42 protein-coding genes and 1 riboswitch (1 of these 43 running past the window's edge) are annotated in these 57,671 nt (G+C 73.4%); of the genes, 22 read left to right on the top strand and 20 right to left on the bottom strand.

Translation table 11 applies throughout. From position 1 onward, the window contains the following. Positions 1-681: the 5' portion of an acyl-CoA thioesterase domain-containing protein gene (locus MXD59_RS16935; RefSeq protein ID WP_248825681.1), read on the bottom strand. Its footprint begins 336 nt before the window's first position; only the first 681 of its 1,017 coding nucleotides appear in the window; it begins with the start codon at positions 679-681; its stop codon lies beyond the left edge, outside the window. Between the two features lie 282 nt (positions 682-963). On the opposite strand from MXD59_RS16935, the gene MXD59_RS16930 reads away from it, so the two are divergent. From MXD59_RS16930 to MXD59_RS16895, 8 genes are all read left to right on the top strand, one after another. Then, positions 964-1,722 carry an enoyl-CoA hydratase-related protein gene (locus MXD59_RS16930; RefSeq protein ID WP_248825680.1) on the top strand — a complete coding sequence of 253 codons (759 nt, stop codon included), beginning with the start codon at positions 964-966 and terminating at the stop codon, positions 1,720-1,722. A gap of 151 nt (positions 1,723-1,873) precedes the next feature. Beyond that, the gene (locus MXD59_RS16925; protein ID WP_248825679.1) at positions 1,874-3,157 is read left to right on the top strand and encodes a DUF445 domain-containing protein; all 1,284 of its coding nucleotides are present in this window, start codon (positions 1,874-1,876) and stop codon (positions 3,155-3,157) included. A gap of 449 nt (positions 3,158-3,606) precedes the next feature. Next, positions 3,607-5,079 carry a glycosyltransferase 87 family protein gene (locus MXD59_RS16920; protein WP_248825678.1) on the top strand — a complete coding sequence of 491 codons (1,473 nt, stop codon included), beginning with the start codon at positions 3,607-3,609 and terminating at the stop codon, positions 5,077-5,079. A 568-nt stretch (positions 5,080-5,647) separates the two neighbouring features. Continuing rightward, complete coding sequence (locus tag MXD59_RS16915) at positions 5,648-6,973, top strand: DEAD/DEAH box helicase (RefSeq protein ID WP_248825677.1); 1,326 nt, start codon at positions 5,648-5,650, stop codon at positions 6,971-6,973. 342 nt (positions 6,974-7,315) lie between these two features. Then, complete coding sequence (locus MXD59_RS16910; protein ID WP_175087740.1) at positions 7,316-7,480, top strand: hypothetical protein; 165 nt, start codon at positions 7,316-7,318, stop codon at positions 7,478-7,480. A gap of 96 nt (positions 7,481-7,576) precedes the next feature. Then, positions 7,577-8,659, top strand: a complete 1,083-nt coding sequence (locus tag MXD59_RS16905) for an alpha/beta fold hydrolase (RefSeq protein ID WP_248825676.1) — start codon at positions 7,577-7,579, stop codon at positions 8,657-8,659. 29 nt (positions 8,660-8,688) lie between these two features. Beyond that, positions 8,689-10,158, top strand: coding sequence for a pyridoxal phosphate-dependent decarboxylase family protein (locus MXD59_RS16900; protein ID WP_248825675.1), 1,470 nt, complete (start codon positions 8,689-8,691; stop codon positions 10,156-10,158). Between the two features lie 138 nt (positions 10,159-10,296). Further along, entirely contained in the window at positions 10,297-11,742 is a 1,446-nt protein-coding gene (locus MXD59_RS16895) for a class I SAM-dependent methyltransferase (RefSeq protein ID WP_504858356.1), read from the top strand. Positions 11,743-11,784: 42 nt separating this feature from the next. Here MXD59_RS16895 and ppk2 read toward each other — a convergent pair whose 3' ends face one another. Beyond that, positions 11,785-12,813, bottom strand: a complete 1,029-nt coding sequence (ppk2, locus tag MXD59_RS16890; protein ID WP_248814778.1) for a polyphosphate kinase 2 — start codon at positions 12,811-12,813, stop codon at positions 11,785-11,787. A gap of 419 nt (positions 12,814-13,232) precedes the next feature. Between ppk2 and MXD59_RS16885 the strand changes: the two genes are divergently transcribed. Both MXD59_RS16885 and MXD59_RS16880 read left to right on the top strand, forming a co-directional pair. Then, positions 13,233-15,092, top strand: coding sequence for a protein kinase domain-containing protein (locus MXD59_RS16885; RefSeq protein WP_248825674.1), 1,860 nt, complete (start codon positions 13,233-13,235; stop codon positions 15,090-15,092). A gap of 272 nt (positions 15,093-15,364) precedes the next feature. Then, positions 15,365-17,149 (top strand): serine/threonine-protein kinase, encoded by a 1,785-nt coding sequence (locus MXD59_RS16880; protein ID WP_248825673.1) that lies wholly within the window; start codon positions 15,365-15,367, stop codon positions 17,147-17,149. 61 nt (positions 17,150-17,210) lie between these two features. Here the strand turns inward: MXD59_RS16880 and MXD59_RS16875 are convergent, their stop codons facing one another. Both MXD59_RS16875 and bluB read right to left on the bottom strand, forming a co-directional pair. Further along, the gene (locus MXD59_RS16875; protein ID WP_248825672.1) at positions 17,211-19,850 is read right to left on the bottom strand and encodes a serine/threonine-protein kinase; all 2,640 of its coding nucleotides are present in this window, start codon (positions 19,848-19,850) and stop codon (positions 17,211-17,213) included. A gap of 696 nt (positions 19,851-20,546) precedes the next feature. Then, entirely contained in the window at positions 20,547-21,257 is a 711-nt protein-coding gene (gene bluB, locus MXD59_RS16870) for a 5,6-dimethylbenzimidazole synthase (RefSeq protein ID WP_248825671.1), read from the bottom strand. Between the two features lie 41 nt (positions 21,258-21,298). Then, positions 21,299-21,476, bottom strand: a riboswitch (cobalamin riboswitch). Between the two features lie 154 nt (positions 21,477-21,630). Here bluB and MXD59_RS16865 point away from each other — a divergent pair. The 3 genes from MXD59_RS16865 (at position 21,631) to MXD59_RS16855 (ending at position 26,318) form a co-directional block, all read left to right on the top strand. After that, positions 21,631-23,928 (top strand): serine/threonine-protein kinase, encoded by a 2,298-nt coding sequence (locus MXD59_RS16865; RefSeq protein ID WP_308301729.1) that lies wholly within the window; start codon positions 21,631-21,633, stop codon positions 23,926-23,928. A gap of 168 nt (positions 23,929-24,096) precedes the next feature. Continuing rightward, positions 24,097-24,282, top strand: coding sequence for a hypothetical protein (locus MXD59_RS16860; RefSeq protein ID WP_248825669.1), 186 nt, complete (start codon positions 24,097-24,099; stop codon positions 24,280-24,282). Then, a complete protein-coding gene (locus MXD59_RS16855; protein WP_248825668.1) occupies positions 24,282-26,318 on the top strand; it encodes an HEXXH motif domain-containing protein in 2,037 nt (678 codons plus the stop codon). Before MXD59_RS16860 ends, MXD59_RS16855 begins: the two co-directional genes overlap by 1 nt. Here the strand turns inward: MXD59_RS16855 and fxsT are convergent. The 7 genes from fxsT to MXD59_RS16820 all read right to left on the bottom strand — a co-directional run bounded on the left by fxsT (position 26,264) and on the right by MXD59_RS16820 (position 39,108). Next, positions 26,264-30,058, bottom strand: a complete 3,795-nt coding sequence (fxsT, locus tag MXD59_RS16850) for an FxSxx-COOH system tetratricopeptide repeat protein (RefSeq protein ID WP_248825667.1) — start codon at positions 30,056-30,058, stop codon at positions 26,264-26,266. The genes MXD59_RS16855 and fxsT overlap by 55 nt on opposite strands. Then, positions 30,055-31,767: a VMAP-C domain-containing protein gene (locus tag MXD59_RS16845; protein ID WP_248825666.1), complete on the bottom strand. Its 1,713-nt coding sequence runs from the start codon at positions 31,765-31,767 to the stop codon at positions 30,055-30,057. Before MXD59_RS16845 ends, fxsT begins: the two co-directional genes overlap by 4 nt. A 14-nt stretch (positions 31,768-31,781) precedes the next feature. Continuing rightward, positions 31,782-32,414: an effector-associated domain 2-containing protein gene (locus MXD59_RS16840; RefSeq protein ID WP_248825665.1), complete on the bottom strand. Its 633-nt coding sequence runs from the start codon at positions 32,412-32,414 to the stop codon at positions 31,782-31,784. Positions 32,415-32,677: 263 nt separating this feature from the next. Continuing rightward, the gene (locus tag MXD59_RS16835; protein WP_248825664.1) at positions 32,678-34,228 is read right to left on the bottom strand and encodes a glycoside hydrolase family 16 protein; all 1,551 of its coding nucleotides are present in this window, start codon (positions 34,226-34,228) and stop codon (positions 32,678-32,680) included. Between the two features lie 181 nt (positions 34,229-34,409). Beyond that, positions 34,410-36,173, bottom strand: coding sequence for an ABC transporter ATP-binding protein (locus tag MXD59_RS16830; protein WP_248825663.1), 1,764 nt, complete (start codon positions 36,171-36,173; stop codon positions 34,410-34,412). Continuing rightward, positions 36,170-38,008, bottom strand: coding sequence for an ABC transporter ATP-binding protein (locus MXD59_RS16825; protein ID WP_248825662.1), 1,839 nt, complete (start codon positions 38,006-38,008; stop codon positions 36,170-36,172). Before MXD59_RS16825 ends, MXD59_RS16830 begins: the two co-directional genes overlap by 4 nt. A 158-nt stretch (positions 38,009-38,166) precedes the next feature. Then, positions 38,167-39,108, bottom strand: coding sequence for an AraC family transcriptional regulator (locus MXD59_RS16820; protein WP_248825661.1), 942 nt, complete (start codon positions 39,106-39,108; stop codon positions 38,167-38,169). A gap of 226 nt (positions 39,109-39,334) precedes the next feature. Between MXD59_RS16820 and MXD59_RS16815 the strand changes: the two genes are divergently transcribed. Next, positions 39,335-39,835, top strand: coding sequence for an anthrone oxygenase family protein (locus tag MXD59_RS16815; protein WP_248825660.1), 501 nt, complete (start codon positions 39,335-39,337; stop codon positions 39,833-39,835). Positions 39,836-39,862: 27 nt separating this feature from the next. Here MXD59_RS16815 and MXD59_RS16810 read toward each other — a convergent pair whose 3' ends face one another. Continuing rightward, positions 39,863-40,255: a VOC family protein gene (locus tag MXD59_RS16810; protein ID WP_248825659.1), complete on the bottom strand. Its 393-nt coding sequence runs from the start codon at positions 40,253-40,255 to the stop codon at positions 39,863-39,865. A gap of 118 nt (positions 40,256-40,373) precedes the next feature. On the opposite strand from MXD59_RS16810, the gene MXD59_RS16805 reads away from it, so the two are divergent. Then, a complete protein-coding gene (locus MXD59_RS16805; protein ID WP_248825658.1) occupies positions 40,374-41,156 on the top strand; it encodes a TetR/AcrR family transcriptional regulator in 783 nt (260 codons plus the stop codon). Here MXD59_RS16805 and MXD59_RS16800 read toward each other — a convergent pair. The 3 genes from MXD59_RS16800 to MXD59_RS16790 form a co-directional block, all read right to left on the bottom strand. Continuing rightward, the gene (locus MXD59_RS16800) at positions 41,153-41,503 is read right to left on the bottom strand and encodes a hypothetical protein (protein WP_248814762.1); all 351 of its coding nucleotides are present in this window, start codon (positions 41,501-41,503) and stop codon (positions 41,153-41,155) included. The genes MXD59_RS16805 and MXD59_RS16800 overlap by 4 nt on opposite strands. A gap of 56 nt (positions 41,504-41,559) precedes the next feature. After that, positions 41,560-42,888, bottom strand: a complete 1,329-nt coding sequence (locus MXD59_RS16795; protein ID WP_248825657.1) for an acyltransferase family protein — start codon at positions 42,886-42,888, stop codon at positions 41,560-41,562. A gap of 336 nt (positions 42,889-43,224) precedes the next feature. Continuing rightward, positions 43,225-43,977 (bottom strand): NAD(P)-dependent oxidoreductase, encoded by a 753-nt coding sequence (locus MXD59_RS16790; RefSeq protein ID WP_248825656.1) that lies wholly within the window; start codon positions 43,975-43,977, stop codon positions 43,225-43,227. Between the two features lie 48 nt (positions 43,978-44,025). Between MXD59_RS16790 and MXD59_RS16785 the strand changes: the two genes are divergently transcribed. Next, entirely contained in the window at positions 44,026-44,457 is a 432-nt protein-coding gene (locus MXD59_RS16785) for a winged helix-turn-helix transcriptional regulator (protein ID WP_248825655.1), read from the top strand. Between the two features lie 70 nt (positions 44,458-44,527). Then, positions 44,528-47,947: an ATP-binding protein gene (locus MXD59_RS16780; RefSeq protein WP_248825654.1), complete on the top strand. Its 3,420-nt coding sequence runs from the start codon at positions 44,528-44,530 to the stop codon at positions 47,945-47,947. Here MXD59_RS16780 and MXD59_RS16775 read toward each other — a convergent pair. Then, positions 47,925-48,818 (bottom strand): ABC transporter permease, encoded by an 894-nt coding sequence (locus MXD59_RS16775; RefSeq protein WP_248825653.1) that lies wholly within the window; start codon positions 48,816-48,818, stop codon positions 47,925-47,927. The genes MXD59_RS16780 and MXD59_RS16775 overlap by 23 nt on opposite strands. Next, complete coding sequence (locus MXD59_RS16770) at positions 48,815-49,822, bottom strand: ATP-binding cassette domain-containing protein (RefSeq protein WP_248825652.1); 1,008 nt, start codon at positions 49,820-49,822, stop codon at positions 48,815-48,817. Before MXD59_RS16770 ends, MXD59_RS16775 begins: the two co-directional genes overlap by 4 nt. Before the next feature lie 248 nt (positions 49,823-50,070). On the opposite strand from MXD59_RS16770, the gene MXD59_RS16765 reads away from it, so the two are divergent. From MXD59_RS16765 to MXD59_RS16755, 3 genes are all read left to right on the top strand, one after another. Continuing rightward, positions 50,071-50,598 (top strand): MarR family winged helix-turn-helix transcriptional regulator, encoded by a 528-nt coding sequence (locus MXD59_RS16765; RefSeq protein ID WP_248825651.1) that lies wholly within the window; start codon positions 50,071-50,073, stop codon positions 50,596-50,598. A gap of 30 nt (positions 50,599-50,628) precedes the next feature. Then, on the top strand, positions 50,629-51,012 hold the full coding sequence (locus MXD59_RS16760; RefSeq protein ID WP_248814754.1) for a PPOX class F420-dependent oxidoreductase: 384 nt from the start codon (positions 50,629-50,631) through the stop codon (positions 51,010-51,012). Between the two features lie 175 nt (positions 51,013-51,187). Beyond that, positions 51,188-51,394, top strand: coding sequence for a hypothetical protein (locus MXD59_RS16755; protein WP_248825650.1), 207 nt, complete (start codon positions 51,188-51,190; stop codon positions 51,392-51,394). 128 nt (positions 51,395-51,522) lie between these two features. On the opposite strand, the gene MXD59_RS16750 is transcribed toward MXD59_RS16755, so the two are convergent. The 3 genes from MXD59_RS16750 to MXD59_RS16740 all read right to left on the bottom strand — a co-directional run bounded on the left by MXD59_RS16750 (position 51,523) and on the right by MXD59_RS16740 (position 54,492). Then, positions 51,523-52,629 (bottom strand): LLM class flavin-dependent oxidoreductase, encoded by a 1,107-nt coding sequence (locus MXD59_RS16750; RefSeq protein ID WP_248825649.1) that lies wholly within the window; start codon positions 52,627-52,629, stop codon positions 51,523-51,525. Then, positions 52,626-53,684 (bottom strand): LLM class flavin-dependent oxidoreductase, encoded by a 1,059-nt coding sequence (locus MXD59_RS16745; protein ID WP_248825648.1) that lies wholly within the window; start codon positions 53,682-53,684, stop codon positions 52,626-52,628. Before MXD59_RS16745 ends, MXD59_RS16750 begins: the two co-directional genes overlap by 4 nt. A 178-nt stretch (positions 53,685-53,862) precedes the next feature. Beyond that, positions 53,863-54,492, bottom strand: a complete 630-nt coding sequence (locus MXD59_RS16740; protein ID WP_248825647.1) for a TetR/AcrR family transcriptional regulator — start codon at positions 54,490-54,492, stop codon at positions 53,863-53,865. Positions 54,493-54,558: 66 nt separating this feature from the next. Here MXD59_RS16740 and MXD59_RS16735 point away from each other — a divergent pair, with 66 nt between their 5' ends. After that, the gene (locus MXD59_RS16735) at positions 54,559-55,410 is read left to right on the top strand and encodes an alpha/beta fold hydrolase (protein WP_248825646.1); all 852 of its coding nucleotides are present in this window, start codon (positions 54,559-54,561) and stop codon (positions 55,408-55,410) included. 665 nt (positions 55,411-56,075) lie between these two features. After that, positions 56,076-57,593, top strand: coding sequence for a wax ester/triacylglycerol synthase domain-containing protein (locus MXD59_RS16730; RefSeq protein ID WP_248825645.1), 1,518 nt, complete (start codon positions 56,076-56,078; stop codon positions 57,591-57,593). Positions 57,594-57,671: the final 78 nt, after the last annotated feature.

Raw genomic sequence — 57,671 nt, 5'->3', positions numbered from 1 at the left:
TGCGCTGCGCCCGCGGCCGGGGGTGCCATCCAGCGTGGTGCGCTGCGGCCGGGCCCAGCGCTGCTCGACCAGCGACATCACGCCCCCGCGATCGAAGGTCAGCCAGTCCGGGAAGGTACGCGGCGGGCACTGCGACGGCGGCGGGGCCCAGTCGGCCGCGGGTGCGAAACGGGTGACGTCCTGGCTGCGACGGCCGAACGTTCCGGTGGTGACGAACACGACCCGACCGTCCACCGTCGCCCGCACCACCGCCTGGGACAGCCCTCCGTACGGCTCCAGGGCCAGTTCCACCGCCTCGCCGGCCTGCACCGGCCCCAGGAAGTGCGTCTGCGCCCACAGGCACTCCCGACCGCCACGGCGGCGCACCACCTCGATCGCGGCGGCCAGACCGCACCCACCCCACAACGTGCCCCGGGTGTTACGCAGATGGCGGGCGGCGACGAAACGCCCAGGCCCAGCCTGGGCGTCCACCGTCAGCCCGAGCAGTTCACCCAGGGCGACCGGCCCCGGCTCGTCCACCGACCGCCCCCGCGACCGACCTCTTCCCCCGCCCGTTCCCCCGCCCGCGACCGCGGCTGTGCCCGGACCTGTGCCCACGTCCGCAGCCGTGGCCGTGGCCGTGGCCGGCACCAGCTCGACGGCGGGAGCGGACAGGGCGCCAGGTTCGCTCAGGTCTGCCACGGTCCCCATCCTGGCAGGACGCCTCGCCCTGACGGGCCCCACGCCACGGCAGGTTCTCCCCCTGCGACCGGCCGACCTGTCCGCGACTCCCGAACAGCCACCCCGAGCATCGCGCGACCGCGGGTGCGTGACGGTGCGGTGCGTATCGGTGCGGTGCTCGGGAAGCGGGCGGCCGGGAAGCGGGCGGCGGGGAATCGGGCGTCCTGGCCTGCGGCCAGGCGCGGAGGCGGGCATCGTGCATCTGACCGCACCGACCGACCTACCAGGATGGTGAGCACACCCGTGAGCGAGCACATTCACGTCGATGTCGACGACGGTGTCCTGACACTGCGCATCGCTCGTCCCGCCAAGCGCAATGCCCTCACCCAGGAGATGTACGGCGCGCTCGCCGAGGGATTCCTCCGCGCCGAACGCGAGGACACGATCCGGATCATCCGCCTGTGCGGCCAGGACGCGACGTTCACCGCGGGCAACGACCTCGCCGATTTCCTGGCCGGTGGGGCACTGCGGACCGACGGCCCGACGCTGACGTTCCTGCGCGCGGTCGCGGCGACGACGAAGCTGCTGGTGGCCGAGGTCGACGGCCCGGCGGTCGGCATCGGCACGACGCTGTTGCTGCACTGCGATCTGGTGTACGCCAGCGCTCGGGCCGTCTTCGCCCTGCCGTTCGTCCCGCTGGGTGTGGTGCCGGAGTTCGGTTCGAGTCTGCTGCTGCCGCGCCGGGTCGGGCCGGCGGCGGCCGCGCGGTTGCTCTACTTCGGGGAGCCCTTCGACGCGGCCGAGGCGGCCCGGCTGGGCCTGGTCACCGAGGTGCTGCCCGACGCCGACGCGTTGCGGGCCCGGGTCGACGACCGGATCGCGGCCCTGCTCGCCCAGCCGGCCCAGGCACTCGCCGCCACCCGCGCGTTGCTGCATGACTCCGACGGGCCCCAGGTGCTGGCCCGGTTGGAGCAGGAGGCCGTGCAGTTCGCCCGCCAGCTCGCCGCACCCGAGACCCGCGCCGCGATCGAGGCCCGGCTGCCGGGACGGGCCAGGCGATGAGGACGACCACATAGGCTGTCGAAACACGCGACGATCAGCGCCGGAACGGCCCGGGCCCGCTCCCGGAACCCTCGGTGCGGTGGGGGGACACCAGGTGCGATCGGGGACGGTGGGCCGATGAGCGGCGGTGGCCGATGAGCGGCGGTGGCCGATGAGCGAACCGGCGGGGGCGGCCCTGCCCCGCGGGACGGCGGACGAGCCGGGGTTGCGCCAGGCGTTACGTCGGATGCGGTTGATCGCCACCGGGCTGCTCGCCACGGTGGTGGCGATCTACCTGGCGGCCCAGGCGTGGCACAACCACGGTGGCCCCGCCTGGGCGGGCTATGTCGCCGCCGCCGCCGAGGCGGGTGTCGTCGGCGCGCTCGCCGACTGGTTCGCGGTGACCGCGCTGTTTCGTCATCCACTCGGCCTGCCCATCCCGCACACCGCGATCATCCCGCATCGCAAGGACGCCCTCGGGCGTGGCCTGGAGAACTTCGTCAGCACCCATTTCCTGGCGCCGGACGTCGTACGGGACAAGGTCGACGGGATCGGGGTCGCGGCCCGGGTGGGGACGTGGCTGCGGGAACCGGCCCATGCCGAGCGGGTCGCCGCCGAGGCCGCCGGGCGGCTGTCGACGGTGATCGCCGGGACGAACGACGACCTCGTCCGCGAGATCGTCGACCGGGCGGTGGTGCCACGGCTGGTGGAACGGCCCTGGGCGGGCACCCTCGGCGCGATCCTGCAACGCGTGCTGGACGCCCGGATGCACGACCGGCTCGTCGAGCTGATCCTCGCCGAGGTCGAACACTGGCTGCTGCACAACCCCGAGACCTTCAGCCGGCTCATCCTGGACCAGGCTCCGGCCTGGACCCCGCAGTGGCTGGACGAGGCCGTCGCGGCCAAGGCGTACGACAAGGCGCTGGAGGCGCTGGCGCAGATCCGGGCCGATCCCGAGCACCGGGTGCGCACGACCCTCGATCGTTTCCTCGCCGATCAGGCCACCCGGCTGCGCACCGACCCGAGCCTGGGCGAGCAGGTGGAGCAGATGAAGCAGCGCTGGCTGGCCCGGCCGGAGGTCGGGCAGGCCGTCGCGACGATCTGGGCGACGACCCGGGCGATCCTGCTCGATCTGATCACCGATCCGGACAGCACCGCCCGGGTGCGGGCCCGCACCGAACTGGCCGCCTTCGGCGCCCGGCTGGTCGAGGACCCCGACCTCGCCCGCACCGTCGACCAGGCTGCCGCCGACCTCGCCGCCCGCGCCGTCGCCCGCTACAAGGGGGACATCTCGGCGATCATCGGGGACACGGTGGCCAGCTGGGAGCCCGCAGAGACCTCCCGGCGCATCGAACTGCACGTCGGCCGCGACCTGCAGTTCATCCGGATCAACGGCACGGTCGTCGGCGCGCTGGTGGGTCTGGTCATCCACACCCTCACCCAGCTGCTGCTGTGACGGCCACGATCTGCGACGATCCGCAGGCCTGATCGCCAACCCAGGGTGGGCACAACGACGTGCGAGACCAGCCAGATCCACCCAGCGCGCCGGGTGTGCCGGGTGTGCCGAGCCCCACGCACGCCGGATCTCCCGGATCTCCCGGGCCCCCCGCGACCGGGGAGCACGGTCAGCCGGCCCCGCCCGGCCGTGCTGTGCGACCGGTCACACCTGGCCGGGTAGCCCGTTTCGTCCGTTCCCCACACCGACCTGGCCGGCCCACGGGGGCACGGCCCGTTCGGGTGGTGAACCCCGGTGTCCGCCGCGCGGTTCGCCCCCGTGCGCGGACGTCCGCGCGTCCACCCCAGCACCCACCTCCGTGGTCTGATCCGTGGTCTTCCGGGTGGTCTGCTGGCCGGCCGCTGGGGCGGTCCCCGGGGCGGGGACGGCGACGGGGCCGGCCGGTCGCCGTGGGGCCCCGCCCGGTCGGGGGGATCGTCCGGGTCGCTGCGGGCTGGGCGGCGTTCGCCGGGCTGATCGCCCTGCTCTGGGTCGGGATGATCAGCCGGATCGGGCACTACGACGTGGCGGTGTTCCTGCGCGCCGGGGCGGCCATCCAGTCCGGTCACAACCCGTATCCGACGCCGGGGACCGCCGCGGTGTACTCCGGCTCGGCCTTCGTCTACCCGTATCTGACCGCGTTGCCGTTCGTCCCGTTGTCGTCGCTTTCCGCAGCCGGCGATCTGTTCGTGGCCGGGTCCGTGCTCGCGGTGCTGGCCGGGGTGCGCCTGGCCGGGGTGCGGGACCTGCGCGTCCACGCGCTGGTGCTGGCCGCGTCCACGACGGTCATCGGCCTGCAGATGGGAACGTTCAACGCCCTGTTGTTCGCGGCGCTCGCGCTGGCCTGGCGGGCCCGGGACCGCGCACTGGCATGTGGCACGGTGGTGGCCCTCGTCATCTACAGCAAGGTCTTTCTGGTACCGCTGCTGGTGTGGCTGCTGCTGGCGCGGCGGTGGCGGGCGGCGGGGGCGGCCGGGGCGGTGCTCGCGGCGCTGATCGGCGTCAGCGCCCTGGTCAGCCCCCTGGGTCTGGTCGACTACGTGGAGCTGTTGGGTCAGCTTGGCCGGGTGGAGGCGCGGGCGGGGATCAGCCTTACCGGGCTGCTCACCGGGGTGGGCCTGTCGATCTCGACGGCCGGCCGGCTCGCGCAGCTGGCCGCGTTGGCGGTGCTGGCCGGCTGCTGGTGGGCGGCGCGGCGCGGCCACGACGAACGGCTCGCCTACACCGGTGGTGTCGTCGCGGCGCTGCTCGCCTCGCCGGTCGTGTGGTGCCATTACCTGCTGTTGCTGGTCGCGCCCCTGCTCGCGCTCAGCCGTCCCGTCACCCCTCACCCACGGGACGGACAGCACCCGGGGGACGTACCGGACCCGGAGGGCGGACGGGACACGCGAGGTGGACGGGTTCCTCGGGACCGACGGCCCGTCTCGGCCGGGCCGATCGCCCTGTTCGCGGCCGGCTCCTGGCTGCTGGTCACGCCGCACCGCACCACCGGCACCGATCTGGCCGTGACCGCCGTCATCGGCCTCCCGCTGGTGCTGTCCTGCCTGCTGAGCCCGGGTCCGGACAGGACCTTCGGCGCTCGGCGCAGGCCGATCCGCCCGGACGTGACCCTGGTCGCGTCCCGGACAGTGCGCACCATCACGTTTGGCCTGCTGATCCTCGGTCTGGCCGCCGTGCACGCGGCCGACGCACGGGCCGCCGGACCGTACGCGGTCTGCGTCGGACTGGGCGTCATCCTGGCCTTCGCGGTCCGTAGTACCGCGACACCCTGGGCTATCCCGACCTCCGGCGGCCTCACCGCGACGCCCACCGAACCGGGCCCCGCCGACCGGGTCAGCACGGACGAAGGGCCCCTTCCACACCGGCGGACTGGCGCACCGTGACCGGGCGGACCGCCACCCACGGGTATGCACCGGCTCGTTGCACCCTGCCGACGGGCCCCGCACATCCGATCGCCGAGGTACCGTGAAACACGACGACGGCCGCAGCGGCTGTCCGCGCCCGGCTACATGGTCGGGTGTGCGAGGTCGGTGCGAGCGCCAAAGCGGGATTTTCCCGCCGTTGGGTCCGGTCGCGGAGCCGGCCGTACCCCGGCCGCCGGACGATACAAACGGGCTTGTGCAAACCTCCGCACTTGTCCTACTGATCTCATGGTGGCCCTGACCTGATCGGCGGATCCCTCTGTCTCAGCATGGAAACTCCCAGTCTCTCGCTGCCCACCGCCAGCCGCGCCCGCCCCGGGGCCGTGGCGGGCCCAGCGGTGCCGGTCGCGGTTCCAGCCGCGGCTCCCGGTACGGCGGCGGCTCACGCTTCAGCGGTCCGGCCCGTCCGGCCGCTCCTGCCCTGACCACCCGTGAACCTCGCCCCCCGGCGGAGACCTTCGAGGCCGCTGGTCTGCCCAAGCGGCTGATCAGGGCCCTCGCCGAGCGCAACATCGCCGCACCGTTCGCGGTGCAGGCGGCGACGCTGCCCGACGTGCTGGCCGGAGAGAACGTCCTCGGCCGGGCCCGTACCGGCTCCGGTAAGACGCTGGCCTTCGGCCTGCCGATCCTCGGCCGCCTGGCCGAGGGCGGCCCGGCGACCCCGCGTCGGCCCCGCGCCCTGGTGCTGGTGCCCACCCGCGAGCTCGCCCAGCAGGTCAACGACGCCCTCGAGCCGCTGACCCGCGCACTGAACCTGCGGATGGCCCCCGTCTACGGCGGAACCTCCATCAGCCGGCAGATCTCGGTACTGCGCCGCGGCGTGCACCTGGTCGTGGCCACCCCGGGTCGCCTGACCGACCTCGTCGAGCGAGGCGCCTGCGAGCTCGGTGAGATCGAGATGACCGTCCTCGACGAGGCCGACTTCATGTGCGACCTCGGCTTCCTGCCCGCGGTTCGGGCCCTGCTGGACGCCACCCCCTCCGGCGGGCAGCGGCTGTTGTTCTCCGCGACGCTCGACCGTGAGGTCGAGGTCCTGGTGCGCGACTACCTGCCCGACCCGGTGCTCGTCGCGATCGACTCGGAGACCTCCCAGGTCACCACGCTCGCCCGGCACGCCCTCGAGGCGCCTGACCGGACCGCGCAGGTCGAACTGGTCACGGCGCTGGCCGGTGGCTCCGGGCGAACCCTGGTGTTCGTACGGACCCAGCGCGACGCCGACCGGATCTCCGAATCGCTGTGCCGCGCCGGTGTTCCCGCCGAGCCGCTGCACGGTGGGATGCCCCAGGGCGCCCGCACCCGCGCGCTCGCCGGCTTCACCGACGGGTTCTACCGGGTGCTGGTCGCCACCGACGTCGCCGCTCGCGGCATCCACGTCGACGGCATCCGCCTCGTGGTGCACCTCGGCCCGCCCGAGGACGCCAAGACCTACCAGCACCGCGGCGGGCGTACCGCCCGGGCCGGCGCCGACGGCGCCGACGTGCTGGTCACCCTGCCCGCCGAGCGGGGCAAGGTGCGCGGTCTGCTGCGCGCGGTCGGTATCGAGGCCCGCCCGCTTCCGACCAAGCCCGACGACCCGGTGATCCTGGAGCTGGCCGGCCCGCCGGCACCCCGGGTGAGCCCGGACGCGATCCCCAAGGCACGGGCCGCGAGTTCCGCGGCGGCTCGGGGGCCGCGTTTCAGCGGCGCACGCACCGGCGGTTCCACCGGTGGGCGTGACGGGGAGCACCGCAACGCCCGCCGCGACGGTGGTGGCCACCGCATCGGCGGCCGTCCCACCTCGGCCCACGGCCGTCCGCAGCGTCGCCCCGCCGCCACCGTCACCGCCACTCAGGCACCGGTCACCCCCAGCGCCTGAGACCCGGCACCTGCTCGTCGCCTCTCGCTCGTCGCCTGGCCCGTCGGACCGTCCTGATCGTGGACGTCTGACAAGGGACGTCCACTGACGTCCAGGGTCAGGCACCCGATGGCGCCGTCGCCCGGATTCCCGTCCGGACGGCGGCGCCATCTTCTTTTTCCGGCCCCGTCCCGCCCGGCCCCGTCCCGCCCCGGGGCATCGGTCGGCGGGCCGTGACGGGTCGGTGATGGGGTCACGGTTCGAATCTGTGGTGTGACCAGCGACACCTGACGTCCTGGGGTGGGCCGTCCCCTGGATACCGTTTTGGGGACAGGTGCCGACATCACTGGAAGGAGCGTGCGCGTGGAGCAACAGCAGTCCTCCCCGCTGACCGCGGGTCTGCCCGGGTCGATCCCGACCGAGCCCGCCATCGATGGAGCCACCGCGGTGGAGACCGACATCCGGGTCGCCCCCGCGTCCCTCGCGAACCCGAAGCGGCTGCGACTGGGAGCCTCCCCCTCCCTGTGACCCGGCCAGGGCCGGCGACGGGCGGCCGCCGCTCATGCGGCCGACCGCACGACCCCTTCGCACGCGCGTGCACGCCGGGCGTCCTACCGTCAGAGGATGACCAGTACCACGCCGGTGCCACTGAGCGAGTCCGGCCTGCTCGCCGCCCATGCCCCGCTGCGGCCGGACCCTGCCGGACCGGCCGAGGATGGCCACGCCGCCTATCAGGCCCAGCTGGGCGGTCCGGTGTACGTCGTCGACTTCGGCGGGCCGGCGGACGGACCGGTGATGGTGTGTGTGCACGGGCTCGGCGGTTCGTACCACAACTGGCTACGGCTGGCGCCCCTGCTGACCCCCACCTGCCGGGTGCTGGCGCTTGATCTCGCCGGGCACGGGCGCACCCCGGCGCAGCGGCCACGGCCGCACGTCGCGGGCAACCAGCGTCTGCTCGACCGGTTTCTCACCGAGGTGCTCGCCGGGCCAGCCGTGCTGGTCGGCAACTCGATGGGCGGAATGATCAGTCTGCGGCAGTCGGTGCTGGCACCCGACACCGTCGCGGGGCTCGTCCTGGTCAATCCGGCGCTGCCGCTGCCCCGCGGCGCCTACCCCGCCCCGATGACACTCGCGTTGTTCGCCGCGCTGTTCGTCCCGCGCCTGGGCACCCACACACTGGCCCGCCGCCGGGCCCGGACGACCCCGCTCGCCCTCGTCGAGGAGAGCCTGGTCCGGTTGTGCGGTGATCCGAGCCGGATCCCGGCGCGGACCCTCGAGGTGATGGAACGGGCCCAGCGTGAACGCGGGCTGACGGCCGGGGCCGACGCGGCGTTCGTCACCGCGGCCCGCTCAGTGGTCGCCGGCATGGTCCGCCGAACCCCCCTGACCGGTTATCTGCGCACCGCGGCCGCGCCGACGTTACTGCTGCACGGCACCCTCGACCGGCTCGTCCCGGTCGCCATGGCCCACGCGGCGGCGCGGAGCCGGCCCGACTGGCGGGTCGAGATCCTGGCCGGTCTCGGCCACATCCCCATGCTCGAGGACCCCGACCAGACCGCCACGATCATCCTCGACTGGCTCGCCCACGAGGGGCGTCCCGCCGCCCAGGCCGCCCGCCGGCCCGGCGCCGGGCCGGCGCCGGGCCCCCTCAGCCAGGACATCCCCACGTCCGCGAACGTGGCTGCCGGTCCGGCGGTGGACAGCTGAACCCGCGGTCCCCGTCGGACGATCCCGGGGTGACGCTGCGGGCGGCGCTGCGCGGCGCCACCCGGCACGCCGACGCCTGGCTGGCCAGCCTGGCCCACCGTCCGGTGCGGCCCGGTCTGAGCGCCGCTGAGGTGCTCGCCCGCCTCGACGGTCCGTTCCCGGCGGCGCCCAGTGATCCGGTGGCGGTCATCGACGCGCTGGTCGAGGCGGTCGGCGGCGGGCTGACGGCCACCGGATCGCCGCGGTTCTTCGGCTATGTCGTCGGCGGCACCCTGCCCGCGGCCCTCGCCGCCGACCTGCTGGCCGTCGTCTGGGATCAGAACGCGGCGCTCGCCTCGCTGTCCCCGGCGGCCAGCGCCGTCGAACAGATCGCCGGACGGTGGGTGAGGCAGGCACTCGGGCTGCCCGCGACGGCCTCGGTCGGATTCACCACCGGCACGCAGATGGCCCATGTGACGGCGCTGGCCGCCGCCCGCCACCGGGTGCTCGCCGAGGTCGGCTGGGACGTCGGCGCCGATGGCCTCACCGGCGCCCCGCCGGTGCGGGTGCTCGCCGGCGCCGACCGGCACACCACCGTCGACGCGGCGCTGCGCCTGCTCGGCTTCGGCAGCCGCGGGATACACACCGTCGCCGGCGACGGCCGGGGCCGGATGTGCCCGGACGCCCTGCGCGCCACCCTTGACACCCTCGCCGCCACCGACACTCCTACCCGCACCGTCGGCGCCCGGCGGGTGCCGACGATCGTCATCGCGCAGGCCGGGGAGATCAACACCGGTGCTGTCGATCCGCTCGGGCAGATCTGCGCGCTCGGGCACGCGCACGGCGCCTGGGTGCATGTCGACGGCGCTTTCGGGCTGTGGGCGGCGACGTCCGGCTCGGCACGCCGCCGCGCGCTGGTCGAGGGTGCCGCGGACGCCGACTCGTGGGCGACCGACGGCCACAAGTGGCTCAACGTGCCCTATGACTGTGGGATCGCGATCGTCGCCGACCGGGCGGCGCACCGCCGGGCGATGGTGGCGCCGGCCGACTACTTCCCGCCCGATCCCGGTGGCGCGCTGGACCCGGTCGACTGGACCCCGGAGTTCAGCCGCCGGGCCCGGACCTTCGCCGTCTACGCGGCGCTGCGCTCCCTGGGCCAGGACGGCCTGCGGGACCTGGTCGACCGCTGCTGTGAGCTCGCCGGGCACGCCGCCAGCCGACTCGCCGGGCTGCCCGGGGTCCGGGTCCTCAACGCGACGCCGGGACCCGCCGGGCACGGGGTCGTCGTACCGCTCAACCAGGTGCTGCTGCGCGTCGAGGCGCCGGGCGGCGAGGGCGACCGGCTGACCCGTGCCGTCACGGCGGCGGTGACCGCGGGCGGGGACGCCTACCTGACCGGGACGGTGTGGCAGGGACGCGCGGCCATGCGACTGTCGGTGAGCAACTGGTCGACCACGCGGGCCGAGGTGGACCTGGCCGTGGACGTGATCGCCGCCGCGGTCGGTACCGCCCGCCGCTGACCGCCTGTTCCCACAGGTGGGAGTGCGGTGATGCGATTCCCGCCACCGTGTGGAGACGCTCGCTTCGGGGGACTATTGCGCCGGAGGCGTTGGCTGCGCCATGCCCCACAGACGGCGGACGCGAGCTGGAGGGTGCGCGTGACGACCAACTGCGAACCGGTGGAAGCCGAGACGTCGAACCGGCCACGGCGGCCCGACGAGCAGCCGCGGGCGGCGGGGACCTGGCCACCGCCGGTCACCGACGCCGCCAGAACGTTGCTGGGGGCGCTGCTCGGCGACACACCGCCGGTGCGGGTGCGGTTGTGGGATGGCTCGACACTCGGCCCGGACAGCGCGACCCGGATCGTGGTGCGCTCCCCGGAGGCACTGCGCCGGGTGCTGTTGCGGCCGGGGCAACTCGGGTTCGCCCGGGCGTTCGTCGCCGGCGACCTCGACGTCGAGGGGGACATGTTCGCGGCGCTCGCCGTGCGGGAGGCGATCGACACCGCGCCGGCGCGGCTGCGCGGCGACCTGTCGGCCATGGCGCCGGCCGCGCTCGCCCTGCTGCGGGCGCTCGGCCCCCGTCCGCCGGCCCTGCCCGCCGAGGAGGCACGGCTGCGGGGACGGCGCCACAGCACCCGCCGCGACGCGGCCGCCATCTCCCACCACTACGACGTGTCCAACGACTTCTACCGGCTCGTGCTCGGCCCGACGATGGTCTACTCGTGCGCGGTGTGGGAGACACCGGAGCACACCCTCGACACGGCCCTGGACCGCGCCCAGACCGAGAAGCTCGCGCTGGTCTGCCGCAAGCTGGGGCTGCGTCCCGGTGAGCGGCTGCTCGACGTCGGCTGTGGCTGGGGCAGCCTGCTGCTGCACGCCGCCCGCCACCACGGGGTGCGCGGGGTGGGGGTGACGATCTCGCTCGAGCAGGCGGCGCTGGCCCGCACACGGATCGCCGAGGCCGGCCTGGCCGACGCCATCGAGATCCGGTTGCAGGACTACCGGGAGATCCCCGACGGCCCGTTCGACGCGATCAGCTCGATCGGCATGGTCGAACATGTCGGCCGGGCGATGCTGCCGACGTACTTCGACAGCCTGTACGGGCTGCTCCGGCCCGGTGGCCGGCTGCTCAACCACGGCATCTCGTTTCCCGGTGATCCGGCGGGCGCGCACCGCGGCCGACCCCAGCTCGGACCGATCCCGCTGCCGGTCGGCCCCGACTTCCTGCGCCGCTACGTCTTCCCGGACGGCGAACTGCACGAGATCGGCCTGCTGACCACGTTGACGCAGGCCGCCGGCTTCGAGGTGCGCCACGTCGAGAACCTGCGTGAACACTACGGTCTGACGTTGCGCGCCTGGGTGCGCCGACTGGAGGAGAACTGGGACGCCGCGGTCGCCCTGGTCGGCCCGGGCCGGGCCCGGGTGTGGCGGCTGTACATGGCGGGTTCCGCGCTCAGCTTCGAATCCGGCCGGTCCCAGATCCACCAGACCCTGGCCGTACGCCCCGACCACGGCCGCTCCGGCCAGCCCCTGCGCCCCCGCTACGACTCCCCCACCCCGGCCGACCCCCGCACCCCGGCCCAGGGCCGGCCCACCACGTAGGCCGTCTCTGCCGGATCTCCAGGGGCCAGCGTGGGGCGCCGGTCAGTGCAGGGTGGGGAAGGTGCGGTCGGCCTTCTCGCCGGTCTCGAGGAGGTTCGCGGCCCGACCGACGACGAGCGGGTCGGGGATGCCGACGATGGACTCGTCCTTGCCGGTGTAGTCGAAGCGGTGCAGCACGTGGCGCATCGCCTCGAGGCGGGCGCGCTTCTTGTCGTTGCTCTTCACCACCGTCCACGGCGCTTCGGTCGTGTCGGTGTAGAAGAACATCGCCTCCTTGGCGTCGGTGTAGTCGTCCCAGCGGTCGAGGGAGGCGAGGTCCATCGGGCTGAGCTTCCACTGCCGCACCGGGTCGATCTGGCGGACGATGAACCGGGTCTGCTGCTCCCGGCGCGACACCGAGAACCACAGCTTGATGACGGTGATGCCGCTGCGGGTCCACATCCGCTCAAGCTCGGGGGCCTGGCGCAGGAACTCGCGGTACTCCCCGGGTGAGCAGAACCCCATCACCCGTTCCACCCCGGCCCGGTTGTACCAGGAGCGGTCGAACAGGACGATCTCGCCGGCGGCCGGCAGATGCTGGACGTAACGCTGGAAGTACCAGGAGTCCTTCTCCCGCGGGGAGGGCTTCTCCAACGCCACCACCCGGGCGCCGCGCGGGTTGAGATGCTCGGTGAACCGTTTGATCGTCCCGCCCTTGCCGGCGGCGTCGCGGCCCTCGAAGGCGAGCACCAGGCGCTGGCCGGTCTCCTTCACCCAGTACTGCAGCTTCAGCAGTTCGATCTGCAGCAGCCGCTTGGCGCGCTCGTAGTCGGCCCGCGCAAGGCGCTCGTCATAGGGGTAGTTCTCCCGCCAGGTGTCGACCGGGGTGCCGTCCGGACGCAGCAGGATCGCCTCGTCGTCGTCCTCGTCCCGCACGCGCAGCCCGGCCAGGCTCGCGGCCTGGGCGCCGACCTGCTCGGCGAGACCGGCCGCACCCAGCCAGCCGTGCAGCCCGTTTCCCACCGCGCCGTACGTCAGGGGGGCCGCCTGGTCGTCGGCGCCCTTGGGGATGACCCGTTCGACCTCGGTCACAGTGGCCTCCCTCTCGTGCGTACGCACGTATGTGCAAGCCTGACCGGCCAACCGTACGGATCCGGCCAGGCCGTCAGTTGACGGGCGGACGAACGCCAGATGACACGAAGGTGGGGCCCCTCGGCCCTGGTCGGGAAGCACACCGACCGCCTGGCGCCCTGTCGGGAACCCGACAGCCCGCCGCGCGCGACGGGGGTTGAGTGCGCGCCGCCGGCGGGCTACTGCGATCATCCTTCGGATGAACTACCCGGACGACCCTCTCGCCAACCATCAGACAGTCACGAGAAGGCTCAAAATTATCTACGGATTGTGATTGTTGCCTGTGGGGATGCGGGCATCGGTGGCGCTACGACACAATTCTTCCGGCCCGACTGTCGCGCCGCCGCCCGGGCCTGGGCGCCCGCAGGAGAGGAACAGGTGTGCTGACCCCCCTGACGTCGGACGATCCGCAGCGGATCGGCCCGTACCGGCTGGCGAACCGTATCGGGGCCGGTGGGATGGGCGTGGTCTACCTCGGGTTCGGCGCGGATGGCGGCCCGGCCGCGGTGAAGGTTCCCACCGGTGGGCTCGCCGACGATCCGGAGTTCCGCGCCCGGTTCCGCCAGGAGGTCGCGGCGGCCCGGCGGGTCCGCGGCAGCACGGTGGCGGCTGTCCTCGACGCCAATCTCACCGGTGAACGTCCGTGGATGGCCACCGAGTACGTCGAGGGTCGCAGCCTCGCCGACGCGGTGGCCACCCGTGGGCCGTTGGACGAGCGGCTGGTCCAGGGCCTCGCGATCGGCCTGGCCGACGCGCTGGTGGCCATCCACGAGGCCGGCGTCGTGCACCGCGACCTCAAGCCCGCGAACATCCTGATGGCCTGGGACGGCCCGAAGGTCATCGACTTCGGCATCGCCCGGGCGTCGGACAGTACCAGCCACACCCGCACCGGCATGCTGATCGGCACCCTGGTCTGGATGGCCCCGGAACAGCTGCGTGGTGAACGGGCCGACGCCGCCGCCGACATCTTCGCCTGGGGGGCGTGTGTGGCGTTCGCGGCCGCCGGCCGTCCACCGTTTCGTGGTGAACGGGCCGAGGCCATCGGTATGCAGATCCTGACCGCCGAACCCGACCTGACCGGCCTGCCCGCCGCCCTGGCCGGGCCCGTGCGCGACGCGCTCGCGAAGGAACCCGCCGCGCGCCCGAGCGCCGCGGACCTGCTGGCCCGGCTGCTGGGCCGGGACCTGCGCTCGGCCGCGGCCTCCGACGAGGCCAGCGAGACCGCCCTCGCCCAGATCTGGTCGCTGCCACCCACCCCGCCCCAGGGGCCGCCCCCCACCGACTTCTCCGCCCGCACCCGACGCGCACCCGACACCCCCCGCCGCGCCGCCGCCGGTTACGGCACCGCCGGTTACGGTGCCGGCGGCCAGGGCCCGGCCGGCCGGGACGCCAGCGGCTACCGAGGTGGCGGTCAGGGCGCCGCCGGCCACGACTCCGGCAGGTACGGCGCGGACGGCTACGGCGCGGACGGCTACGGCGCGGCGTACAACCACGGGGCACAGAACCACGGGGCACAGAACCACGGTCCGCAGAGCTACGGTTCGCAGAGCTACGGGCCGTCGTCCGGGGGGGACGGGGGTCGGTCGGGCGGCGGGCGCGGCGCGATCATCGCCGGGGTGCTGCTGGCGGTGGTGCTGCTGGGCGGTGGGATCGCGGCCGCGGTGGCTCTCACCGGCGACCACGGCGGCAGGGACACACCCGTCACCACGTCCAGCAGCGTCGATGCGACGGCCAGCACCACGCCGACGTCGTCGACGCCGACCGCGCCGGCCACGACCAGCGCCACGACCACCACGCCCAGCACGTCCCCCACCCCGAGCCAGACGCCGACCAGCACGCCGTCGGCGACGCCGAAGGTGCTGTCCACCGACGAGGCGGCACAGATCATCCGCGGTAAGGGCTACGACCCGGACCTGAGCACCTACCAGGAGGACCGGCGGCTCAACGTGGTGATCGGGACCGGTGGGTCCGCCGGGGGCAACCCGCAGCAGTTCGCCTTCGTCTTCGCCGACGGCGAGTACCGCGGCACGGACACCTCGGCGCCGAGCGCCCACATCGCCCTCGTCCGCCAACCGAACAACTACCGGGTCACCCTGCGCTATGCCACGTTCGATCCGCAGGACCAGCCCAACGCCCCCTCCGGCCACGCCGACGTGCGCTTCGAGTGGACGGGCACGGCCTTCACCGCGCTGGACACGATCCCGCCCAACGACCCGAACGCCACGGGCAGTCGCCGGTAGCCGCCGGTAGCCACAGGTGGCGACGCGCCCACCTCGACCGGCTGGGCCCAGCCGGTCGGACCCACACGCTAACGTCTGGAGGCAGCATGGACGGCATCCCCGGACCATGCTGCCACGGCGGCCGGGCCGTCCCGCCGAACGTGATCAGAACGTGATCGAAGCGTGATCGGAGGAGCGACCATTTCGGCGCAGGTCGGGCGGTCCGCGGCGAGCGGTCGACTCCCACGGCAGCGGGGTGCCGGCGGCACCCTCTCCGGTGGCGAGGACGGGCCGTGCTGACCCCGCTGGTCGAGGGTGACCCGCGCCGGGTCGGCCCGTTCACGATCCACAACCGCATCGGCGCCGGCGGGATGGGCACGGTCTATCTCGGGTTCAACGCCGAGGGGCGGGCGGCGGCGGTCAAGGTGCCCGACGCCCGGTTCGCGGGCGACCCCGAGTTCCGGGAGCGGTTTCGTCGTGAGGTCGCGGCGGCCCGGCGCGTCCACGGGCGGGCGGTCGCCGCCGTGCTCGACGCCGATCCGGATGCCGCCGCCCCGTGGCTTGCCACCGAGTACGTCGAGGGCACCAGTCTGGCCGACGCGGTACTGCGCCACGGGCAGATGGAGGAGCGCCTGCTGCACGGGTTCAGCGTGGGGCTCGCCGACGCGCTGATCGCGATCCACGCCGTCGGCGTCGTGCACCGCGATCTCAAACCCTCGAACATCCTGCTGGCCTGGGACGGCCCGAAGGTCATCGACTTCGGCATCGCCCGGGCCACCGGCACCCCCAGCCACACCCGCACCGGCATTCTCATCGGCACCCTGGCCTGGATGGCACCCGAGCAGCTGCGCGGCGAGCGGGCCGGCCCCGCCGCCGACATCTTCGCCTGGGGAGCCTGCGTGACCTACGCGGCGACCGGGCATCCGCCGTTCGCCTCCGAAGAGCCCGATGTGCTCACCCGGATGCGCGAGGACCGCCCGCCCGACATCGCCGGTGTGCCCGACGCGCTGGTCGGGCTCGTCCGGGCCGCCCTCGCCCGCCACCCGCAGGACCGGCCAAGCGCCGCCGACCTGGTCCGCGGCCTGGTCGCGGACCCTCAGGTCCGCACGCCCGCGGATGCCGACCGGGCCGCGGCGCTGGCACTCACACCGTGGCAGTCCCATCCGCCACCGAGCACTCCCGAGCGGCCCGCCGCGGCGCTCGACCCCGACCGACCCGACCAGCCGACCCATCCCCTGGCGCTGCGTCCGACCCCACCGCCGCATGACGACCAGTCGGCCGGCACGGTGCCGGTGCCCCGCCGGCCCGGGCAGACCGACCCGCGCCTCGGCGCCGTGACCCAGCTCTCCGTCCACGATCCACGTGTGCTCGCCGGTGGGGTCGACCGCGGTGGAGTCGTCGCCGTGTCCGGCGGTGCCACCGGTGGGGCCGCGCGTGACTCCGGCGGCGCCCGCGGCCCGGTGGCGGCCGGCGGGTACGACCGCAGTGGCAGTGGTGGTGGCAGCGGCAATGGCGGGGGCGGGCGGGCGGAGGGGGCCGCAGGGCCGTCGGGCGGTGGGCGTCTTGACGCGGTGTTCGGCTGGTTGCCGGCGCCTTGGCGTCGGGCCGCGCCGTTGGCCAGCGTCGCGTTGCTGATCGTGCTGCTGGCCAGTGTCGTCGTCGCGTTCGCCGCCACCGGCGGTGCGCACCCGCGGGTGGAGCCGACTCCGCCGCCGGCTCAGGGCGGTCTGGCACCGGGGCCGGGAGGCGACCCGGGTGCCGGCGGCGCCGGAGCGGACGGTCGCGGTGGCGCGCAGCGGGGCCCGTCGGCGCCGACCCGGAGCCGACCGGTCGGGCCCGATGGCACGCTGGCCCCGTCCCCCGTCGGCCCGTCGGCCACTGCCAGGGTCACGACGACGCCCAGCCTCCCGGGTTCCGCGAGTCCCACGCCCTCCCCGACCACCGGTCCGACCTCCGGGGCGTCCCCGACCGTCGGGCCGACCACCAGCACCGAGCCGACGCTCGGCGCGTCCCCGTCCGCCGGCTGCCCGACAGGCCCACCCAACGGCCAGGCCGGCGGCACACCGCCGCCCTGCTGACGGACGTCCCACCCGGGTCGACCCCGAAGGCCGGGTGGATCACACCATCGCGCCGAGTGGGTCACACCATGACGATCCCGGCGCGGGTGCCCTCGGCGGAGACCAGTGACTGCCAGCCACGCCCGGTCGGGCAGGCAGTGCCGTCCGAGGAGGGGACGTCGCAGGTGGGCGTCGAACCGGCGCTCGCGGTCGACGTCGACCTGCCGGTGGGTCTGATCGTCGGCAACGCCGTCGCCCGCACGGTCGGCTTCGCGGTCGTGGGCCTGGCCGACGTGGGTTCGGGCGATGGTTCGCTGGTCGGCGACGGCGGATCAGGGTCGGGGGTGCGGGTCGGCGACGCCGGGGCATGGGTGGGCGTCGGGGCGCTGCTGGGCTCCGGGGCGGCCGGCGACGGCGTCGCCCGGGTCGGCGCCGGGGCCGGAGCCGCCGGTCCCGCACCGCCACCCGCGCCCCGGGTAGCCGCGGTCGAACCACCCACCCTCGTCCGACCGTCCTGCGAGGTAGCGGGCCCGGTCAGCCCGGTGCCACCCTGACCATCCGCGCCGCCCGGTCCGGCGGGAATGCCCGTCGTGCCGATACCGGCTCCCGGCGACACCGGCACGCCCCCGGACGTCCCTCCGCTGACCTGGGATGTCGGTGTCGGAGCCGACGGCGAGTCGCCACCGCCACCGAGCGCGGCGACCACCACCGCGACGAGCACCAGGGTCAGCCCGATCGCACCGATCACGACCCACCTGCGGTACTCACCCATACGGGAGCGGGAGCCCGGAGCCCGATGCCCGCCACCGCCAGTCGACGAACGCCGATCCCCCACCCCGCTTGTGCCCCCCGGACGGACCGGACGTTGACCGGACGTCCCACGCCCGCCCGCGGCACGCACCGCGGTCTCGGCCGCGGCCGCCGAGACGGCCGTGGACGCGGCGGCGGGAGCACCAGCCGCTTTCTTCGACGCCGCGGCACCACCGGTCAACGGCGGGGCCATGACCGTCACCGCGGAGTCGGGATGCGAACCGCCCGGCAGGTCCGCCGGCTCCGCCCGCCCCGCCGATGCGCCCGACGACCCCGCCGACGAACGTGACCCAGCCGACGCACGCGTGCCCGCCGGCGAACGTGATCCGGAAGTCGAACGCGGCGCTGACGGCGAACGCGCCCCCGAGGACGAGCGGGCCCCGGACGAGCGCGCCCCGGGCACAGCCGTCCGACCGGCCGGTGGTGGTACCAACTCGGTGTGCTCGGTGGGAGCCGTGTCGAGCCCGGGGTGTGGCAGGGGCAGGGGCAGGGACGGCGGCACCGGAGTCGGCGTGGTGATCGGTTCCTCGGCGTCGGCCTCGTCGCCGGTCCTAGCGTCGGTCCCGCTTGCGGTGCCACTTCCGGTGCCACGTGCGGTCTCGGTCTTCGGCTCGGTCTCGGTCTTCGGCTCGGTCTCGGAAGCGGTCCGCGCGGCGGCTGCCGGACGTCCCGTCGCTGACCGGAGCATCGAGGGGATGGCCACCGGGGTGGTCGCCGGCTCATCGAAGCCGGCCACCGCGGAACCAGCGGCATCCGCGGGGACCGCCGCGGCCGCGGGGACCGCCGAGACCGACCGGTTCCTCGGAGCCGACAGGTCAACCCGAGCCCGCGAATCCGCCCGAGCCGACGAGTCCGCGGGGACTGCCGGGTCCGACGGGGACGAGGGGGACGAGGGGGACGAGGGAGCGACGGGAACGGCCGCCTTGTCGCCGGTGGTCGTGGCCGGCAGCGACGTCAGCAGCGCCGCCGCCTCGCCGGACGCGCCCGAGCGGACGGGGACAGGCACCCAGGAGGGAACACCGGTCCGCGAGCGGACCTGCTCAGGCACGGGAATCGAGTGGACCCGGCTCGACGCGGGGGGCGTGTCCAGGCCAAGACCGGCGGCCATCCCCGCGAGACCAGGCAGCAGGGCCCGCAGCTGATCGACGTCGGGCCGCTGCTGCGGGTCCTTCGCGAGCATCGCGGCCAGCACGGCCCACAGCTCGTCGGGGATGCCCGGTGGCCGTCCCGGCGCGAGGTCCGCGTGCGCACGCAGGATGGAGAGCATCTCCCGGCCGGCGAACGGCGCGACGCCACAGAGCATCTCGTAGAGCATCGTTCCGGCGGCGTAGACGTCCGCGGCCGGGCCGACCACTCCCCCGTCGACGCTTTCCGGCGCCATGTACAGCGGGGTGCCGAGCATCCCGCCGGGGACGGTCAGGCGGGTCGCCGAGGCGCACAGCCCGGCGATCCCGAAGTCGGAGACCTTGGGCTGCGAGGTCCCGTCCCGCCGGTCGAGCAGCACGTTCTCCGGTTTGAGGTCACGATGGACGATGCCCAGCCGGTGCGCGGTCGCCAGCCCGGTGAGGATGTCGACGATCAGGCCGACCGCCTCGGCGGGCGGTAGCGTGCGCCGTCGATGCAGTTCCTGGCGCAGGTCCGAACCGTCGACGTACTCCATCACGATGGCCAGATCACCGCGTTCGGCGACCAGGTCGTGAATGGCCACCACGAACGGCGACTGAACCCGGATCAGGATGGCGCGTTCCCGCATGAACCGGGCGACCACGCCAGGGTCGGCGGTGAAATGTGGCAGCAGCAGTTTGAAGGCAAGAACATTGCCTGCCTCGTCATGGCCGCGCCACACCTCGCCCATACCGCCCCGGCCGACCCGGGTCAGCAGGGTGTAGGAACTTCCCAGCCTTCTAACCACTGCTTCTTCTCACCACTGCTGGCCATCACCACTTCGCTACGCAGTTCCAGGTCGATTCCGCCGGCGTCTCCCCCATGCGTCGCGCGCGTCGCCCCCTCCCGCGCCGGAGCCGGCAGCCTGACTGCCGTCGTTCTCCGTGCGCCCGCGGGCACGGACCACTACCCGGCGGTCCCAGGTGCGGTCCCTGGTCAGGATGCCGGACGACGCCGAACGCACGGTCCGAGGTGAATATGGGTTTCATCACCGGGGGTGGACGGTTCCCCCGCGAACCCGTCGGTATGCCAGGCCGCAGCCACCGTGACGGGTCCGCGACCCGCCCGCATCCGGGTGGCCACCACCATCCCGAGGGCCACCTGGATGGCCCGAACGGGCAGCCCACAAACGGGCCCGGTCCCGAACCCCGACCGAGACCCTGGAATGCCGAAGGGGCCTGGAACGCCGAAGGGGCCTGGAACGCCGAAGGGGCATAGCCCTGATACCGAACGCCGCAGACCTGATACCGAACGCCAGCAGCTCTGGAACCGGGGACCGGGGACCTGATGCCGAGGCCTGGTAGGTGTGATGCCGAGGGTTGTTCAGGGATTGCGGCCTCTCCCTACCAAACAACCCTCGGCATGCGGCCGAGGCCGGCATGTGCACGAGCGGACGAACAGGCGGACTAATGGGCGGATGGGCGAACGACCGACCGTGGCCTCGTCACGGCTGGGTCTGGGTCTCGGCCTCCGCCTGGGTCTCGGCCTCGGTCTCGGGACGGGCCTGCCACCGCTCGCGGTGCAGGACGTCGGCCAGCGGGCGGCGTCGGGCCCAGCCGTGCCGCTCCAGGTCGGGCAGTTCACGCAGGGCTGTCACCGGGCCCAGGCACAGCCAGGCGACCGGGCGGATGCCGGCCGGGATCGCGAGCAGGTCGCGGACGAACGGTTCGCGGTAGAACGACACCCAGCCGACGCCGAGGCCCTCCGCGGTCGCGGCCAGCCACAGGTTCTGCACCGCCAGGCAGACCGAGTAGAGCCCGGTGTCGGCGATCGCATGCCGGCCCAGCACCGCGGGGGCACCGCGGGCCGGGTCGTAGGTGACGACCAGCGACAGCGAGGACGCCAGCACCCCGTCGATGCGGATCGGGGCGAACCGGGCGGCCCGCGCGGCGTCCAGGGACTCGGTGAACACCGCCCGCTCGCGCTGGACATGCGCGGCGAAGGCACGCCGGGTGGCGAGGTCGGTGACGACGACGAAGTCCCAGGGCTGGCTCAGCCCGACACTCGGCGCGGCATGCGCGGCGGCGAGCACGCGGTGCAGCACCGCGTCGGGCACCGGGGCGCCGGTGAACTCGCCGCGTACATCCCGGCGGCGATACAGCAGGTCGTAGAGGGTTTCGGTCTCGATGGTGCGACGATCACGTTCGGTGGACACGCCAGGCTCCCGCTGCCGGGCCGCCGGTGAGGGCGGCGCTGTGGCGGGGCCGGTCTTCGGACTCCCGGATCGACGCCGACCGCCCGCCTTCCCAGGCCGATCCGGCCCAGTGGCTGCGTGGGAGACGCGTGGGCGGCTGCTCCCCGGTCACCGCGGCGGGCCCGTGCCGGACTTCCACCGGCTTCCCGATTCTTCCCGGTCACCCGGGACACCCCGCATACGTTGCCGGGGCGGACGCTACCCGCTCGCCGGCTCCGGTCCGCCGGTTCGTCACCCGTCCGGGCCAGTCACGTCCGGGCCAGTCACGTCCGGGACGAACGACGCGACCGTCGGCGCAGGAGCGGCGGGAGAGCCGGCGGGTTGCGGCCGAACCGTGAAAACGGCGCCCGGGCCCATTTCCCGAGGACTTTTCACTCCGGTATGGTTCCTCCGAGCAGCCGGGCTCACCGGAGTGCAACTGGTCGGATCACGTCGGACGGGGAGCAGCGTGACGGTCGGCCCGGGATTCCCGCCTGGCGAACGTCCAGTGCCGGGTGTCGGCACTGGCGGCCGGTGGGAGCTGCCCGGACTACCCCTTCGCCCGCACGATCCGGACGAAATCGGACCATATCGCCTGCAGCGTGTTCTCGGCGAAGGCGGGATGGGGACCGTCTACTATGCCGCCCGCGACGGGGCCGCCCCGGTGGCGGTCAAAGCCATCCGTTCCGAGTACGTCCTCGCGCCGGGTTTCCGGGGCCGATTCCTGCGGGAAATCGAGAACGCCCGGCAGGTGCAGCCCTTCTGCACGGCGGCGGTCCTCGACTTCGACACCGGTGACACCCCCTACCTGGTGACGGAGTATGTCAACGGCCCCGATCTGCGCCAGCAGATCACCTCCGGTGTGCCGCTGTCGGAGCACGACACCAAACGGTTCGCGATAGGTGTGGCCTCGGCGCTGCGGGCCATTCACAACGCCGGGGTGGTGCACCGGGATCTCAAGCCGGCGAACGTGCTGCTGGCCGTTCTCGGCCCGCGGGTCATCGACTTCGGGGTGGCCGCGGCGCTGGTCGGGCCCGCGCGCACGGGGGCCGACCGCGGCGACGATCCGGACGTCCCGCAGTGGCTGACCCCGGCCTACATGGCCCCGGAGCAGGCGCAGCGCGCCCGCCATCAGGGCAGTTTCGACATCTCCCGGCCGGCGGACGTCTTCGCCTGGGCCGGTGTGGTGCTGTACGCGGCGACCGGCCGGGCGCCGTTCGGTGAGGGCAGTTTCGCGGAGCTGTTCGACCGGGTCGTCTACGAGGAGCCGGACCTGTCCGGCCTCGCCCCCGACCTCGAGGTGATCGTCCGCCGGGCGCTGCACAAGAACCCCTACCGTCGCCCCGACGCCGGCCAGCTGATCGCCAGCCTGCTGGGGGACGCCGAGGCGGAACCGGCCGACCAGGTCTGGGAGACCACGATCATCGCGCCACCGCGGCAGACGGTCCCCGAGCCGACCGGGAGGCCCCCTGACATCCGGTCCCTGAACGGCGATGCGGGCGGCGCGAACGGCGCGGGCGCTGGAATCGCCCCCGGCACCCGGGCGCCGGAGCCGGGGCGGCCACGGCGCCGTCGGCGCGCGGTGGCGGGCCTGATCGTGGCCATCGCGGCGGTCCTGGCCCTGGTCGCCGTGCTGGTGCCGACCTCGCCGATCTCCCCGTGGCATCCCTACGCCCGGCTGGGGGCATGCTCGACCGTCAACATCTACACCGGGCAGCACGGCACCCCGTACAACGCCTACGGCAAGAAGCTGGCCGCCCGCATCACCGAGCGCTATCCCGGTACCGCCGTGGATGTGCTGGCCACCAACGGCACCGGCGACAACCTGCTGCGCCTGCAGGACCCGGCCGGCGCGACCTGCGCGATGGCCGTGGTCCAGCTCAACACCACCGTCGACGCGCGGTTCGGGGTCAACCAGTTCAGCAACATGCCGCTGACCGACCTGCGCACGGTCGGCCCGCTCTGGTTCGACCTGCTCCACCTGATCGTGCGGGCCGATTCGCCGATCACCACCGCGGCGCAGCTGTGTGACCGCACGATCTCCACCGGCCTGAAAAGCTCCGGCACCGAACAGCTTGGTCAGGTGCTGTTTCAGAACCTGCTGAAATGCACACCGTCGAAGGTGGCCAGCGACCTTCCCCGGGGCCTGGCGGATCTGGCCGCCGGCCGCATCGACGGCCTGTTGTGGGCCGGCGGGGCACCAACCCCGCAGATTGTGCGGGCCCTGGGTGACGGGCTGCGGATACGGCTGTTGCCGCTGGCCGACGAACTTCCGGCGATGATGGCGAACTGGGACGCCGCCTACCGCTTCCGGCTCGGCTCCAGGTTCATCGCCGGCCGGGTGTACGAGTCGGTGCCCGTGACCTCCGGCGACTACGGCGACGTGCCGGCGGTGAACACCATTGGTGCGCCCAACGGGCTGGTCGTCGACAAGGGCGCCGATCCGGATCTGGTCGCTTTCGCCGCACGCACCCTGGACATCCACCGCGCCGACTTCGAGTGGGCCCTGTGGGGGGCCGACGACGGGCGGCAGTTCCGCTCCGTCCACGACGCCATTTCGACCAGCTCGCTGTACTGCCTGGTCCCCCTGGCCAGCGCGGCCGAGAAGTACTACGAGGGCCTCGGTATCCGGGCGTCCTGCGCCTCGCGCTGATCCCTCGGCCGACCGTCGCCTTCCCCTTGTGTCACCGGGGATCGCCGCGTCACAAGGGCTGGTTGTGCGACACTCGAAATGCGGCCTTGACCTTCTGCCTGACAGGTGACGTTTCGGCTGCCGGTTTCGGCCACCGAGCGGAAACCGTCGGGGATGAACGGGAGCGCCATGGCTGACGCCACCCTCGGTCTGTACCTCACCGACGTACGCGGACTGAGTCTGGACAGACTCCGCACCAGCACCGACGACACCCTTCGCCACGAGGTCGATCGTCTGCTCGACGACCTGGACCCGCGGTGCGCCTGGCACAAGCGGGCCGATGACGGCGGTGGCTGCTGGCAACGGCTGCACTGATGCCCTCCGCGCCGCCCGGCCCGGCCCACCCGGACCCGGGTGTGGCACTGCATCAGCTGTCCGGGGCCGACGTCGACAGTCTGGCCCTGGGTGAGCTCGAGCCGGCCGTCGTGCGGCGCCTGCTGGACGCCGAGATCAGCTACCGTCGCATCGCGATGCGCGCGGCCCTGGACCTGCTCAGCGCGCGACCGGGGGCGCCGGGCCCGCTGGCCCCGGTGGACGAGGCCTGGGAGCTGCTGGTCGAGGCGGAGCGCCGCAGCCCGCCGGCCGTGCGCGCGGTGCTCGACCAGCCGTTCACCGGGGCGTGGGCCGCCCGGCTGCTGCGCCGGCTGCGCGACCGGTCGTCCGCCAGCGCGCCCCTGTGGGTGGACGTCGGCTACCTGCACGCCCTGGCCGCCGCCGCAGCGGTGCGCTCCGGCTGTGCCTGTGACCTCGCGGTTCCCACCCGCCACGGCGTCGTTCATCTGCCCTCCCTCGGCCACGCGCACCTGAGCGGGCTGGACCCCTGGGACATCGCGACCGTCACCAGCGGCACCGCCGACCCCGCCCCAAGCCCTGATCCGCGCACCGGCACCGGCACCGGTGCGGGCCCGGGTCCGGCGGTGTGGATCGTCGGCCCGGCGGACAGGGTCCGCGTGCCCACTGCCGACCCACCCGACGGCCCGCCACCCCCGGACGACCAGCACGCGGCACCCCGATGGCGCCGGACCCGCACGGTCGGCGGCAGGCTGATCCTCGAGGACGCCGACCCGTACCGGGTGGCGGACAGTGACGCCCGGCCCGAGTGGCTGCCCGCCGCGGAGATCGCGCGGTGGCAGCGGTGCCTGGCCGCGGCCCGGGAGGTCCTGCGCACCGGCCATCCGGGAACCGCGGCGGCGGTGGACGCGGCGATCACCGCGGTCGTCCCGGCGCCGTCCACCACCCGCTTCCGCTCGTTCAGCGCGACGTCCGGCGATGCCGTGGGCAGCGTCGTGATGTCGTTGCCCCCGGACGCGGTGGACGGCGCGGTCACCCTAGCCCACGAGCTACGCCACGGCGTGCTCGGTGCCATGCTGCACCTGGGTGATCTGGTCGACCCGGCGGCGGCGCCGCAGCTGCGCCGGGTCCCCTGGCGCGACGATCCGCGGCCGGCGCGCAGCGCCGTCCAGGGGGTGTACGCGTTCTTCGGTGTCACCGACTTCTGGCGGACCCAGCGCCGACATGCCCGGGCAGACGAGGCCATGCTCGCGCACTTCGAGTTCGCGCTGGGCCGGCGCGCCGTGTGGGAGACCGGACGGGACCTGCTGCGGACCGGGCCGCTGACCGCCCTCGGGCGCCGTTTCGTGACCGGTGTCGTCAGCACGGTGGCCGGTTGGCTCTCCGAACCCGTCCCGGCGCAGGCCCAGCGCCTCGCGGAGCTGGTGACCGCGGACGCCCGCGCGCTGTGGGAGGCGCACCATCTCACCGTGGCGCCGCGCGCGGCCCGCGCACTCGCCGTGACCTGGCAGGCGGGCGGTCCGCCGCCCGTGGGGTCGTCCGCGCCGACGGGGCGCCTCGAACCCGATCCGGACGCCCGCGCCCTCGACACCCGGGCCTGCCTGGCCCGGCTGTGGCTGGCCGACCGGGATGCCTTCCGCGGCGTCGAACGCGACGGCCCGGCGCGGGTCTATCGCGGCGCCACCGACGCCGACTGCGCCCTCATCCGCCGCGACCACGATCTGGCCCTGACCCGCTACGCGACGCTTCTGCACCCGCCCGGCGGTCAGTCGCCCCGGCCCAGCGGGCAGTGGCGCCCGTCCGGTGCGCACCGGCGGGCGCTCGTCGGGCTGGGTCTGGCCCTCGGCGATCGGCACCCGGCGGGCCGCGTGCTGCTGCGCCGGCCCGACCTGGTCGCGGCCGTGGCCCGGCAGGTCAGCGGCGGGGTCCTCCCGGCACGGCTGGTGGAACTCGCCGGGTGGCTCGCCCCCCTGGTCCCCCTCGTCCCCGCGGCGGAACGGTCGGCTCAGATCGGCATCGGGTCGATGTCGCAGTCCAACCGAATCCAGGCGACCACCTGACGCGCGGCGGGATGGTCGCGACCGAGCACCATGTCGATCCGGAGCAGCGTCCTGGCCTGCTGCTCACGGGCCTCGTCGGTGCGTTCGAGGGACCGCAGGTCCATCGCGAGGTTCGCCGCGACCGCCAGGGTGGAGGGATGCCGCTCGCCGAGGGCGTCCGTCGAGGTGGCGAGGGTCAGTTCGTCGCGGTCCGCCGCCGCGGCGAACCGTCCGAGCGCGTGCAGGTCACTGGCCAGGTTCGTCGCCGCGGCGAGCGTGCTGGGATGCGCGGCGCCGAGCCGCTCGGTGTAGGCGGCGAACGTCTGCTCGTCGCGGTCCAGAGCGTCGGCGGCGCGGCCGGCGAGACGCTCGATGACGGCGAGGTTGACCGCCGCGGCCAGGGTGTGCGGATGGGTCTCGCCGATCTTGTCCGCGTAGCGGCGCAGCGTGCGCAGGCACACGTCGCGGGCCTCCTGGAGCAGTCCGGCGTGGCGCAGGTCGATCGACAGTCCCAGCGCCGCGACGAGCGAGGCCGGGTGCTGTCCGCCGTAGCGGCGGAAGAAGCGCTGCTCGACCTCGCGTGAGAGTTCCAGCGCCCGCGGATGGTCGCCGGCCTTGCGATGCGCCACCGCGAGGTAGCGGCTGGCGTGCAGCCGGGCCGGATGGTTCTCCGTCAGGTCGTACAGCCGCCGGAAACGGGCCTCGATGCCCTCGTGCGCGGTGCGGGCACCGAGATAGTCGCCGAGCTCACGGCGGTCCAAGGCGACCCCGGTCAGGCTTTTGAGACTCTCGGCGTGGTCCTCGCCGTACAGGCGCACCGCCTGCGCCCAGGTCTGTTCCCCCAGCACCACGGACTCGCTGTACCGGCCGAGCAGGCGCAGGCAGACCGCCACGGTGTGGGCGGCGTTCAGGGTCTGCGGATCGTCGGGGCCGAACGCCCGGCGGGCCCGGGTGTGGGCATCCCGCGCGATCTCGAGTGCCGCCGTGAACTCGCCGCGCCACCGCCGGTCGGCACCGATGTTGCCCATCAGCTCGTTGGTCATCTCGGCGTCGGGGCCGTTGACCCGCATCGACAGTTCGTAGGTGCGCTGGTTGACCTCGGCGGCCTCGGCGTAGCGACCGACGACGACGAGCCCCCAGCCGAAACGCAGGCTCATCTGCAGGGTGTAGGGGTCCTCGTCGCCGAAGTCGGCCCGCCAGGCCTCGCTCACCCGGCGGGCGAACTCGGCGCTGCCCTCGTGATCACCCCAGGACCACAGGTAGTCGCACAGGTTGATCAGCAGCTGACGGACCCGGGGGTCCTCGCACCGCTCGGTGTTGGAGGCGACCATGTGCGGATAGAGATCCGCGTAGGTCGACCACAGCCCCGGGTTGAGCGGGTCGTTCGGGTCGCTGGCCGCCAGCATCACATGGGCGCCGTGGCGCATGGTTCCCTGCTGCGGCGGGGTCATCCGGTTGACCAGCACGGCCTGCACCAGGCGGTGCATGACGATCGAGTTGTCGCGATGGTCGATGCGGGCCAGGGCGAACCGGTGGACGTCGCGGATCGCCCGGCTGAGTTTCACCGGGTCGCGCAGCGCCTCGTCCAGGGCTGGGGAGATCGTCTCGTTGAACGCCCGGGACAGCAGTTGGCGGGAGATCGGCGTCGGTGCGAAGGACGCGCACACCTGCAGGAGTTCCAGCGCGGCCGGGTTGCTCTCGGCCAGCCGGTCCAGCGACACGTTCCACGCGGCGGTGACCGGACGCGGGTAGTCGGCCGGCGGCGTGTCGAGCAGCTCGGTCAGCTTGTCGTCGAGCAGCCTCAGGTACTCGGCGGCGGACATCCCCGTCTCGGCCCGCCAGGTCGCGGCGGTCTCGATCGCCAGGGGCAGGTCACCGAGGGCGGCGGCGAGCCGGTCGGCGTCGGTGTCGCTGAGCGGGCCACCCCGGCTGCGCAGCAGGTCGACGCTCTCCTCGCGGCGGAACACCGCCACCTCGAGGGGACGACTCACATGGCCCCAGCCGGGATTACGGGAGGTGACCAGAATCCGTCCGGTCGAGGAGGCGGGAATGTACTCCCGCACGGCCGCGGGATCGTCGGCGTTGTCGAACACCAGCAGCCAGCGTGGGTAGGGGTCGCCCAGGCGCAGGGCCTCGATGACCTGGCGCACGGCGACGTTCGCCTCGGAGCCGACGTCGAGTCCGAGCCGCTGGCCCAGCTCGATGAACGCGTTGGCGATCTGGACGCTCTGCTCGGCGGGAATCCACCAGATCACATCGAAGTCACCCAGATGCTGGTAGACGTACTCGGCGGCGAGCTGCGTCTTGCCGACCCCGCCCATCCCGTGCAGCGCCTCGGGCAGCACGGAGGTGATGCCCTCACGCAACCGGGCATCCAGGGCGTCCAACAGGTCGTGCCGGCCGGTGAAGTGCGGATTGCGCGAGGGCACGTTGCCCCACAGCCGCGGCAGGTGACCCGTGGACGTCAGCGAGGTCGCCGCCGCCACGGTGGGCCCGCCGGACTCGGTGGGCCCGATGGGCACCGCCGCGTGCGGGTCCGGTGCCCTGGTGCCGGGTTCGGACCGGTCCGCGACGTCGGCGTCCCGTCGGCTGGCAGGCACCGCGCTCGAGGGCCCAGTGGCCTCGGTCATGAGTCGACCCACCCCAGTGATACTACTCATAGTGATGTGCTTTTCACTTTCAGTTTCGGGATGTGGATGTGGTGTCGGGGCGACCGCGCGACGCACTCGTTCGACGTCGGAGTGGGTGAGCTGGGCGCGCAGGGCGCCCCGCAGGTCCGGATCGGCTTCGAAGGTCGCGCGGGCCGCACCGGGGGCCAGCAGGCCGAACGCGAACACCTCGGACAGGTCCCGCCGGTGGGCGCCGGCGATGCCGGCGACGGCGCGCAGACCTCGCCGGCCAAGCGCGGGAACCGCCGCCAGCAGAGCGGCCAGGCGCTGCGCGGCGGGGGACGCGTAGGCACCGAAGTTCGCCAGCCGCTCCGCGGCTGACGGCGCCGACAGCGGTACCACCGGGTCCGCCGCCGAGGCGTCCGGACCGGTGAGGACCGCGGCGGTCTCGAACCAGCTCGCATCACGCGCGGCGACGAACCGAGCCCACCGGGCGATCCATCCCGCGTCGATCTCCAGCACGGGCACCGGCGCCGGCAGCGTGGACGGACCCGGCCGCTCGGCGCCCCCCGGCCCGCCGTAGTGCCACCGGCTCACCCGACCGGGTTCGTCCGGGCCGACCCCCAGCATCCGGACCCGCGTGGCACGCAGATCGCTCTGGTGCCAGGTGTGCGCCGCGAGCACGTCGAGGACCGCCACCGGCCCGCCGGTCGCCCACCCCGCGAGCACCCGCGCCATCTGCCCGGACTTCCAGGCCGGACCCACCCCGTCGGTCAACAGCCAGGTCATCCGGGTCACGGCGCGGCCCTGCTCGGGCAGGCCAGGGTCGACACGGCCCGGCGTGGACCGAAGGTAGCTGACGGCGACCGTGTGGAACGCGGGCTGGGCGCGCAGTGTCTCGGCCAGCGTGGGCACGGCGTCCGACCACACCGCGGAGAAGGTCGGGTTGGCGTCGACCACGAGATGCAGATTCCAGGCCACCGCCGGCAACGGATGCAGGGCACCCGTGAGCGTCTCGGTGAAGCCGTGCTCGCCCCAGCCGCTCGAGGGCAGGCCACCGCGGGGTGGCTCCCGCAGATACCGCAGCCGGGTCGGCTTGTCGGGCTGATCGTCGGCCGGCTGGTCCGCGCCGGGAGCGTCGTTCGGCGTCATGCGAACTCCCACCGGGTCGGCTCGACCGGCGACGACGCGACCCGGGTGCGCCCGGCGACCCGGCCGGGATCGTCCCACAGCAGGGTCGCCGTACGCCGGGCAGCCGCGTCCCGGACCTTCGCCGGGTCACCGAGCGCCGTGAGGTCGCCCAGCGACTCCAGCCGGGCGAGGTTCTCGAGGCGGAACCGGTGCGGCAGGTCGAGCGGACTGCCGGCCAGCAGCAGCGCGATCAGCGCGGCATCGCCGGCGGGCCGGTCGGGGTCGGCGTGCTCCCAGGCGGCGACGCCGATCCCGGCCTGCAGCGCGGCGGCGAGCTGGCGCTGGGCCGGCGTTCCGGGCATCGGCGGGCCGCTGATGGCGACCGCGGCGATCCGGTGGTCGGAGTCCAACCCGTAGACCCCGACCTGGGCGGCGTCCACCGCCAGCAGCGCACCCTCATCGGCCTGGGTGAGCGCGGCCCAGCGCTGCAACCAGCGAAACCGGGTGGCGATCGGCCAGTGGGCGCGCTCGAAGCTGCGCACCACCAGCGCATGATCCTGCAGCAGAAAGCGGTGGGTGCCACCGACCGACCGGCCCCAGCCGGTGACCGGCAGGGCCAGCTGTTCGGCCGGCAGGACGATCTCCACCGTCAGGGCGGCGAGCTCACCGGCGGGCAGCTCACCGGCGAAGACCTCCTCGGCCTCCTCGACGACGATGGCCGCGATCTCCTCGAACTGTTCGGTCGTCGCCAGCCGGGCCGGGCCACGGTGGGCGACTGGCTCCCCCGCCCAGCCCAGCCACCACGCCGCGCGATAGGTGTGCGCCGGCCCGAGCGGCTGGAACTGCAGGAACGCCACGCAGGAACGTCGGGTGCGGGCCCAGCTGGAACAGGCGGCCGCGGCCAGCCTGGCCTCGTTGAGCCGCGGGGTGAGCGCCTCTCGGTAGGCCCGTGCGCACAGCCACGCCTCGACCCGCACCACCGTGGCCGGCGTGAGCAGATCGGCGCAGTGCAGCAGGAACACCGCGTGGGGCGCCACGGTGCCCGGCTGCGGCTCCCGACCGGCCGCCCACACGAACAGCTGCCAGGCATCCGCGCAGTGCTGCGGCGGCTGGGCCGGGTAGCAGGCCTCCCGAAAGGCCCGGGTGGCCGACCGGGCCGGCACCCCGCCGAGCTCCGCCCGCAGCACCTCCCACAGGTCACCGGCCTGCTCGGCGACCTCGAGGGCCTCCCACTCGCCCTGCAGGCGGCGCAGACCGTGTAGCAGCGGGGAGCGCGGGCGCAGATCCTCGACCGCGTCGACCAGGGTCTGCACCCCGTCGGCGAGGTCATCGACGCATCCCGCCACGAACTGGTAGCACCAGTCTCGGGGAACGTCGAACTGCGGCAGGTACAGCCGGACCCCGGCGCGCCGCTCGAAGCAGCGCACCAGCAGCGCCCGCTGGGCCGGGTCGGTCGGGGCGGCGCTCTGGTCAAGCACGTCGACGAAGTCACGCAGCAGATCCGCGCGCAGCGCATCACGCCGCGCGGACGGCAAACCACGCTGGGCCACGGCCCCCCCGGGTGCTCGCACCATGCCCGCCAGCGGCTGCGCACAGTCGCGCAGCTCGTCGTATCTGGCGCACAGCGTAACGCGGCGGGCGTACCACAGCGACCTTCGCGTCGGGTGACCGACCGGCTCCGGACCTTCCCGCTCCAGACGCGTCCGTTCCCGCGGGAGGGCGATCGTCATGTGCGGGCTGCCCCTCAGGACCCGGCGGCGGCGAACACGGCGTTGAACGGATAGCTCGCGGCGGCGGCGGCCAGGACCCGGCGGCGACCCTCGACGATCAGCCCATCGCCGAGCAGCCAGGACACCTGTACCCAGAAGGTGGCCGCGTCGCTCGCGGCGATCGGAATCCGCTCCGCCGGCAGGCCGGCCGTGATCAGCAGGTGCCGCGCGCCGGCCCCGGCACCGAAGACCACCGCCAGTTCCCGGATCTCCACGGGCGTCAGCCGCACCGGTGGCGGGGCACCCGGCCCGCCCACCGTCGCCATCTCCGCCGGGTTCGCCGCCGAGGCCGCGCTCGGGGCCGCCGCGACGATCTGGTCGACCTGCCGGGCCAGCCGGGAGTCCGGCTGCAGGTCCGTCACCGCGCGACGCAGCGCGGCGAGCCCGCCGGGTTCCCGCGCCAGTTCGAGGACGAGCGCGGTGAACCACTGCCGTGGCTCGTCGTACTCGGCCAGATGCAGCTCGCGGCCCGGACCAAGATGCCCGACGACCAGGTCACGCAGGAGCCGACGGGCGGCGGCGCGTTCGAGGGTGGGGGTGTCGGCGAGCGCGGTCACCAGCCGCGCCAAGGCGCTCCGGGGGTCGTCCGCCCCGCCCTGCGCGCACACCTCTCGCCCCCTGACCCGGGCGTCCCGAAGCCGCGTCGCCCGCGCCCGGTGGCCGCACCGGTGCCGCCGATCGAAGCTCGGCGGGTATCCCTGCCGCCACCCGGCTTCCCCCGATAATGCATTATGCGATCGGTTCGCCACCGAGTGGGTCGTTGTGCGGATGGTCCCTCGGACGGTCTTCGGACTGTCCGCGGACGGTCCGCGGATCAGCCCCGCGGGCCGAACCGCGCGGCCGATCCGCCGGGCCGGTGCCCCGGGTGGTGTCAGGCGCGCTGGTAGACGCGCAGGTAGTCGATGTCCATGCTGGCCGGGAACGGGGTGCTCGCGTCCACCCCGCCGCCCAGCGGGCCCCAGGTTCCGCCGACGCTGAAGTTGGCGATGACGTAGAAGGGCGTGTTGTTCACCGCACCCGGGTCGCTGACCGTGTGCCCCATCTTCACCCCGTCGACGTACCAGGTGAGGCCGTCGGGCTCCCAGTCCAGGCCGAAGACGTGCCAGTCGGCGGACGCGTCCGAGATCGTCGCCTGCTGCGGGGAACACGGGTGGTTGCACTCGCCGCCGCTGCCACTCCAGTGGGCGGTGAAGTGGTACTCGGTCGGGTTGTTGCCGGGGATCTCGAAGACGTCCATCTCGCTTTTGTCGGGCACGCCGGCACTGCCGCTGCCCGCCGCCGGCAGCTGCCACATCGACGGCCAGAAGCCGTTGCCGCGTGGGATGCGGACCCGGCCCTCGTAGTAGCCGTAGGTATAGGAGAACGGCTTGTAGCCGGCCGGTGCGGGGCCGAAGGACGCCGGCCACGGACCGGTGCTGACCATGCCGGAACGGATCTGCCCACCCGCGTCCCGGGTGGCGGTCAGGTGCAGCGCTCCGTCCGCGACGCGGACGTTGGCGTTGTCCGTCGCCGCGGTGTTGTAGACCTGCTTCTCGTCGTTCCAGGGCAGGCACAGCGCCCGGAAGCTCGGGTTGCACAGCTGCCATTTCGCCCGGTCCAGCTCGGTACCGTCGAAGTCGTCACCGAGGATGAGTTTCCAGCCTCGACCCCCGGGGCTCACCGGCCCCGCAGGCTGGGACGACGCCCCGCCGGCCGTGACGTTCTGCGCTGCCCCGGCCGGCAGCGCGGCGGTGGGGGTGGTGGTGACGGCCTGCTGCGTGGGCGACGGCGAGGACGTGGCGTCCGAGGGGGTGGCCGCTGAGGCGGTGGCCTCCGAAGGTGTGGCAGCTGAGGGGGTGGCGTCCGAGGGGGTGGCGTCCGAGGGGGTGGCGTCCGAGGCGGTGGGCGTCGCGCTCGGGGTCGGCGTCGCCGAGGGGGACGAGGAGCTGGCCGACGACGAGGTCGACGAGGTGGCGTGGGGTGCGGCGGTGGGGACGATCACCTTCAGGGTGCTCGTGGCGCTGGTCTCGCCCGAGGTGGCGGTGACCGTGACCGTGCCGTCATAGCCCGCGGGCACGAGGAAGCCGACGATCAGACGCCCGTCGGCGTCGGTGCGGGTCGTCGTGGTGCCCCCCAGGCCGGCGGCGGTCGCGGCCAGCGTCACCGGGGCCTGCGCCGGAAGGCCGCGCGCCGAGACGAGCACGATGTCCTGCTCGAAGACGACCAGGCGTAGCCGGGCCCCGGTGGTCTCCGTCGCCGCGGACGGCGTGGCCGGCGCGGCGGCGGTGGCGGTGGCGGTGGGCGAGGGCGGGGCTGCCACGGTGTCGGGCGAGCCGTGCCGATCGCCGTGGGAGGTCGCGTCGGCGGCCGGCGCGAACCCGACCGCAAGGACGACAGCCCCGACTACTGCCAGCATTACTGGACGACCCAGCCGTATCGCCATGAGCGCATGGTAAACGAGGGTGCGCTCAACGCATATGACTCGATGGCCTGTAGGAAGGCTGTTGTGACCATGTAGCTCGGTTCGTCCGCATGCTGATGGCAACAGTTCGACGGCCGGCCCCTGTGACAGACCGGCTTCTGGTGCCTCCACCGCCGCGCACCGGGCCTGTCGGCCCTTCGGGCTACCCCCGCACAGGGCCCACCTGGGGGTTCCCTGCGGGGAGACGCCAGCCGCCGGCCCGCTCACGGTCGCGCCAGAACGCGGCGTAGTGGCCGTCGCGGGCGAGCAGGTCGGCGTGGGATCCGCACTCGACGACCTGGCCGTCTGCCAGCACCGCGATCTGGTCGGCGCGCACGACGGTGTTCAGCCGGTGCGCGATGACCAGAACCGTTCGCTCGGCGGCGAGTTCGGCCAACGCCGCGTGCACGGCGGCCTCGTTCTCCGGGTCGAGCGCGGCGGTGGCCTCGTCGAGCAGGACGATGGGCGCGTCCCGGCACAGGGCCCGGGCGATGGCGACCCGCTGGCGTTCACCGCCGGAGAGCAGCCGGCCGCCCTCGCCCACGCGGGCGGCCCAGCCACCGGGCAGCCGGGCGACGATGCTGTCGACCCGGGCCCGACGGGCGGCCTCGCGGACCTGCGCGTCGGTGGCGTCCGGACGGCCGAAGCGGATGTTGTCCTCGACGGTGCCGTCGAAGAGGTAAACGTCCTGGAAGACGAACGCGAGGCGGCACAGCAGCTCGGCGCTGGGCAGCTCGCGGACGTCCACCCCGCCCAGGCGCACCGTCCCGGCGTCGACGTCGTGGAACCGGGCGATGAGCCGGGTCACCGTGGTCTTGCCGCCGCCGGAGACACCGACCAGCGCCGTCGTGCGTCCGGCGGGGATCGACAGGGTCAGTCCGCGCAGCACCTCGGGGCCGCCCGGGTAGGCGAAGTGGACGTCGACGAGGTCGACGCCGGCGTGGGAGATCCGGGCGACGTCGGCGCTCGAGGTGGGTTCGGGCAGCGCCGCGACGGCGAACAGCTCCTCGAGGCGGGCGGCGGACGCCTGGGCGCCGCGCAGGTCCGCGCCGAGCCCGACCAGGGCGTCCAGCGGGCGCAGCAGGCTGATGCCGACGACGACGAGCGCGATCATCCGTTGCGGACCGAGCTGGTCGTGGGTGGCCAGGGCCACGCCGGTGCACAGCAGCGCGGTGAACGCGAGCTGCAGGCCGAGCTCCCCCAGGTACTCGCCGGGCAACGAGGCGATGACCTGGCGGCGCGCCGCGCGGTGCTGGGCGGCCAGGGCCCGGTCCAGCTCGGCCCGGCCGGCCTCGTTCTGACCGGCGGCCCGCAGGGTCGGCTGGGCGCCGGCGAACTCGACCAGCCTGGCCCCGGCGTCGGTGATCGCGGCATGGTCGGCGGCCTCGGCTCGGGCGGTCAGCCGGCGCGCCAACCCCAGGGCGACGAGCACCACCGGGATCGCGGCGAGGGCGGCGATCCCGAGCCGCCAGTCGAGGGCGAGCAGGACCACCGCGAGGGTCGCCGGGGTCAGGATCGCCCCGAGCAACGCCTGGGCGAGGAACACGCTGCCCGCGACGCGGGCGACGTCCCCGGTGACCAGCTGCGGCAGTGTGCCGGCGCCGGCCGCGTCGAACCAGCCCAGCGGCAGCGTCAGCAGCCGGTCACCGAACCGGGTGTACAGGTCGCGGCGCCACGCGGTGGACAGCCGCAGCGCCCGCGAACCCAGGTAGTAGTGCGCCCACCAGCCGACGACCGCCGCCGCGGCCAACGGGATCACCCATCGTCCGGCGGTGGCCGTCCGTCCCTGCAACAACGCCGTCAGCAGCGGGGCGAGCACGGCGAACGCCGCGCCCTCGGCCACGGCGTAGCCGCAGATCGCCCCCAGGTAGCGGCGCAGCGGCGCCCGCTGGTCGGCGGGCACGAGCCCGCGCAGCCGCCCTGTCATCGGGCCCCCTCCGTCCTGGCCGGATCAGCCGGCTCAGTCGGGCTGGTCGGATCAGCCGGGCTGGCCGGATCAGCCGGATCAGTCGGGCTGGTCGTGGCGCTGCCCTGCTGGGCGGCCCAGAGCGCGGCGTAGCGTCCGCCGGCGGCGAGCAGGTCGCCGTGGCGGCCCCGCTCGACCAGCCGGCCCTCGTCCAGCACGAGGATCTGGTCGACCGCGGTGATCGTGTAGAGCCGGTGGGCGATGACCAGCACGGTTCGCCCGACGGCGAGTTCGGCCAGGGCGTCGGCGATGGCGGCCTCGGAGTCGGGGTCGGCGAAGGCGGTGGCCTCGTCGAGCAGGACGATCGGGGTGTCGGCGAGCAGGGTGCGGGCGATCGCGACCCGCTGCGCCTCACCACCGGACAGGTGCGCGTCCGCACCGACCACCGAGTCGTAGCCGCGGGGCAGCGCGCGCAGGCGTTCGTCGATCGCGGCGGCACGGGCGGCCGCGTGCACGGCGTCGTCGGTCGCGGCCGGGGCGGCGAGGGCGATGTTGTCCCGGATCGACCGGGTCAGCAGCACCGAGTCCTGCAGCAGGAAGGCGACGTGCCGGTAGAGCTCGTCGCGGTCGAGCTCGCGCAGGTCGACCCCACCGAGGCGGATCGCGCCGCCGGTGACGTCGGCGAAGCGCGCCACCAGTGTCGCGAGCGTCGACTTGCCGGCGCCCGACGGCCCGACCAGCGCCGTCACCGTGCCCGGTGCGAGCGTCGCGCTCACCCCGTGCAGGACGGCGTGACCATCCGGATAGGTGAAGTGGACGTCGTCGAGTTCGACGGTCAGCGGGGTGCCGGGGACGCGGGCCCGTTCGGGTGCGACGGTGGGCTGCGGCGGCTCACGCAGCAGGGTGGTGATCCGCCCGGCCGCGTCCCGCGCGGACTCGCGCAGCTGCTGCGCCAGGTAGATCGGGGTGAGCTGTTCGAACAGGCCCACCCCGAGCAGCGCGAAGGCGACCAGGTCGACCGGGTCGGACCAGCCGGCGCCGACCAGCGCCACCCCGAGCCCGGTGACCACGAACACCACGGTGGACGGCGCCACCGTCGCGCGGGCGATCCCCCGCGGGCGCAGGAAGATCCGCTGGGCCTGCTCGTCGGCGTCGACGTAGTCGGCCGCCGCGGTCCGCAACCGGGCCGGTGGCCCGTCGCCGGCGAACGCCTTGAGCTCGACGATGCCCCGCACCCCTTCCAGCACGGCCGCGGTGAACTCGGTGTTCGCCGCCGCCATCCGCGCCCGCTGGTCGCCCGCACGCACGGCCAGCCGCATCCGGATGGCCTGGGCGAGTGCCACCAGAGCGATCGTGACCAGCGCCAACGGCCAGTCGACCCACAGCAGGTAGCCGACGACGACCAGCGGCCCGGCGATCGCCGCGGCCAGGTCCGCGCGGGCGTGGGCGACCGCGTGGTGCAGGGTCGCGACGTCGTCCTGCACCACCGCGCGCACCTGCCCGGAGACCCCGCCGGCGAACCAGCTCAGCGGCAGCGCGCCGAGCTGCCCGGTGAGCCGCGTACGCAGCAGGTGGGCGAGGTCGGCGTCGGCGAGATGGCTGAGCAGACCAGCCACGGCGTACAGCACGAAGCGGGCGAACAGCAGGCCGACGGCCAGCCACGCCAGGCCCCACACCGGACGGTCCCCGCCGCCCAGCAGCCGGCGGGCGATCTCCACCAGGATCACCGCCGGGGTCACCGCGAGCATCGCGGCGAGCGCCTGCGACCCGGCGGCCACCGTGATCCTGGTCCGCACCGGCCGCCGCAGCGCCGCGAGATCCCGCCCCGCCGGTGCGACCGCGCCGTCTACCGCCATCCCACACCCCCGCCGATACCCACGCCCCTGCCCACGCCTTCTTCTCCCGTCACCCGCGCCACGCCCGGCGCCCACCCGGACCCAACATCACCCAAACCGGACCATCACATAGGTTAGGCGACCCTAAACCCCGAGGTCGCGGGTCCGGCAAAGCCGCTCTAGCGGGCGGCCGGGGCGACGCGGTGGTCGCGGGGGCTGATGCCGCGGACACGGCGGAACGCCGCCGACAGCGCGAAACCACTGCCGTAGCCCACCTTGCGGGCGACCGCGTCCACCGTGGCCGTGGGCTCGCGCAACAGGTCGGCGGCGAGGTCGAGCCGCCAGCCGGTCAGAAACGCCATCGGGGACTCGCCGACGAGGTCGGTGAAGCGGCGCGCCAACGTCGCCCGGGACACCCCGACCTTGGCCGACAGACTCGCCACCGTCCACGGATGCGCCGGATGCCCCTGGAGGTAACGCAGCGCCGGACCCACCACCGGATCGTCATGTGCCCGGTACCAGGCGGGCGCCGTCTGACCGGCCCGGGCGAACCAGACCCGCAGCACCGCGATGAGCAGCAGGTCGAGCAGCCGGTCGAGCACCGCCTCCTGGCCCGGTTCGTCCCGGGTGATCTCGCTGGCGAGCAGCCCGACCAGCGGTGAGTCCCAGCTGTCGCGGCGCACCACCAGGTGCGGCGGCAGGGCCCGCAGCAGCCGCTGGCTCACCTCCCCCTCGAGCAGGTACGCCCCGGTGAGGATCACCGTCGGACCGTCCAGACTGTCGCCCCAGGTGCGCACGCCGAGATCCATACTGGCGGCGAGGCTGTTGCCGGCGAGGTCGGTGCAGTGCTGGTCCGGATGGATCACGATGTGGGGTGGGGTCGCCGGGTCGTCGGCGACCGTGTATGGCGCGGGCCCGCGGATGACCGCCACATCCCCCGCCCCGAGCCGGACGTGTGTTCCGTCGTCGGCGAGCACCCAGGCCTCGCCGCGGACCATCGCCGCGATCGCGAGCGGTGCCTCGTCCTGGATACGCAGCGACCACGGCGGTGTGAGAATCGAGCGCAACAGGAACGCCCGGTTCGCCCGCGGCCCGTCCAGCAGGCCGACGATCGCGTCCACGACCGCGAGGATAACGCCCGGTCTGGACGCCCGAACATGCATCCGAGTGTCTCGACCATGGAGCACCGGCGCCCGCCACCGTTGACTTGGTCCCATGCCGAACACCACCGGGCCCCACCACCCCGCGCCCGCCGCCGGCCCGTACCCGGCCGCCGGGTCACGTCCGGCCGCCGGGTCACGTCCGGCCCACGGTCCGCGCCGTTCATGGGAAGAATCGAGATCGACGATGGATCTGCTGCGCCACGCCTCGCTGATCGGTGCCCTCGTGACCGTGGGTCTGATGGCCGGGTTGTACTTCGCCTACTCCTGCTCGGTGATGCCGGGTCTGCGCCACGCCGACGACCGGACCTTCGTCACCACGATGCAGACGATCAACGACGCGATCCAGAACGGCTGGTTCTTCCTCGTGTTTCTCGGCGCCCTGCTGTTCACGGGTGTTTCGGGTCTCACGCAGCTCGGCGGCGGCCACCGCGCGACACTGGGCTGGATCGCCGCCGGGTTCGTCCTGTACGGCCTGACGATCGTCACCACCGGTGCGGTGAACGTCCCGCTCAACAACGACCTCTCGCATGTCGGCCAGCCGGGCGGGCCCACCGACCTCGCCGCCGCCCGGGCCGCGTTCGAGACCACCTGGGTCCGTTGGAACCTCGTTCGCACCGCCGGCGCCACCGCGGCCTTCGCCTGCCTGACCTGGGCTCTGGTCCTGCACTCCCGCACCCGCCCCTGACCCGGGCAGACACCGCTGCGAGCCCGGCTATCCCTGCGCGGCCCCGCCCGACCAGTCGACGAGCTGAATGATCACGCCGTTCGGGTCGCGCACCTGGAACGCCCGTTCGCCCCACTCCTCCTCGGTCAGCGCCATCGTGATCGTGACGCCCTCGGCCCGTAGCCGGGTGAGCTCCCCCTCCAGGTCATCGACCACGAAAGCGAGGATGAGGCCGCCCGCGCGATCGTCACGCTGATCGGCTGGCAGGGTCGGCAGACCACGGCGCAGGAACACGACGTTCATCCCGGCGTCGTCGCGGGCCAGCGAGGCGAACCCGTCCGCCGCCAGTTGCGTGGTGAAGCCGAAGTGCCGGGCGAGGAAGTCGACCGAGGCATCGACGTCATCAACGTTCAACGAGACAGCAGACGAGGTGATCTTCATGGCGCCTCTTCCTTCTCAGATTACTGTACCTTGTACAGTATACGTTGTACGGAGTACGGGAAGCCGTACGGACCACCGGCCGTCGGACGCGGCGATGACCGGACGCGAAGATGGTCGGGTGACGGAGGAACGCTCGGGCGCCGGCGACCCGGCGCGCACGCTGGCGCTGCTGTGGGGGAAGGCGGCCACCGCGCCGCGACGTGGCCCGACCCGGCAACTGACCCTGGCCACGGTGCTGGACACCGCCATGGCCCTGGCCGACCGATCGGGGCTGACCGCACTGACCATGCGGGAGCTCGCCCGAGAACTCGGCGTCGTCCCGATGACGCTTTACACCTACGTTCCGGGCAAGGCCGAACTACTCGACCTGATGCTCGACACGCTCTACCAACGGATGCCCCGCACCGACACCACCGGCGCACCGTGGCGGGCTCGGCTGACCGCCGTGGCGGGTGAGAACCGGGAGCTGTTCACCACACACCCATGGGCCGTCGGCGTCTCGACCTCGCGGCCACCGTTGGGACCTGGCCTGATGGCGAAGTACGAACACGAACTGTCCGCCTTCGACGGGCTCGCCCTGTCCGACGTCGAACGCGACGACTGCCTTACCTATCTGCTGTCGTTCGTCCAGGCCAACGCCCGCCAGGCCCACCAGCACTCCCTCGCCGCGCGGGAGGGAACCGACGAACAATGGTGGACGCGGATCGCGCCGCTGCTCGCCGAGGTGCTCGATCCGCACCGTTACCCGCTCGCGAGCCGGGTCGGCACCGCCGCCGGCGAGGCCCATGGCGGCACCCTCGATCCCGAACACGCCTACCACTTCGGCCTGGCCCGGGTGCTCGACGGCCTCGCCGTCCTCATCGCCACCGCCGCGACCCGCGCCACCGCCCCGGACGGCTAGCCGAAGGTGTCGCGCAGCTGGCCGTTGATGAGTTCGTTCAGGCGCCGGCGGCGCGGGCTGACCTCCTCGGGGCCGATCTGCCGGGGCGACAGCAGGCTCCACTCGAGGCTGGTGTCGGAACCGCTGGGGGCGAGATCGAACCGGATCTGATCGTCGGGATGCGCCAGCCACAGGGACGACCAGACCACCAGGGTCGGATGCCGCGCCTCGAGCACTCGCGGCACGGTCTCCCCCATCCGCGGTTCGAGCCAGGGCCGTGCTGGATCGCGGTTGGGCTCCGTCAGTGCCTCCCAGACCACCCAGGGCGGGGGCGGTTGAGCCTTGCGTCGCCGTGCGATCACGAACATGGCGGGAGTCTGATCGCCACCCCACGCTCCCGTCCACCGGATTGTGGCGGTTCGCGTCAGGACGCCTGCCGCTCCTGCGCGCTCCAGGCGTACTGCCCCCGGTGCTCCTGCGCCACCAGGACGGCGACCGTCCGCGCCGAGGACGTGGAAACGGAGGCGGCGGCGGTCGGACGAAGCCGGACGTCGGCGGGGCCGGGCCGGACATCGGCGGGACGAAGCCGGACGTCGGCGGGGCGGGGTCGGGTGTGGGCGGGACGATACTGCTGGATGGGCAGTTCGACCAGGTAGTAGGAGGTCGCGGCCAGCGCCACGGAGATCAGGCCGACCAGGACGATCGCCGGCCACCGGCCGATCGCGCCGGCGAGGTCCGGCCCCCAGTGCGCGACCACCGGGAAATGCCACAGGTAGAAGCCGTAGGAGATCCGGCCGAGCCAGGCCAGCGGGGCGGCCGCCAGCGCGCGGTACAACCAGCTGGAGGTGGCGCCGAGTTCCAGGGCGAGCACAAGCGCACCCGCGACGAGCGCGACGACGGTGTAGCCGCCGTGCGACAACATGCTCGGACGCGGACCCCAGTCGGCCGGGATCCTCCAGGCCCCCACCGCCAGCAGCGCGAGCGCCAGCGGGCCGACGACCGGCAGCGCGGCCCGGACCCGTTCGACGCGCCGTCGCCACACCAGACCCGCGGCGTCCTCACCGGCCGCCCCGGCCCGGGCCACCCGCAGCCACGCGGCCAACGCACAGCCGACCAGCAGCGCGTCCGCCCGGGTGTCGAGCGCGAAGTACATCCGCCGTCCGGTCGCACCGTGCGCGATCAGCAGGTCGCGCCACAGCAGCACGGCGACCGCCCCACCGAGCAGGACCACCGGCAGCCGGCGGGCGAGCTGACCCCACCGGCAGGCGAGCACCAGCAGCAGCGGCCAGAGCAGGTAGAACTGCTCCTCCAGGGACAGCGACCAGGTGTGCCCGAGCCAGCCGGCCCCGGTCGACTGCGACACCACCTGGACGTAGTTGTTCACATACAGCAGCGACGAGGCGAGGCTGCCCAGAAACGAGGACCGCTCGTCGGCCCGGCCGCCGCCCAGCACCAGCACGGCTGTCGCGGCGACCGCGACAAGCAGCAGGAACGCGGGCAGCAGCCGGTAGGCGCGACGCAGATAGAACTGGGTGAACGAGACCCGTCCGGTCCGGTCCTGTTCGGCCAGCAGCTGCCCGGTGATCAGGAATCCGCTGAGTACGAAGAAGACGTCGACGCCCAGATGGCCGCCGCGCAGCGAATCCATGTGGAACACCAGTACGGCCAGCACGGCCAGTCCGCGTACGCCGTCCAGTGCGGGGTTGCGGCCACCGCGGCGTATCTGTGGTCGGTCAATCCCGTGCCGCGTCATCCACGCTCCTCCCGTGTCAGTCGATCCGCCTGCCCTTCGTCCTGCGCTCCTGCCTATCCCGCCAACCTTTTGGTTCGCTGTCAGTCCTGACCGGCCAGGGCCCGACCCGGTCGCCCGGTGCCGCCGGAGGCCGTCGGACGACGCCGGATGACTCCCCGCTGGCCGCGTCGGCGCACCCCAGAGGCCCGGCGGGGCCACGGCGGGCGCGGCGGGAGCATCCGGAGACGGCCCTACCCGCGCGGCCCGCGGCCGCGCACCACACCTCGGCCGGTCCACCCCGAACGGGGGAGCGCGTCGCGTCGAACAGCAGCTGCCCGCCGCGACGCGCCAGGTCCGCTACCTCGGCTGCCCGGTCAGGACGGTGACCTGGGTGCGGTGCAGGTCCGGGGTCAGCGCCTGGTCGACGACGGCCCGGGCGAGTTCGGCGTAGCTGAGCGCACCGGTGGCCCGGGCACGCTCGACCGGCCCGGCCACCAGCTCCGGGCGCGCGGTCGCCGCGCCGTCACCCAGGTGTAGCCCGGCGGGCGGGGTCAGGACGAGCCAGTCGAGCGTGTCGGCGTGTTGGCGCAGCGCCGGCAGCACCCGGGCGTGGGCACGGGCGAACGGCAGCAGCGCCGGCGGGAACAGCTCCGCGTCGTCCAGTACCAGCCCACCGTCGGCCAGGGTCAGGGTGGCGAACAGGCCGATCGTGAGCAGCCGGGCCGGCGGCGACGTCCGCGCGGCCGCGGCCACGGCCCGGACCACCTGTTCGTAGTACGTCTCGTCGAACCCGTCGAAGGTGGGCGGCGGGGCGGTGAAGGGCGTGACGGCGACGACGATCACGTCTGCTCCGGCCAGCGCGTCGACCAGGGCGGGTCCACCGGTGGCGTCCGCCCGCACCAGGTCGATGCCCTCCGCGCGCAGCCCGGCATGCCGGTCAGGGTCGCGGACCACGCCGAGGACACGATGTCCGCGGCGGACGAACTCCGCGCTGACGGCCCGGCCGGCGCGCCCCCCGGCGCCCAGCACCGCGACCCGAGGGGTCCGGGCGGCGGCTCTGTCCGTGCCGGCCTGCTCCATGTTGGTCTGCTCCATGTTGGTCTGCTCCATGGCGCGCCAAGCTAGGTCACAGCACCCCGGTTACCGCAACGTGACCGGATGGCCGTCGACGTCGGGAAGATCGGCTACCGTGGTCTGGTGCAGCGCGTGGCCGATGCCCCGACGTTCGACCCGGCGTGTCCGATGAGTGCCGTCCCGTTTCGCATCGGCGAGAAGTGGACGGCGATGATCGTCCTGTGTCTGGAGGGCGGGCCGCGCCGGTTCACCGAGCTACGCCAGATCCTGACCACGGTGAGCGCGAAGGTCCTGACCGAGTCGCTGCGCGCGATGGAACGCGACGGCCTGATCAGCCGCCAGAGCCATGACGAGAACCCGCCCCGCGTCGAGTACCGACTGACCGATCTCGGCCGGTCGTTGTTGCAGCTCATCGACGCGGCTCGGCGGTGGTCGCGGGACAACCTCGACGATCTGCTCGCCGCCCGCGAACGCTACGACGACGACGCCCGGCTCGGCGCGGCCGTACGGCTCTGATCGGCCGGGCGACCCTCGGTGCCGCGGCGGGCGATCGCCCGGTGCGAGCCGCCGAACTAGACTGATCAGCGTGACTGTCACCCTTACCCTGCTGGGCGGGGTGCGGTGGGAGGGCGCCGCGGTGGTCGGCGATCGGTCGCAGGCGCTGCTGGCGGCGCTCGCCGCCGAGCCGGGGCGGCCGGTGCGGGCCGAGCGGCTGGTCGAGCTGATCTGGCAGGGTGAGCCGCTGGCCAACGCCGCCAAGGGTCTGCAGGTGGTGGTCTCCCGTACCCGGGCGGCCTGCGGTGCCGCGGCCGTGGTGCGCGACGGGACGGGCTACCGGCTCGGCCTCGAACTGACCCAGGTCGACAGTGCGCTTCTTGGCACGCTGGTGGCGCAGGCCCGCAGGCTGGTCGCCGCCGATCCGCGGGCCGCCGCTGACCAGGCCAGCCAGGCGCTGGAGCTGGGCGCCGCGCTGCCGTCGGTGCCGGCGGACGAGCAGGGGCCGCTCGCCGACGTGCGGCGCGCGGCCGAGCGCGATCTCACGGCGGCGCGTCTGCTGCTGGCCCGGGCCCGTTCCCGCACCGGGCAGCACGCCGAGGCCTTCCCCGTCCTGCTGGCGGCCTGGGCCCGGGCCGAGGCGCGGGGTGGGGCGCAGTCCCCGCTTGGGCGCCGGGGAGACGACGGCGACGACGAGGAACTGCTGGCCGATCTGCTGCGCAGCGAGGCCGCGGTGCGGGGGGCCGGCGCGGCCCTCGAACGTTACGAGCGCTATCGCCGCGACCTGCGCGAACGTCTGGGAACGAGCCCCGGGGAGGCGCTCGTTCGGGTGCAGCGGGACCTGCTCGCCCGCGACCGGCCCGTGCGCACCGGCATCAGCCATGACGCCACTCCCCTGCTCGGACGTCAGCATGATGTCGAGCGGCTGCTGGGTCTGCTCGGTCAGTACCGGGTGGTGTCGATCGTCGGGCCGGGGGGGCTGGGTAAGACGCGGCTGGCGAACCTGCTCGCCCGCGAGGCCGAACTGCCCACGGTGCATGTCGTCGGGCTGGTCGGGGTGAGCGCGCCCGAGGATCTGCTCGGGGAGATCGGGTCGGCGCTCGGGGTGCGGGAGTCGATCGGCGAACGTCGGGTGCTGACCCCGGCGCAACGGGCCGACCTGCGTTCGCGTGTCGCGGCACGGTTGTCGCGGGGGCCGACCCTGCTGGTGCTCGACAACTGTGAGCATGTGCTCGCCGAGGTCGCCGGGCTGGTGGCCTTTCTCGTCGCGACCGTCGCTGACCTGCGGGTCCTCACGACCAGCCGAGCGCCGTTGGCGATCGGGGCCGAGCAGGTGCATCTGCTCGGGGAGCTGGCCCATCCCGATGCCGTCGAGCTGTTCCGTCAACGCGCCGCGGCCGCGCGCCGGTCGGTCCGCCTTGACGACGAGGTGGTCGGGCGGATCGTCCGGCGCCTCGACGGCCTGCCGCTGGCGATCGAGCTGGCGGCGGCGCGGGTGCGGGTGATGTCGGTGCACGACATCGACCGCCGCCTGGCCGACCGGTTCGCGCTGCTGCGCGGCGGGGATCGGACCGCCCCCGACCGTCACCGCACGCTGCTCGCGGTGATCGACTGGTCGTGGAACCTGCTCGCCGCACCGGAACGCCGCTCCCTGCGCTGGCTGTCGCTGTTCCCGGACGGCTTCACTCTGGACGCTGCCACGGACGTCCTCGCCGAAGCCGACCGCGCGGACCGCGCGGAGCCGAGTGTGGTGGCCACCGACACCGATGCCGTGGACGCGGACGCCATGGACACGGTGCAGGCGCTGGTCGACCAGTCGCTGCTGGGGGTGCGGGAGTCCGCCGGCGGGGTGCGCTACCGGATGTTGGAGACCGTCCGCGAGTTCGGCCGGCTGCGGCTGACCGAGGCCGGTGAGCTGGCCGCGGCACGGCGGGCGTTACGGGTCTGGGCGGTGGGCCATGCCAGCCGGCACGGCGCCGAGCTCACCACCGTGGGGCAGTTCGCCGCGATCGACGCGGTCGCGGCCGAGGAGACGAACCTGGCCGACGAGCTGCGAGCGGCCCTCGCCGACGGCGATGTGGAAGCCGCCGTCCGACTGGTCGCCGTGCTCGGCACGTTCTGGGAGATCCGCGGTGAACACACCCGGATACTGCTGCTGCTCGATGCGATCAACGCCGCCCTGTCCGGGTGGACGCCGCCACCGCCGCTGCGCACCGCCGCGCTCATGGCGGTGACCGTCGTGGCCCGCACCATGCTGTACATCGGCGACGGCGGTCTGCCCGCGGCGCTGCGCGAGCTGCTCGTCGAGCTCTGCCCGCGGGCGGGGGACGATCCGATGCTGCAGGGCACGGCCCGGGTGCTGCTCGCGATCGGCCAGCTCGAGCCGGCGCAGGTCGAGGCGCGGCTGGCGATCCTGGCGGCGGACGCCGACCGCCACACCCGGCTGGTCTGTCTGGTGTGGCTGACGCACTGGCGGGAGAACGCCGGCGCGCAGCGGGCGGCGGCCGAGGCCGCCACCGAGGCGCTGACCCTGGTCACCGCGCGGGACGGCCCGTGGATCACCGCGCTGCTCCACGCCCAGCTCGCCGAGTTGACGATGCAGCTGGGCGAAGCCGACCTCGGCCGTTCCCATGCCCAGGCGGCGCTGCCGATACTGGAACGTCTCGGCGCCCGCGACGATGTCGCGCAACTACACGTCGCGCTGGCGATCGACGCGATCAACGACGGTCGGTTCGCGCAGGCCGAGGACTATCTGGACGGGATCGACCCGTCCGGCGGGGCGCCGTTGGGCGGGGCGATGCTGGCGGCGATCGGCCGGGCGGAGCTCACCCTGGCCCGTGGCGACATCACCGAAGGTCTGCGCCGTCATCGGGCCGCGACGACCAGAATGCGTCAGATCCAGCTGCCCGGTGTCGAGCTGACCGGCACCGAACCGTGGGTGGTCGTCGCGGATGCGCTGTCGCTCGCCGCGTTCACCTGGCACGCGACCACCGCCGACGAGCTGGCCACCGGCCGCGGCCTCTTTCGGGACGGTCTGCGGCGCTGCGTCACCACATTGCGGCGTGAAGGCACCTCGATCGACTATCCCGCGTGCGGCGCGCTGCTGTTCGCCCTCGGCGCCTGGTGCCTGCGCCACGGCACGGACGGCGAGGGCCGCACGGACGGCGAGACGCTGGACGGCGAGGGTCTGGACGGCGAGACGTTGGACGGCCTCGGTGGCGGCGGAGGGGCGTGGGTGACGGTGGGGGAGGCGGTGGAACTGCTCGCGCTGGCCCGCCGGTTCTCCCATGTCACGACGACGCCGTCGCTGTCGTGGCCACGGGTCGAGGAACTCGCCGAACGGCGGGCACCCGGGGCGTTGCGCGCCGCCGAGGCCCGGGCCGGCGATCAGGCGGATCGACGCCAGCCGTTCGACGAGGCCCGCGTCCTCGTCGAACGGCTGGTCGAGCGGCTGGTCGAGCGGCAGGCCGGGTCGTCCACCCGGGTGGTCAGAGCTGGCGCCGGTAGCTGAGCACGGACAGCGGCAGGAAGATCACGATCACCGCCAGTCCGGCCAGCAGGGTCCAGCCGACCTGCGCGGTCAGCGCACCGTTGTTCGCCAGGTCCCGGCTGGCGGAGACCAGATGCGACACCGGGTTGACCCGGACGAACGCCTCCAGCCAACCCGGCAGGGTGGTGACCGGGACGAACGCGTTCGACAGGAACGTCAACGGGAACATGATCATCATGGAGATGCCCTGCACGCTGCGGGCGCTGTGGGCGATCGTGCCGATCCAGGTGAACGCCCACGCGATCGACCAGCCGGTGACGACCGCGAGCACGACCGCCCCGAACACCCCGAGCGCTCCGCCGCCGGGCCGGTACCCGAGGATCAGACCCATCGTGTAGGTCAGTGTCGCCGCGAGCAGGTATCGGACCAGGTCGGCGACCATCGGCCCGGCCAGCGGCGCGACCCGGGACATCGGCAGGGACCGGAACCGGTCGAAAACTCCCTTGTCCATGTCCTCGCGCAGCTGCGTTCCGGTGGTCATACAGGTGGTGATCACCGTCTGCGCGACGATTCCGGGAATCAGCAGGGGCAGATAGGTGTGCACGCTGCCCGAGATGGCGCCACCGAAGACGTAGGCGAACATCGCGGTGAACAACAACGGCTGCAACGCCACGTCGAAGTACTGCTCCGGATTACGCCGCATCTTCACCAACGAGCGCCACGCCATGGCGAACGTCTGCGTGACGGTGTCGCCGAGGCCGGCGCGGTGGCGTGTACGGGCGACCGCCGCGGCCGGATCCACGGTGGCCCGTGGTCGCGTGGGCGTGGCGGGCGTCGCGACGGATGGTGCGGCGGATGGTGCGGCGGATGGTGCGGACACAACGGTGCTCATCGGGCCACCTCCAGGATGTGGTCGTCGGCCTGCGCGCCGGACGTCGTCGGGTTCTGCTCGGGGACGGAGCCGTGGCCGGTGAGCGCGAAGAACACCTCGTCCAGGGTGGGTTTGGCCACGCTGACCGAGAGGATCTCGATGCTCGCCGCCCGCAGCGCGATCAGCACGTCGGCGGCCCGGTCGGCCACCTCCAGCGGAACGCTGAGGCGACCCGCCTCGGGGGTGGCGACCGGCTCGGCGCCAAGCACGCGCCACACCACCTGACGGGCAGCCTCGGTATCGGCGCCAGGTGAGAGTTCGAGTTGCAGGGTCGAGGCGCCGACCTGGGACTTCAACGCGTCCGGGGTTCCTTCGGCGACCTTGCGGCCCTCGTCGATCACGCAGACCCGATCGGCGAGCTGATCGGCCTCGTCCAGGTACTGCGTGGTGAGCAGGACGGTGCAGCCGTCCTCGACCAGGCCGCGGATGGTGTCCCACATCTGGCCGCGGGTGCGCGGGTCCAGACCGGTCGTCGGCTCGTCCAGGAAGATCAGGGGTGGGCGGGTGATGAGCGAGGCGGCGAGGTCGAGGCGGCGACGCATGCCGCCGGAGAACTCCGAGATCCTGCGGTCGGCGGCCTCGCCCAGGCCGAACTGGTCCAGCAGCTGCCGGGCGGTGGCCCGGGCATCCCTGGAACTCAGTCCCTGCAGACGGCCGAACAGCCGCAGGTTCTCCGCACCGGAGAGATCCTCGTCGACCGAGGCGTACTGGCCGGTCACGCCGATGAGCTGGCGCACCCGGTGTGCCTCGGCGGCGACGTCCACCCCGAAGATCTCGGCCCGGCCACCGTCGATCGGCAGCAGCGTGGCCAGCATCTTCAGCGTTGTGGTCTTCCCGGCGCCGTTGGGCCCGAGCACACCGAAGATCTCCCCGGTGCGCACCTCGAGGTCGACGTGGTCGACGGCGCGCAGGTCGCCGAACTTCTTGACCAGGCCACTGGCCGAGACCGCGGGCATCGTGGTCACAGCTGCTCCTTCCGTCCAGGATGGGATGCGGGCCGAGCGGGAACCGGGCGCCGCGGGATCGGACCTGACAGACGTTAGGCAGCGCCGGTATCACCACCCCTACACGCCGGTTTCACCAGCACCCGGCCCCTGACAGCCGGCCGGCACCCGGGCGCAACTCACCAGGATGAGACGGCCGGGTGCCCGGTCCGTCATGGGGCTCGACCGTCCCCCGATCGCAGACGACCAGGGGCTGGCAGGGTGGAACGGTGGACATCGCGCCTTCAACCCACGCACCCCGCCCGTCGCCGCAGGTTCGGGAGCCCGACCCGTTGGCGCTTGATCCCGATACGCGGCCGGGACTGGCGATCAAACAGGCCGAGCAGGCACTCATGCGCGAGAAGTCACGGCTCCTGCGCGCACTGGGCCTGACGGTGCCGCAGTATGCGGCGATGCTGACGCTTTCTCGCTTCCCGGAGCTGTCCGGCGCCCAGCTGGCCCGGCGCTGCCTGGTCACACCTCAGTCAATGGCGAGCCTGCTGGCCACACTGGAACGGCGATCCCTGGTGCGCCGAACGACGTCGGCCGTACACGCGAAGGTCTTCCCGGTCCACCTCACCGAGGCCGGCGCCGCGCTGCTGGCCGAGGCCGACCAGGCGGCGGTCACGGTGGAGCGGCGGCTCGCGAACGCCTTCACGGACGCCGAGCTGGACGTCCTGCGCTCCCTGCTGGCCAGAGCCACGGTGGCGCTGACGGGCGGCACGGCGGAGGACGTGAGGCATGAATCAGAGCTCTGACATGTATTCGAATACTGATACTGTGCAGGCATGCTGATTCCCGAAAGCCATCTGGACCTGCTGGAACGGCCGCTGTTCGGCCACCTCGCGCAGCTACGCCCCGATGGGCGACTCCAGTCGAATCCCGTGTGGTACCTCTGGGATGGCGACCGGCTTCGACTCACGACGACCAGCGACCGGCAGAAGGGCCGCAACGCCGTGGCCGACGCCAGGGTCGCGCTGTCGGTGCACGATCCCGATCAGCCGTACCGGTACCTGGAGGTGCGCGGCGAGGTCGTGGCGACAGAACCGGATCCCGAGGGCGAGTTCTTCGACGTTCTCGCGAAGCGGTACAACCTTGCCTACGACGAGCTGCCGGACGCTCCTCGCCGGATCGTGCTCGTCCTCGCACCAGCCGCCGCCTCCTGGCAGTAGCTGGTCGCGTGCCCGGCTGGCCAGGCGGGGCACTGATGACCCGTTCAGACATCGCCCTTGCCCGCGCGGTGCCCGCGAGGTCCTTCCCCGAGTCGCACTGGCCTGCGATGGTCAAGCCGTTGCCGTCGTGCTCCAGTGGGAGGGACCAGTGCGCACCAACATCGAAAAACCACACGTGGAGCGCCCCGTACCAGCCCGATCCCGGTCAGGGCAGGCGCCCTCCCCGACTGCCGAGCAGGGCCTGCCCCGGTCGGCCCAGGGGATCATGGAGTTGCAGCGCACCATCGGCAACGCCGCGGTCACACGCCTGATCACCGCCCAGCGCCGGATGGCCGCCCCCAGCAACACGGCAAAGAGCCGGCAACGGCACACGAGGTACTGAAAACGTCGGGTACTCCCCTGAACGCCTCGCTACCGGACCATCCCGTCGACGCCGTGACCGACCCTCGCCCCGCGCGCAGCCATGTCCGTCCCTGCCGTCCGCATGCCCGCTGTCAGAGCATCACCAGGTCAGGCCCGCGCCTCCGGGGTGCGCAGCAGCGGCAACAGCTGGGTGCCCTGGCGTTCGGCCTCGCGCAGGTAGGGCGTGTCCGACAGGACGAAGTGGGTGATGCCGAGCTCGGCATAGCGGTGCAGGGAGCGGGCGACGTCCGCGGCCGAGCCGACCAGCCAGGTGGTGCCGGCGCCCTCGCCGCCGATGCGGCCCGGCGCGGTGTAGAGGTTGTCGTCGAGGACCTCACCGCGGGTCTGCAGGTCGAGCAGCCGCTGCTGGCCCACGGCCTGGGCGGGATCGTGGCGCCCGGGGAGGTCGCCGGCGCGGTCGACGGCCGCCAGGGCGGCGACCTTGGCCTCGGCGTCGGCCCAGGCCTGCTCGGTGGTGTCGCGCACGACGGTGGTGATCCGCAGCCCGAACTCCAGCGGCGGGTGTTCGCGGCCCAGCTTCTCGGACAGCTCCCGCAGGCGGGCGATGCGCTCGGCGATGTCGTCACGCGGCTCGCCCCAGAACAGCTGGACGTCCGCCTCGGTGGCCGCGACCTGCTCCGCCGCGGCGGACGCCCCGCCGAAGTAGAGCGTCGGGTGCGGCCGGCCCGGGCGGGCCTGCACCTGGGAGGCCAGGCTCGAGCCGGTCACCTGGAAGTACTCGCCGCGGAAGGTGACGTCCCGCTGCGTCCACAGTCGGCGCACCAGACGCAGGAACTCGCCGGTGCGGGCGTAGCGCCCGGCCCGGTCCGCCTCGCTGTCGCCGTAGGCGGCGAGCTCGTCCTGACCGGAGACGATGTTGATCCGCACCCGTCCACACGAGAGCTGGTCGAGGGTGGCCGCGGCCGCGGCGAAGTGCGCCGGGCGCCAGTAGCCGGGACGGATCGCGATCAGCGGCTCAAAACCGGTCGTGCGCGCCACCAACGCGGTGGCGACGGTGAAGGTGTCCGGCCGGCTCCACCCGGCGCCCAGCAGCGCACCGCGAAAGCCGTACCGCTCGATCGCGACGGCCTGCCCGGTCAGCGTGTCCAGGCTGTTGTGGTCGGCCACCGCGTCGTCGCCGCGATGCCCGGGCCGGACCTCGTTCGGGATGTACCAGAGAAACTCCGGGCTGGTCGCCTCGCTGGCCGTGGTCATACCGACGACGCCAGGGCGGGAAACGGTCGGCTCGGGATGTCGGCGCGCAGGACCGGGGCGATCTCGGCGTGGAACAGTTCCAGTGTCGCCCGGTGCTCGGCCGGGGTGAGGCCGTCGGCGTCGATGGGCAGGTGCATCACCTCGTGGCCGAGCCGCTCGTGATACCAGTGCACCTTCTCGATGATCTGCTGCGGGCTGCCGACCAGGATCGAGCTGCGGGCGATGGCGTCCTCAAGTGTCGGGAAGACCGGCGTCTGGCCGAGCCTGCGCTGCAGCGCCGTGCGCGCGTCGAAGATCGGCCGGTAGCGGGCGATCGCGTCCTGCGAGCGGCGGGCGGCGTAATAGCCGGCGGTTCCCGCGCCGATGAGAATGCCGGCCGGATCGTGCCCGTGATCCACCCAGCGTTGCCGGTAGTGGCGGACCAGCCGCTCGTACGGCTCCACGGGATTGGTCACGTTCGCGGAGAACAACGGGTCGCCGTAGCGGGCGGCGAGCTCCACCGAGGCCTCGCTGGTCGCGCTGCCATGCCAGATGCGGAGCTCCGGTTGCAACGGCCGCGGCCAGGTCTCGGCCTCGTGCAACGGCGGGCGGAACCGGCCGGACCAGGTGACCTTCTCCTCCCGCCACAGCCGGCGAAACAGCTCGTAGGACTCGCGGTTACGGTCCCACTGATCCTCGGCCGTGACGTGGAACAGCTCCGCCTGCGCCGCGCCGTTGCCCTTGCCGACCATCAGCTCCAGGCGCCCGCCGGAGAGCTGGTCGAGGGTGGCGTAGTCCTCGTAGGCCCGTACCGGGTCGAGCAGGCTCAGCGTCGTGACCGCGGTGAACAGCCGAATGGTGGCCGTACGGGCGGCGATGTGGCTGAGCACCACCGGCGGCGACGACGAGATGAACGGCCGCTCATGGCGCTCCCCCACCCCGAACCCGTCGAATCCGAGCTCCTCGGCCAGCACCGCGCCGTCGACCACCGCCCGCAGTCGTTCGGTGGTCGAGCTGCGCACCCCGGTCAACGGGTCAGGAGCGTGCACGATCAGGGTGATCGCCAGAAACTTCACGTTTCACTCCGACCTTTTGTTGATCACCGCAGGAATGCTGTTGGCCTGATGCCACACCATTGCTCCGCCCGAGCGCAACACCCCGCAACAGTTCAGCAACAAATGCGCGTCGTGATCCCACGGCCGCACCGGCGCGTCCTGGGTGTGGCCGTTCCATCGGGAGGGAGCCCGCCCTGTTCTACCGGCGGGTGAGGCCGTCGAGGAGATGGTCGAGGGCTGCTGTCATCTCCGCGCGCGCGGTCGCGGGGTCGTCGGCACGGGCGATGTAGAGGGCGGCCTCGTCGCTGGCGCCCATCAGCAGATGAGCGAGCGGGCCCACCGGCTGCGCGCTGATGCGGCCGGCGTCCATACCGGCCGCCAGCACGTCGCGGACCAGACCGAAGACATGGCGTTGGCACAGTTCCCGCCACTGCGCCCAGCCCAGCACGGACGGCCCGTCCAACAGGACCACCCGGTGCACCTCCGCCTCGACGCAGATCCGCAGCCAGGCGCGGGCGGCCAGGCGCAGCGCCTCGACCGGGTCGGTGCCGCCGGCGGCCGACACCTCGGCGGCGATGCGCGCCGCGACGTCCGCCTCGACCGCCTCGACCACGGCCGCGAACAGTGCGGTCTTGTCGACGAACTGGTGGTAGAGCGCCCCGCGGCTCACCCCGGCCGCGGCCACGAGCGCCTCGGTGGTGACCGCGGCGAAACCCTGCCGCGCGAACAGCCGGCGTCCGACGGTGATCAGCGCCGCGCGCGTCGCCGCGGACCGGTCCGCCTGGCGGCGCCGTGGTGGTCTCGGATCCGGATCCGGCAGCGCGGGCACGAGCTCGATTCTGCCCGCTCCCACCCGGGATTGATTTACATACAGTCAGTCCGTATGTTTTCTGCCATGGATGCCGCACCGCACGCCGCTGTCCTCGACCTCGCGCAGGGCCAGATCTCCTACCGGACGGCCGGCCCGCGCGACAGCGACCATCCGCCGGTGGTGTTCCTGCACGGGCTGCTCGTCGACGGGCACCTGTGGGACGCCGTGGCCGCCCGCCTCGCCGAGCAGGGCGTGCGCAGCCACGCACCGACCCTCCCCCTCGGCGCCCACCGCACGCCGATGCGTCCCGAGGCGGACCTGACCCCCCGCGGTATCGCCCGGCTGGTCCTCGACTTCCTGGTGGCGCTGGACCTGCGCGACGTCACCCTGGTCGGCAACGACACCGGTGGCGCGATCGCCCAGTTCGTCCTGGCGACCGACCCCACCCGCATCGGCCGCGTGGTGCTGACCAACTGCGATGCCTTCGACACCTTTCCGCCGTTCCCGTTCACGCTGCTCGTGCGGCTCCTACGGCATCCGGCGCTGGTCGCGGCGCTCGTGCCGGGGTTGCGGTCGGCGCGGCTACGGCACAGCCCGCTGGCGTTCGGCCCGTTGGCGAGCCGGCCGTTCGACCCGCGGGTGACCCGGGCGTGGGTCGCGCCGCTGGCCCAGCCCGCCGTCCGCCGCGACGCGGCGAAACTGGCCCGCGGCATCGACCCGGCCGACCTGCTCGAGGTCTCGGGCCGGCTCGCGAAGGTCGACGTGCCGGTGCGCGTCCTGTGGGGCGACGCCGACCGCTTCTTCCGCGTCGACCTCGGCCGCCGGCTGGCCGCCGCCTTCGCCACGGCGACCTTCGAGACCGTCGCGGGTGGCCGCACGTTCCTTCCCCACGACCACCCCGACCGCGTCGCCACCGCCATCGTCGCCGCGACCTGAACGCGGACGCGGCGACTGTTCGAGCCGGTGATCTTCTGCGGGTTCGTGAACAGCGCGAGCAGCGGGCACTCCGTCTCGACGATCCGGTAGAGCTCGTCGATCCGCTCGGCGGGTGCCGGCGAGGTGACGGCAGCCCGGTAGGTGATGTGGTGCGGTTCCCGGGGCACCTGCTCGAAGACGTGGGTCAGGCAGCTGGCGAACACACCCAGCACCAGCTCGGGTGAGCCGGGGCCGAGGTCGAACCCGGCGTGGTCGGGGGCCGAGTCGCTGAGGATCTGATGCTCACGGACCCGGATGCGCCGCACACCGCTGCGCCCCTCGGCGACCGAATGGGCCCGCAACACCACGGGCAGGGCGTAGGTTCCCGCGGCGATCGCTCCTCGCGAGCCTGGATGGCCGCGCGCTTGTGGCCGAGGAACTCCCGCAGACCAGAGCCTGGGCCGGACGTCGAAGTGTCGGTCGTGGGCATGGTTCTCCCTCCAGAAATGGTGGTCTGACACTCCGCCCGATTCCTACCGGGCCCGGTGACCACACCTGGCTACACTTCCGAGCGGACACGGACGATTGCGCGTGGGCACCGGGATTCTTTCGGAAGAAATGGACGATGCCACCACGTCCGACCTTTCCATCTCCGTCCGAGGTGGATATCGCCGAGAGGGGCAGGAATGACCCAGATATCGACACATGTCGCCGGAGCCAGGTCAGGAACCAGCAGGACGCTGACGACCGGGGACCGCGCATTCCTGTCGTTCACGCTGCAGTATCCCGGCGAGTTCCTGGAGGGAGGTGTGGTGCTCTGCGTCGAGGACCCCGGACTGACCGAGCGCGACCTGCGCGCGCACGTCGCGGCACGGCTCGCCGAGGCACCGGCGCTCACCGAGCGCCTCGTGCGGCCGATCGCGTCCGCCCCCGCACCCGGTGACGTCGTCTGGCAGCACGACGACGCCCTCGATCTCGACTACCACGTGGGTGTGGTGGACCTGCCCGCCTACAGTGCGGCGGGCGGCCTACGGGCCGCGCTGGACGACCTCGCCACCCGACCGCTCGACCTGGAACGCCCGCTGTGGCGGCTCTGGCTGCTACGCGGTCACAGCCCCACCGAGGTCGCGATCGTCTACCGGTTCAGTCACATCCATCAGGACGGCAGTGCCGCGCACCAGGCGCTGCACCTGTTGTTCGGCGACGGTCACGGAGCGGCACGGCGCACACTGCGGACCTTCGACGTACCGCACGCCCGCGACTACGCGCGGATGGCCGCCAGCATCGCCCGCAGCCTGCCCCGCACCCGCCAGCTCGCGTCCTGGGGCGGGCCGCCGCGCGGTGCCGCCCGGCACACCTGGGCGCTGACCGAACTGGACCGGCTCCGGCGGATCGCCCGACGCGAGAGCGTCACGGTCAACGACGTCTATCTCGCGGCGGTCGCCGGCGCCGTGCGCACCTGGTCCCTGCCCGAGTGGACGCCCCCCACACCCACCGGGGCGGATCGCTCCCGCGGGGCCGGCCGCATCCGCCACGCCATGACGCGCATCCCTCGCCAACGCGCCTTCTACACGGCGATGCCGATCAATGTGCGTACCCCGGACGAGCAGGAGGTCCTGTCCAACTTCACCCTGGCCACGCGGGTGCCGCTGCCCTGCACCGAGGCCGATCCGCGGCGCCGGCTCGCCCTGGTCGCCGCACAGACCCGGCGGGCCAAGGCGGACGGCCGGTTCGGCGTGGTCGAACGCAGAATGCTGGACAGAACGCCGCCGGGCATATCCCCCCGCACCTTCGCGCTGATGGTGGCCGCCGGAGCCCGCCCGGCCGACACCGCCCTGTTCACAAGCAACGTGGGAACGATGTGGGGTCCCTACACGGTGGCTGGCCGCCCGGTCAGCACCCTGATCGGCATAGCGCCCATGCTCGTGGGCCGCCAGCACCTGTCGGCCGCCCTGTACGGCCTGGACGGCCAGCTCTGCGCGGCGTTCACCGCCAGCGCGAGCGTCCCCGGGCACACGGAGCTGGCCGGTCACTGGCTCGCCGAACTCGCCGCCCTCGAGGGCTCCCCCCGGCCCGGCCCGCCAGTCGCCACCACCACGCCCCCGGTTCCCCCGAGGCCGCCGGTTATCCCGACCCCCCGCACCGCGCCGCCTCAGCACACGGCGCGGCCGGACGCGGGCCGGCGCTCGTCCCAGGTCTCGTAGATTGACATCCTCCCCGGCCTGAAGACCGGGGATTCCCACCCTCGCGGGCAGGTTTTCCTGTTTCACTGACAGACGCCT

Origin of the sequence: Frankia umida, from assembly GCF_023242945.1 — a bacterium.
Lineage (GTDB): Bacteria > Actinomycetota > Actinomycetes > Frankiales > Frankiaceae > Frankia > Frankia umida.
The sequence above is the reverse complement of the archived record's forward strand: the minus strand, read 5'-3'. Positions and strand labels throughout refer to the sequence as shown.

What these genes read in the sequence shown, in the direction of transcription:
- MXD59_RS16845 (WP_248825666.1), bottom strand. Translation starts at nt 31,767, where the DNA reads ATGACGATCGCCCTCCCGCGGGAACGGACGCGTCTGGAGCGGGAAGGT.
- MXD59_RS16830 (WP_248825663.1), bottom strand. Translation starts at nt 36,173, where the DNA reads ATGACAGGGCGGCTGCGCGGGCTCGTGCCCGCCGACCAGCGGGCGCCG.
- MXD59_RS16925 (WP_248825679.1), top strand. Translation starts at nt 1,874, where the DNA reads ATGAGCGAACCGGCGGGGGCGGCCCTGCCCCGCGGGACGGCGGACGAG.
- MXD59_RS16735 (WP_248825646.1), top strand. Translation starts at nt 54,559, where the DNA reads ATGGATGCCGCACCGCACGCCGCTGTCCTCGACCTCGCGCAGGGCCAG.
- MXD59_RS16795 (WP_248825657.1), bottom strand. Translation starts at nt 42,888, where the DNA reads ATGACGCGGCACGGGATTGACCGACCACAGATACGCCGCGGTGGCCGC.
- MXD59_RS16730 (WP_248825645.1), top strand. Translation starts at nt 56,076, where the DNA reads ATGACCCAGATATCGACACATGTCGCCGGAGCCAGGTCAGGAACCAGC.
- MXD59_RS16785 (WP_248825655.1), top strand. Translation starts at nt 44,026, where the DNA reads ATGGCCGTCGACGTCGGGAAGATCGGCTACCGTGGTCTGGTGCAGCGC.
- MXD59_RS16905 (WP_248825676.1), top strand. Translation starts at nt 7,577, where the DNA reads ATGACCAGTACCACGCCGGTGCCACTGAGCGAGTCCGGCCTGCTCGCC.
- MXD59_RS16760 (WP_248814754.1), top strand. Translation starts at nt 50,629, where the DNA reads ATGCTGATTCCCGAAAGCCATCTGGACCTGCTGGAACGGCCGCTGTTC.
- MXD59_RS16860 (WP_248825669.1), top strand. Translation starts at nt 24,097, where the DNA reads ATGGCTGACGCCACCCTCGGTCTGTACCTCACCGACGTACGCGGACTG.
- MXD59_RS16800 (WP_248814762.1), bottom strand. Translation starts at nt 41,503, where the DNA reads ATGTTCGTGATCGCACGGCGACGCAAGGCTCAACCGCCCCCGCCCTGG.
- MXD59_RS16775 (WP_248825653.1), bottom strand. Translation starts at nt 48,818, where the DNA reads ATGAGCACCGTTGTGTCCGCACCATCCGCCGCACCATCCGCCGCACCA.
- MXD59_RS16835 (WP_248825664.1), bottom strand. Translation starts at nt 34,228, where the DNA reads ATGGCGATACGGCTGGGTCGTCCAGTAATGCTGGCAGTAGTCGGGGCT.
- MXD59_RS16790 (WP_248825656.1), bottom strand. Translation starts at nt 43,977, where the DNA reads ATGGAGCAGACCAACATGGAGCAGACCAACATGGAGCAGGCCGGCACG.
- MXD59_RS16825 (WP_248825662.1), bottom strand. Translation starts at nt 38,008, where the DNA reads ATGGCGGTAGACGGCGCGGTCGCACCGGCGGGGCGGGATCTCGCGGCG.
- MXD59_RS16815 (WP_248825660.1), top strand. Translation starts at nt 39,335, where the DNA reads ATGGATCTGCTGCGCCACGCCTCGCTGATCGGTGCCCTCGTGACCGTG.
- MXD59_RS16855 (WP_248825668.1), top strand. Translation starts at nt 24,282, where the DNA reads ATGCCCTCCGCGCCGCCCGGCCCGGCCCACCCGGACCCGGGTGTGGCA.
- fxsT (WP_248825667.1), bottom strand. Translation starts at nt 30,058, where the DNA reads ATGACGCCGAACGACGCTCCCGGCGCGGACCAGCCGGCCGACGATCAG.
- MXD59_RS16810 (WP_248825659.1), bottom strand. Translation starts at nt 40,255, where the DNA reads ATGAAGATCACCTCGTCTGCTGTCTCGTTGAACGTTGATGACGTCGAT.
- MXD59_RS16750 (WP_248825649.1), bottom strand. Translation starts at nt 52,629, where the DNA reads ATGACCACGGCCAGCGAGGCGACCAGCCCGGAGTTTCTCTGGTACATC.